Origin of the sequence: Neomelitea salexigens DSM 19753 (assembly GCF_000422345.1) — a bacterium.
GTDB lineage: Bacteria > Pseudomonadota > Gammaproteobacteria > Pseudomonadales > Spongiibacteraceae > Spongiibacter > Spongiibacter marinus_A.
In genome coordinates, this window is sequence record NZ_AULP01000008.1 from 115,344 (window position 1) to 173,014 (window position 57,671).

The 57,671-nt window shown below is 53.2% G+C and carries 50 protein-coding genes and 2 tRNA genes (2 of these 52 cut by a window edge); 28 read left to right on the plus strand and 24 right to left on the minus strand.

All coding sequences use genetic code 11. The features are described from left to right. The 13 genes from ispE to H573_RS0112660 form a co-directional block, all read left to right on the plus strand. Window positions 1-324: the end of a 4-(cytidine 5'-diphospho)-2-C-methyl-D-erythritol kinase gene (gene ispE / locus H573_RS0112595; protein ID WP_027874597.1), read on the plus strand. The gene continues 519 nt to the left of window position 1, outside the view; only the last 324 of its 843 coding nucleotides appear in the window; the start codon falls outside the window, past its left edge; its stop codon occupies window positions 322-324. An 8-nt stretch (window positions 325-332) separates the two neighbouring features. Continuing rightward, window positions 333-407, plus strand: a tRNA-Gln gene (locus H573_RS0112600). A gap of 333 nt (window positions 408-740) precedes the next feature. Next, on the plus strand, window positions 741-1,673 hold the full coding sequence (locus tag H573_RS0112605) for a ribose-phosphate pyrophosphokinase (protein WP_027874598.1): 933 nt from the start codon (window positions 741-743) through the stop codon (window positions 1,671-1,673). Window positions 1,674-1,756: 83 nt separating this feature from the next. Beyond that, window positions 1,757-2,404, plus strand: coding sequence for a 50S ribosomal protein L25/general stress protein Ctc (locus H573_RS0112610; protein WP_027874599.1), 648 nt, complete (start codon window positions 1,757-1,759; stop codon window positions 2,402-2,404). Window positions 2,405-2,427: 23 nt separating this feature from the next. Next, a complete protein-coding gene (gene pth, locus H573_RS0112615; RefSeq protein WP_027874600.1) occupies window positions 2,428-3,015 on the plus strand; it encodes an aminoacyl-tRNA hydrolase in 588 nt (195 codons plus the stop codon). A gap of 4 nt (window positions 3,016-3,019) precedes the next feature. Beyond that, complete coding sequence (ychF, locus tag H573_RS0112620) at window positions 3,020-4,111, plus strand: redox-regulated ATPase YchF (RefSeq protein WP_027874601.1); 1,092 nt, start codon at window positions 3,020-3,022, stop codon at window positions 4,109-4,111. A 70-nt stretch (window positions 4,112-4,181) separates the two neighbouring features. After that, window positions 4,182-4,258, plus strand: a tRNA-Met gene (locus tag H573_RS0112625). A gap of 589 nt (window positions 4,259-4,847) precedes the next feature. Further along, the gene (locus H573_RS18085; protein WP_051171271.1) at window positions 4,848-6,584 is read left to right on the plus strand and encodes an Ig-like domain-containing protein; all 1,737 of its coding nucleotides are present in this window, start codon (window positions 4,848-4,850) and stop codon (window positions 6,582-6,584) included. Window positions 6,585-6,716: 132 nt separating this feature from the next. Beyond that, on the plus strand, window positions 6,717-7,301 hold the full coding sequence (locus tag H573_RS0112640; protein WP_027874602.1) for a hypothetical protein: 585 nt from the start codon (window positions 6,717-6,719) through the stop codon (window positions 7,299-7,301). 69 nt (window positions 7,302-7,370) lie between these two features. Continuing rightward, window positions 7,371-8,093, plus strand: coding sequence for a carboxy-S-adenosyl-L-methionine synthase CmoA (cmoA, locus tag H573_RS0112645; protein ID WP_027874603.1), 723 nt, complete (start codon window positions 7,371-7,373; stop codon window positions 8,091-8,093). After that, window positions 8,090-9,073, plus strand: coding sequence for a tRNA 5-methoxyuridine(34)/uridine 5-oxyacetic acid(34) synthase CmoB (cmoB, locus tag H573_RS0112650; RefSeq protein WP_027874604.1), 984 nt, complete (start codon window positions 8,090-8,092; stop codon window positions 9,071-9,073). The genes cmoA and cmoB overlap by 4 nt, the downstream gene beginning before the upstream one ends. Before the next feature lie 191 nt (window positions 9,074-9,264). Beyond that, a complete protein-coding gene (locus H573_RS0112655; protein WP_027874605.1) occupies window positions 9,265-10,728 on the plus strand; it encodes a DUF1631 family protein in 1,464 nt (487 codons plus the stop codon). A gap of 109 nt (window positions 10,729-10,837) precedes the next feature. After that, window positions 10,838-12,118: an aspartate aminotransferase type Ic gene (locus H573_RS0112660; RefSeq protein ID WP_027874606.1), complete on the plus strand. Its 1,281-nt coding sequence runs from the start codon at window positions 10,838-10,840 to the stop codon at window positions 12,116-12,118. 57 nt (window positions 12,119-12,175) lie between these two features. Here the strand turns inward: H573_RS0112660 and H573_RS18090 are convergent, their stop codons facing one another. Then, a complete protein-coding gene (locus H573_RS18090; RefSeq protein WP_027874607.1) occupies window positions 12,176-12,517 on the minus strand; it encodes a DUF1820 family protein in 342 nt (113 codons plus the stop codon). Window positions 12,518-12,686: 169 nt separating this feature from the next. Between H573_RS18090 and miaB the strand changes: the two genes are divergently transcribed. The 10 genes from miaB to H573_RS19355 all read left to right on the plus strand — a co-directional run bounded on the left by miaB (window position 12,687) and on the right by H573_RS19355 (window position 24,371). Continuing rightward, entirely contained in the window at window positions 12,687-14,024 is a 1,338-nt protein-coding gene (miaB, locus tag H573_RS0112670; RefSeq protein WP_027874608.1) for a tRNA (N6-isopentenyl adenosine(37)-C2)-methylthiotransferase MiaB, read from the plus strand. Window positions 14,025-14,114: 90 nt separating this feature from the next. Beyond that, on the plus strand, window positions 14,115-15,086 hold the full coding sequence (locus tag H573_RS0112675; RefSeq protein ID WP_027874609.1) for a PhoH family protein: 972 nt from the start codon (window positions 14,115-14,117) through the stop codon (window positions 15,084-15,086). 2 nt (window positions 15,087-15,088) lie between these two features. Continuing rightward, on the plus strand, window positions 15,089-15,565 hold the full coding sequence (gene ybeY / locus H573_RS0112680) for an rRNA maturation RNase YbeY (protein WP_027874610.1): 477 nt from the start codon (window positions 15,089-15,091) through the stop codon (window positions 15,563-15,565). A 42-nt stretch (window positions 15,566-15,607) separates the two neighbouring features. After that, window positions 15,608-16,465, plus strand: coding sequence for an HlyC/CorC family transporter (locus H573_RS0112685; RefSeq protein WP_027874611.1), 858 nt, complete (start codon window positions 15,608-15,610; stop codon window positions 16,463-16,465). Between the two features lie 67 nt (window positions 16,466-16,532). Continuing rightward, window positions 16,533-18,095, plus strand: coding sequence for an FMN-binding glutamate synthase family protein (locus H573_RS0112690; protein ID WP_027874612.1), 1,563 nt, complete (start codon window positions 16,533-16,535; stop codon window positions 18,093-18,095). A 37-nt stretch (window positions 18,096-18,132) separates the two neighbouring features. After that, the gene (lnt, locus tag H573_RS0112695) at window positions 18,133-19,605 is read left to right on the plus strand and encodes an apolipoprotein N-acyltransferase (protein ID WP_027874613.1); all 1,473 of its coding nucleotides are present in this window, start codon (window positions 18,133-18,135) and stop codon (window positions 19,603-19,605) included. A 103-nt stretch (window positions 19,606-19,708) separates the two neighbouring features. Beyond that, window positions 19,709-22,159: a leucine--tRNA ligase gene (gene leuS, locus H573_RS0112700; protein ID WP_027874614.1), complete on the plus strand. Its 2,451-nt coding sequence runs from the start codon at window positions 19,709-19,711 to the stop codon at window positions 22,157-22,159. Then, window positions 22,149-22,676, plus strand: a complete 528-nt coding sequence (locus tag H573_RS0112705) for an LPS-assembly lipoprotein LptE (RefSeq protein WP_027874615.1) — start codon at window positions 22,149-22,151, stop codon at window positions 22,674-22,676. The genes leuS and H573_RS0112705 overlap by 11 nt, the downstream gene beginning before the upstream one ends. Next, window positions 22,660-23,685 carry a DNA polymerase III subunit delta gene (holA, locus tag H573_RS0112710; protein ID WP_027874616.1) on the plus strand — a complete coding sequence of 342 codons (1,026 nt, stop codon included), beginning with the start codon at window positions 22,660-22,662 and terminating at the stop codon, window positions 23,683-23,685. Before H573_RS0112705 ends, holA begins: the two co-directional genes overlap by 17 nt. 77 nt (window positions 23,686-23,762) lie before the next feature. After that, window positions 23,763-24,371 (plus strand): PEGA domain-containing protein, encoded by a 609-nt coding sequence (locus tag H573_RS19355; protein WP_161624263.1) that lies wholly within the window; start codon window positions 23,763-23,765, stop codon window positions 24,369-24,371. A gap of 3 nt (window positions 24,372-24,374) precedes the next feature. Here H573_RS19355 and H573_RS0112720 read toward each other — a convergent pair whose 3' ends face one another. Next, a complete protein-coding gene (locus H573_RS0112720; RefSeq protein ID WP_154653892.1) occupies window positions 24,375-24,923 on the minus strand; it encodes a hypothetical protein in 549 nt (182 codons plus the stop codon). A gap of 238 nt (window positions 24,924-25,161) precedes the next feature. After that, window positions 25,162-26,751 (minus strand): hypothetical protein, encoded by a 1,590-nt coding sequence (locus H573_RS0112725; protein ID WP_084498062.1) that lies wholly within the window; start codon window positions 26,749-26,751, stop codon window positions 25,162-25,164. A 152-nt stretch (window positions 26,752-26,903) separates the two neighbouring features. On the opposite strand from H573_RS0112725, the gene H573_RS19090 reads away from it, so the two are divergent. Then, window positions 26,904-28,655, plus strand: a complete 1,752-nt coding sequence (locus tag H573_RS19090) for an ATP-binding response regulator (protein WP_027874620.1) — start codon at window positions 26,904-26,906, stop codon at window positions 28,653-28,655. Here H573_RS19090 and H573_RS0112735 read toward each other — a convergent pair. Then, the gene (locus tag H573_RS0112735; RefSeq protein WP_027874621.1) at window positions 28,642-29,253 is read right to left on the minus strand and encodes a response regulator transcription factor; all 612 of its coding nucleotides are present in this window, start codon (window positions 29,251-29,253) and stop codon (window positions 28,642-28,644) included. The two genes, H573_RS19090 and H573_RS0112735, sit on opposite strands and share 14 nt — an antisense overlap. A gap of 166 nt (window positions 29,254-29,419) precedes the next feature. Between H573_RS0112735 and H573_RS0112740 the strand changes: the two genes are divergently transcribed. Further along, entirely contained in the window at window positions 29,420-30,244 is an 825-nt protein-coding gene (locus tag H573_RS0112740) for an MBL fold metallo-hydrolase (protein WP_027874622.1), read from the plus strand. A 15-nt stretch (window positions 30,245-30,259) separates the two neighbouring features. Here the strand turns inward: H573_RS0112740 and H573_RS0112745 are convergent, their stop codons facing one another. The 6 genes from H573_RS0112745 to H573_RS18110 form a co-directional block, all read right to left on the minus strand. After that, a complete protein-coding gene (locus tag H573_RS0112745) occupies window positions 30,260-30,643 on the minus strand; it encodes a VOC family protein (RefSeq protein WP_027874623.1) in 384 nt (127 codons plus the stop codon). A 126-nt stretch (window positions 30,644-30,769) separates the two neighbouring features. After that, window positions 30,770-33,019: an ATP-binding protein gene (locus H573_RS19095; protein ID WP_051171272.1), complete on the minus strand. Its 2,250-nt coding sequence runs from the start codon at window positions 33,017-33,019 to the stop codon at window positions 30,770-30,772. Then, window positions 33,009-33,818, minus strand: a complete 810-nt coding sequence (locus tag H573_RS0112755) for a phosphate/phosphite/phosphonate ABC transporter substrate-binding protein (RefSeq protein ID WP_027874624.1) — start codon at window positions 33,816-33,818, stop codon at window positions 33,009-33,011. Before H573_RS0112755 ends, H573_RS19095 begins: the two co-directional genes overlap by 11 nt. A gap of 1 nt (window position 33,819) precedes the next feature. Beyond that, the gene (locus H573_RS0112760; protein WP_027874625.1) at window positions 33,820-35,049 is read right to left on the minus strand and encodes an OprO/OprP family phosphate-selective porin; all 1,230 of its coding nucleotides are present in this window, start codon (window positions 35,047-35,049) and stop codon (window positions 33,820-33,822) included. A gap of 295 nt (window positions 35,050-35,344) precedes the next feature. Then, on the minus strand, window positions 35,345-36,205 hold the full coding sequence (locus tag H573_RS0112765) for an alpha/beta hydrolase (protein WP_161624264.1): 861 nt from the start codon (window positions 36,203-36,205) through the stop codon (window positions 35,345-35,347). Between the two features lie 84 nt (window positions 36,206-36,289). Then, window positions 36,290-38,671 carry a DUF6351 family protein gene (locus tag H573_RS18110; RefSeq protein WP_154653893.1) on the minus strand — a complete coding sequence of 794 codons (2,382 nt, stop codon included), beginning with the start codon at window positions 38,669-38,671 and terminating at the stop codon, window positions 36,290-36,292. Window positions 38,672-39,068: 397 nt separating this feature from the next. Here H573_RS18110 and H573_RS0112775 point away from each other — a divergent pair, with 397 nt between their 5' ends. The 3 genes from H573_RS0112775 to H573_RS19895 are packed head-to-tail and all read left to right on the plus strand — an operon-like array spanning window position 39,069 to window position 40,661. Next, window positions 39,069-39,764: a DUF4386 family protein gene (locus H573_RS0112775; RefSeq protein ID WP_027874627.1), complete on the plus strand. Its 696-nt coding sequence runs from the start codon at window positions 39,069-39,071 to the stop codon at window positions 39,762-39,764. Between the two features lie 19 nt (window positions 39,765-39,783). After that, window positions 39,784-40,356, plus strand: a complete 573-nt coding sequence (locus H573_RS0112780) for a cytochrome c oxidase subunit 3 (RefSeq protein ID WP_027874628.1) — start codon at window positions 39,784-39,786, stop codon at window positions 40,354-40,356. A 14-nt stretch (window positions 40,357-40,370) separates the two neighbouring features. Beyond that, window positions 40,371-40,661: a cytochrome C oxidase subunit IV family protein gene (locus H573_RS19895; protein WP_027874629.1), complete on the plus strand. Its 291-nt coding sequence runs from the start codon at window positions 40,371-40,373 to the stop codon at window positions 40,659-40,661. Between the two features lie 223 nt (window positions 40,662-40,884). Here the strand turns inward: H573_RS19895 and H573_RS19360 are convergent, their stop codons facing one another. The 14 genes from H573_RS19360 to H573_RS18130 form a co-directional block, all read right to left on the minus strand. Continuing rightward, window positions 40,885-41,871 (minus strand): alpha/beta fold hydrolase, encoded by a 987-nt coding sequence (locus H573_RS19360; protein ID WP_084498063.1) that lies wholly within the window; start codon window positions 41,869-41,871, stop codon window positions 40,885-40,887. Beyond that, entirely contained in the window at window positions 41,762-43,444 is a 1,683-nt protein-coding gene (locus tag H573_RS0112795) for an alpha/beta fold hydrolase (protein ID WP_027874631.1), read from the minus strand. Before H573_RS0112795 ends, H573_RS19360 begins: the two co-directional genes overlap by 110 nt. Next, a complete protein-coding gene (locus H573_RS18115) occupies window positions 43,428-43,931 on the minus strand; it encodes a MaoC/PaaZ C-terminal domain-containing protein (protein ID WP_051171275.1) in 504 nt (167 codons plus the stop codon). The genes H573_RS0112795 and H573_RS18115 overlap by 17 nt, the downstream gene beginning before the upstream one ends. A gap of 362 nt (window positions 43,932-44,293) precedes the next feature. Next, window positions 44,294-45,925 carry a fatty acid--CoA ligase gene (locus H573_RS0112805; RefSeq protein WP_027874632.1) on the minus strand — a complete coding sequence of 544 codons (1,632 nt, stop codon included), beginning with the start codon at window positions 45,923-45,925 and terminating at the stop codon, window positions 44,294-44,296. Between the two features lie 22 nt (window positions 45,926-45,947). Then, window positions 45,948-46,631 (minus strand): crotonase/enoyl-CoA hydratase family protein, encoded by a 684-nt coding sequence (locus H573_RS19365; protein ID WP_084498064.1) that lies wholly within the window; start codon window positions 46,629-46,631, stop codon window positions 45,948-45,950. A 24-nt stretch (window positions 46,632-46,655) separates the two neighbouring features. Continuing rightward, window positions 46,656-48,032 (minus strand): DUF1329 domain-containing protein, encoded by a 1,377-nt coding sequence (locus tag H573_RS0112815; protein WP_036256731.1) that lies wholly within the window; start codon window positions 48,030-48,032, stop codon window positions 46,656-46,658. 78 nt (window positions 48,033-48,110) lie between these two features. After that, window positions 48,111-48,425, minus strand: a complete 315-nt coding sequence (locus H573_RS0112820; RefSeq protein WP_161624266.1) for a hypothetical protein — start codon at window positions 48,423-48,425, stop codon at window positions 48,111-48,113. Window positions 48,426-48,471: 46 nt separating this feature from the next. After that, window positions 48,472-50,157 carry a DUF1302 family protein gene (locus H573_RS0112825; RefSeq protein WP_154653896.1) on the minus strand — a complete coding sequence of 562 codons (1,686 nt, stop codon included), beginning with the start codon at window positions 50,155-50,157 and terminating at the stop codon, window positions 48,472-48,474. Between the two features lie 13 nt (window positions 50,158-50,170). Beyond that, window positions 50,171-51,160 (minus strand): WD40/YVTN/BNR-like repeat-containing protein, encoded by a 990-nt coding sequence (locus H573_RS0112830; protein WP_027874637.1) that lies wholly within the window; start codon window positions 51,158-51,160, stop codon window positions 50,171-50,173. A gap of 49 nt (window positions 51,161-51,209) precedes the next feature. Further along, entirely contained in the window at window positions 51,210-52,598 is a 1,389-nt protein-coding gene (locus H573_RS0112835) for a DUF1329 domain-containing protein (protein ID WP_027874638.1), read from the minus strand. A 39-nt stretch (window positions 52,599-52,637) separates the two neighbouring features. Beyond that, complete coding sequence (locus H573_RS18120; RefSeq protein WP_051171276.1) at window positions 52,638-55,091, minus strand: efflux RND transporter permease subunit; 2,454 nt, start codon at window positions 55,089-55,091, stop codon at window positions 52,638-52,640. Between the two features lie 47 nt (window positions 55,092-55,138). After that, window positions 55,139-55,453 (minus strand): 2Fe-2S iron-sulfur cluster-binding protein, encoded by a 315-nt coding sequence (locus tag H573_RS0112845; RefSeq protein WP_027874639.1) that lies wholly within the window; start codon window positions 55,451-55,453, stop codon window positions 55,139-55,141. Window positions 55,454-55,472: 19 nt separating this feature from the next. After that, window positions 55,473-56,381: a metal-dependent hydrolase gene (locus H573_RS19105; RefSeq protein ID WP_051171277.1), complete on the minus strand. Its 909-nt coding sequence runs from the start codon at window positions 56,379-56,381 to the stop codon at window positions 55,473-55,475. Between the two features lie 180 nt (window positions 56,382-56,561). Further along, on the minus strand, window positions 56,562-57,671 hold the 3' portion of the coding sequence (locus H573_RS18130) for a coniferyl aldehyde dehydrogenase (protein WP_051171278.1). Its footprint extends 318 nt past the window's final position; the window shows 1,110 of its 1,428 coding nt (coding positions 319-1,428); its start codon lies beyond the right edge, outside the window — the gene reads right to left on this strand; it ends in the stop codon at window positions 56,562-56,564.

Genomic DNA, 57,671 nt, shown 5'->3' on the forward strand with positions numbered 1-57,671 from the left:
GTGAGCACTGCAGAAATTTTTTGCCACGAACAATTGACACGCAATGCCTCTCCCATCAAAATAGCGGCCTTTCTTGAGGGGGCCACCGGAAACAGCTGCCAAAACTTGGTGCGAAAACTGTATCCGGATGTTGATAAAGCCTTGAATTGGCTAGATCAATTTGCTCCAGCGAAGTTAACCGGCACCGGTTCCTGTGTGTTCGCTAGCTTCGACAGCAAGAGCACTGCGGAAGCAGTTTTGGCACAAAAGCCTGCATCGACATCGGGCTTTGTTGCGAAGGGTGTTAACCTTTCGCCACTGCACAAAACGCTGTCCACGGTGTAACGATTTACTGGGGTGTCGCCAAGCGGCAAGGCACTGGGTTTTGATCTCAGCATTCGTAGGTTCGAATCCTACCACCCCAGCCATATTACTAGAGCGCCGAAAGTAGTCGGCCCTCTGAAGGGGAACAGGCCGCACATCGCCTGATCCGGTAGGTTCGAACCAAGGTTCGATAAGTGCTTGCACTTAGGCATCGCGACGCGATGGCTGAAAGCCTAAGGCCGATAAAGGCCGCAGCCAATCCTACCACCCCGGCCATTTTATAGATTCCCGCCTAAATGGCGGGAATCTTGTTTATGGTTTACGGTTTCGGCGCAAAGCTTCAGTTGTGAGCAACACGAAGCTTTGCACTTTTAGTCCGAACCGTCACACCGCGAATCAACCTTCAGCCTCACAGGACATTGACCGTGCACAACATGATGGTCTTCACTGGCAACGCCAACCCAGACTTGGCCCGCAAAGTTGCCGAACACCTCCGACTGCCCCTAGGCGATGCGACGGTAAGCAAATTCAGCGACGGCGAAGTCTTTGTCGAAGTTAATGAAAATGTTCGCGGTGCAGATGTATTCCTCCTGCAGCCGACTTGTGCGCCGACCAACGACAACCTAATGGAGTTGGTTGTGATGGCAGATGCCATGCGTCGCGCCTCAGCCGGACGCATCACGGCGGTAGTGCCCTATTTCGGTTATGCCCGCCAGGATCGCCGCGTGCGCTCGCAGCGCGTACCCATTTCAGCGAAAGTCGTTGCAGACATCCTCAGTGGCGTCGGCATTAATCGTGTACTGACCGTCGACCTTCACGCCGAGCAGATTCAGGGCTTCTTCGACGTTCCCGTCGACAATGTCTATGGCTCGCCGATCCTGCTTGACGATATCAATCGCCAAAACTACCCCGATCAAATTGTCGTGTCCCCGGACATCGGCGGTGTCGTGCGCGCACGCGCGGTTGCCAAGCAACTGAACGACGCTGACCTGGCCATTATTGATAAGCGCCGTCCTAAAGCGGGTGTCGCCCAGGTGATGCACCTGATCGGCGAAGTGGAAGGCAAAACCTGCCTGCTGGTCGACGACATGGTCGATACCGCAGGCACACTGTGCAAAGCAGCGGCCGCTCTGAAGGCTCAAGGCGCAGCAAAAGTTGTCGCATACTGCACACATCCTGTATTATCCGGGCCCGCTGTTGATAACATCAGCGGCTCTGAGCTAGATGAGCTCGTGGTTACTGACACAATTCCATTGTCAGACGCCGCCGCCAACTGCCCAAAAATTCGCCAGCTAACCCTGGCAAACCTACTGGCCGAGTCAATCCGACGGGTCAGCAACGAAGAGTCAATCAGCGCCCTGTTCCGCTAAACCGCGCAACATAACGCTTTCTGACTTTCACCGCCGAACTGGTCGCAAGTTCGGCGGTTTTCGCTTTTTATGAGGAGACATTTATGTCCAGCGAATTTATTGTAAACGCCAAGGCGCGTACTGATGTAGGGAAAGGTGCGAGCCGCCGCCTACGTCGTTTGGCCGCCGAAGTTCCCGCGATCATCTACGGTGGTGACAAAGCCCCGCAAATGATCAGCATCGCCCACAAAGACCTGCTCTGGTTCCTGGAAGACGAGGCATTTTTCAGCTCGGTTCTGACCATGGACATCGACGGCAGCAAAGAGTCTGTGGTTATTAAAGACCTGCACCGCCACCCAGCCAAACCACAAATCTTGCACGCTGATTTTCTGCGCGTAAGCGCCGACACCAAAATCACGCTGCAAGTACCACTGCACTTCATCAACGAAGAAGCCTGCCACGGCGTGAAAATGCAGGGCGGCTCGATCACTCATGCAATGACTGAAATTGAAGTTCAGTGTCTGCCAAAAGACCTGCCTGAGTTCATCGAAGTCGACATGAAAGACAAAGAAGTCGGCGACATCGTTCACCTTTCCGACCTGGCCCTTCCCGCAGGTGTTGAAAGCATCGCTCTGGCACTGGGCGAAGATCACGACTCAGCTGTTGCCGTTGTGCAGGCTCCTCGCGGAGGCGCTTCTGACGATGAAGACGCTGCAGAAGGCGCTGAAGACGAAAGCAGCGAAGAGTCTTAATCTCGCTCTGAGCAGGCGCCCACGTGACCCGGATCAAACTGATTGTTGGGCTGGCCAACCCCGGCCAGCAATATCAGCCAACTCGTCACAACGCGGGCGCCTGGTTCGTTACTGAGCTAGCTCGACAACAGGGCTGCTCACTCACGGCCGAAGCTCGCTTTTTCGGCGACACCGGCCGCTGCTTTATCGATGGACAGGACATTCGCCTGCTCATACCCAGCACCTTTATGAACCGCAGCGGTCAGGCTATCGCCACCATGGCCGGGTTCTTCAAAATCACCCCCGAAGAAATCCTCATCGCTCACGATGAACTCGATCTGCCTCCTGGCAGCGCGCGCTTTAAATCGGGCGGCGGTCACGGCGGCCACAACGGCCTACGCGACACTATTAGCAAACTCGGCAACAACAAGAATTTCCATCGCCTGCGTATCGGCATTGGCCACCCCGGCAGCGCCGACAAAGTGACCGGTTACGTGCTGGGCAAACCCTCATCCGATGAGCGAATCGCCATCGATCACTGCATAGATGAGGCATTACGCAGTTTAGCCCCCGCCATTCAAGGTGACTGGGCAAAAGCGATGAATCAACTCCACAGCTACAAACAGGGATAACATCATGGGTTTCAATTGCGGTATCGTCGGCTTGCCTAATGTGGGCAAATCAACACTGTTCAACGCCCTGACCAAAGCTGGCATCGACGCAGAGAACTTTCCGTTCTGCACCATTGAGCCCAATTCCGGCATCGTCGGCGTTCCCGACCCACGCCTAAACGTTCTGGCAGAGATTGTCTCGCCAGAGCGCGTGCTTCCCGCAACGATGGAATTTGTCGATATCGCCGGGCTGGTTGCCGGCGCCTCAAAGGGTGAGGGCCTCGGCAATAAATTCCTCGCCAATATCCGCGAGACCGATGCCATTGCCCACGTGGTTCGCTGCTTCGACAACGACAATGTTATCCACGTGGCAAACAAGGTCGACCCCGCCGCAGATATCGACGTGATTAACACCGAGCTCGCCTTGGCCGACCTCGACGCCGTTGAGAAGCAACTACAGAAAGTCGTTCGCCCTGCCAAAAGCGGCGATAAAGACGCCATTGCCGCCAAGAACCTGCTGGAAAAACTTCAGAGCCACCTGGATGAGGGCAAACCGCTTCGCTCACTCGAGCTGGACGATGCCGAACGCGCTCGCATGAGCAGCCTCCACCTTCTCACCACCAAGCCGACGATGTATATCGCCAACGTCAACGAGGACGGCTTTGAAAACAACCCCCACCTCGACACCGTGCGGCGCATTGCTGAAGAAGAAGGCGCTATCGTTGTCCCCATCTGCAATAAACTGGAATCAGAAATTGCCGAGCTGGACGACGATGAAAAAGGCGAATTCCTCGAAGAGCTCGGCATGGACGAAGCCGGCCTCGACCGTGTCATCCGCGCTGGCTATGAGCTGCTAGGCCTGCAAACCTACTTTACCGCTGGCGTAAAAGAAGTCCGCGCCTGGACCATCCCGGTAGGCGCCACCGCCCCACAGGCAGCCGGAAAGATCCACACCGATTTCGAAAAAGGTTTTATCCGCGCCGAAGTCATCGCCTACGATGATTACACCAACTACAAGGGCGAACAGGGCAGCAAAGACGCTGGTAAGTGGCGCCTGGAAGGCAAAGACTACATCGTCAAGGACGGCGACGTCGTGCATTTCCGGTTTAACGTCTAAGCCCTCTCACTCACGCTTGACAAGGCCCGCATAAGTCAGGAAAATGCGCGCCTTCTCGACAGAGAACAGTGGCAAGGTAGCTCAGTTGGTTAGAGCACAACACTCATAATGTTGGGGTCGGCGGTTCGAATCCGCCCCTTGCTACCATTATTCTAAAAAAACCACCTAAGCGGTGGTTTTTTTTCGCCTTCAATAAATGTGCCCAAGCTGCCGGGCGGGTGAGAAACGCCGCCGCGGTTCGATGAAATGCGCTGCATTTCAGACGGCAACGCCGCCCGAAGGGGCAAAACAGGCCTTAGCCTGTTTTGATCCATCCGCCCCTTGCTACCATTATTCTAAAAAACCACCCAAGCGGTGGTTTTTTTCGCCTTCAATAAATGCGCTCAAGCTGTCAAGCGGGTGAGAAACGCTGCCCAAAGGGACAAACAGCCCGCAGTCTGTTTCCGTATATCCAGCTTTTCACCTCATTTATAACCGAGCCACCAACTTCAGTTGCTAGTCGCCCCTCTATTTCCCGGTCACCATTGATACCGTATAAGCCCATATAGGGTCGGAGAGGCAAAAACTCTATGCTGTTCACAACTTTCCCATACGCGCTAGCAAATAAGCTAATATGCTTTTATTGTTGTGGGCTTACTGAGATAAGCTAATCAACGACATACGGTTACCCAAGCAGTGCAGCAGTGATACTTCACCAATAAACAGCACTCGATAATAAAGAACAGAGGAAGAGGTTATGAAGTTCTTGTTCCGCGCCAGCCTGCTGGCATGCACCGTAACACTATTTGCAGGTTGCGGAGGTGGAAGTGACGGCGGCCCCAGCCTTGCCCCAGGAGAAAACAACAATGCAGGCGGCGGGGGCAGTACCGGAGGTGGCGGAACAGGCACTACTGCAGATCAAATTGTCCGTTTTGGCTCTATATCGAACGGCAACTTTAGCGCAGGCGTTATCGCCTCAAATAAATCTTCAGTTGAGGCCGGAACCAGCGCAAGCCTATCGGTAACACTGATAGACCAAAATGACAGCCTAGTGACGGATGCCACAGACATTCTGTTTTCATCGGCTTGCGCCGGGTCTGGCCTTGCAGAATTCCAGCCGGCTATTGCCTCTAACAACAGCGGCACCGTTACAACAACCTACACCGCCAGAGGCTGCAGTGGTGACGACAAAATCACCGCCCAAACAAGTATTGATGGGACGAGTTATAGCGCTACCGTCACCATACAAACCATTCCGGCACCTCTGGGCTCAATTAGTTTTGTATCAGCAAACCCTCAAACCATTGGCATAAAAGGCTCCGGGGCAATTGCTGAGCAGTCAGTTGTCACATTCAAGGTAACGAACACAGCTGGCGGGCCAGTTGCAAACCAAGATGTTAGCTTTGAACTCAACAATACAACTGGCGGCATCACGTTAAACGACGGGCAAAATACCACAGCACAAGCAACCACCGATGCCAACGGTGAGACCTCCGTTACCGTAGCTTCGGGCAGCGTTTCCACCTCAGTCCGCATTACCGCGACAGCGGTTCAGGGCACCAAGACATCCAGCTCGCAATCAAGCGCACTAGTAATCACCACCGGCCTACCGGACCAAGATAGCTTTTCACTGGCAGCAACCGTACTCAATATCGAAGGTTGGAATTACGACGGCGAGACTACAGAACTGACCATCCGAGCTGCCGACCGCTATAACAACCCCGCGCCAGACAACACGGCTATTGCGTTCCAGGCGGAAGGCGCAGCAATAGAGGGCAGCTGCGTACTACAAAATGGTGCATGCTCGGTAACACTTACCTCGCAGAACCCGCGCAGCAACCTTAGTGATGGACGCGTGACCGTATTGGCGACAGCAATAGGCGAGGAATCTTTCAACGATACAACACCCTCCAACGGCCAATTCGATGATGCAGAAACCTTTGCGGATCTAGGAGAAGCCTTCCGCGACGATGACGAAGACAATACTTACGATCAAAATACTGAACCCTTCGTTGATTTCAACAACAATGGAAGCCGAGATGGTCCCAGCGGCAAATTCGAGGGGCTTCTTTGTAATGGCCCCAACAAATGCAACGCAACTCAGACCACAACCACCATTAGAGAAGACTTGGTGATTATACTGTCGGGGTCTAGCTTCAATATAGACGGCCCCAGCAGCATCAGCCTCGGAGATGCAACCACAGCGGCCAGCGCCAGCTTCTCGTTTGAGATTTACGACGTCAATGGCCAGGTACCTCCCGCTGGAACTACTATCAAAGCGTCAACCGACCAAGGTGAATTGTCTGGAGTAACCTCATATGATGTCCCCTCGACAAACTATAACCAGTTGACCGGTGGAAACTTGCAATACGGCTTCACCATTAAACCCGGATCAAAGGCTGGCTCAGGCACATTTACCCTGACTATCGAAACTCCGAAAGGGATCATAAGTCGAGAAGTTGTACCGGTCACCCAACTTGTCGATAAGCCATAGAAATATCAGCGGCAGCCTCTGAATTAACGGGGCTGCCGACTTAACACGGCCGCATCCTGCGGCGCAACACCATTCATCTCCCGCCACTCTGCTGTTAATATCACTGCGCCTTAATCATTTACAGAGACCAACATGCGCCATTCGAATACCAAGCCCGTAATCTTGGCAATACTACTTTTTTACCCGCTCTTTTCTTATGCCGACAATCCCCGCCATTACTCGTACCTAGAAGTGGCATTCGCGCATCAAAGTACTGACTGGGGGCCTTACGAAGAAGAGGAGAACTTCACCTTCCTCGCCAGCGCCGAGGCGTTTGACTATTTCCACGTACACGCCCGCTACAACGATGGTGATACCTATATGCCGCGAGGCGTTATTCAAGATGGCTGGTGGACCTATGGCATTGGCGCTCACTACTATCTCAATAACAGCACCTCTGTGCTGATCGGTGCTGACCGCCACGAGATGGACTCCCAGAGCCGCCGACCCAATCAACGCGGCTGGGAATATAAAGTGGGTGTACGCCACGATATCAATGAACGCTGGCGCCTCACCCTGGAAGGCGGCGACCACAATATTGTGGTCGATGACGACACCACATTCATTTTTGAAACGCTGTACCACCCTCGCCCGGATGTCGGCTTCTCCTTTCGCGTAAGAGATTACGACAAGCTCGATCTTAGCTCCTACGAATTTGGCGCTCGCTGGAGCTACTAACAGCTATAACAGCGCTGAGCATTTGCTGGGCGCTGTGCTAAAATCGCCATCTTTATTCAGCGCCCTCCCATGAGCAAATCAGACAACATCTACGCAAAGCCTCAAAAGGCCTTGCAGCGCTTCGCCTTCGACGAGCAAGTTGTCGAGGTCTTCCCGGATATGATTCAACGATCGGTCCCGGGCTACGCGACGATAATTGCCATGACCGGCGTAATGGCCGGTCGCTATGCTCAACCAGGGAGTCACTGCTACGACCTCGGCTGCTCACTCGGCGCCAGCTCACTTGCCATGGCGCGGGAAACCCAGGGGCGCAATATCCAGCTCATTGGTGTGGATAATTCTTCCGCAATGATCGAGCGCTGCCGCGACTACTGCCAGCAGTCCGACACCGACATCACATTGCGCTGTGAATCCATTCAAGAAACAGAGATACGAAATGCCTCGGTTGTCGTGCTCAATTTTACGCTGCAGTTTGTCCCCGAGGCTGAACGCAATGCCCTGTGTCAGCGCATCAGCGACGCCATGCGCCCCGGTGGCGTATTGATCCTGTCGGAAAAAATCCGTTTTGCCGACCCCCACCTTCAGGAGTTAAATACAGAGCTTCACCACGCCTTCAAGCGCGCAAATGGCTACAGCGAAATGGAAGTCGCACAAAAGCGCAGCGCACTGGAAAACGTTCTTATCCCAGAAACCTTGAGCCAGCACCAAAGCCGCCTAAAAAACTGCGGCTTCACCAGTGTTGACGTCTGGTTCCAGTGTTTTAATTTCGCCTCGATGGTCGCCGTAAAATGAACCACCCGCGGATGAACTACCAGGCCTTCCTGGGCAAGCTTGCAAGCAACGAGAACCTCGCCGACTGGGCGAACCAACTGCCCGACCAGATTAACGCGGGCCTCAGCCCCAAACGCTACGGCGACCTACCCCGCTGGCAGCAAGCGCTGAGCGCACTCCCCGATCTCATACCGCGCACCACCGATATGAACACCTCACGAGTGGGCGCAATTGGCGACATCACTCCGCAACAAAGCGAGCAATTGCGCGAGGCCCTGATGGGCTTGCACCCCTGGCGAAAAGGGCCCTTTGAGCTTTTTGGCGTGCATATCGATACAGAGTGGCGCAGCGACTGGAAGTGGGAGCGCCTCAAAGACCATATTGCCCCACTCGCCGGACGAGCCGTTTTAGACGTGGGCTGCGGCAGCGGCTACCACTGCTGGCGAATGCGCGGCGCCGGTGCGGAGCTGGTCGTCGGCATCGACCCCACGCCCCTGTTTGTCGTGCAATACTTTGCCCTGCAACACTATTTGCAAGACCCATCAGTCGCGGTGCTGCCGATGGGCATTGAGGCCCTGCCGGAAAAACTGGCGGCCTTCGACACCGTATTCTCAATGGGGATTTTGTATCATCGTCGCTCCCCCTTCGACCACCTAATACAATTGCGAGAAGCACTGGTCAGCGGTGGAGAGCTCGTGCTGGAAACCCTAATCATCGACGGCCAACTCGGCGAATGCCTGGTTCCCGAGGGCCGCTACAGCAAGATGGGCAATGTCTGGTTCCTGCCCAGCACGGCCACGCTAGAAAGCTGGCTCAGTAAAGCCGGATTCAAAAATATCCGGGTAGTCGATGTTGCGCAGACCACCACGGACGAGCAGCGACGCACAGAGTGGATGCGCTTCCACTCCCTGGCGGAATTCCTGGACCCCGACAACCCTCAACTCACCGCCGAGGGCCACCCTGCGCCCAAGCGGGCCGTCCTTCTTGCTGAAAAGCCGTAAAAAGACGCAGCCAGCGGCAGTCCTACACGAAAACCCCTCACTGCGACACAGCGTTATTAGACATTGTTCATGCTTTGAGAAAAAATAGCCGTGGTGACAAGTGGCCATTTTTCAATCTATGGTACATTGCAGTAATGTGAAAGCCGCACTCATACCGGTGCTCGCTGACAATAAAGGACGCGCCCCATCCCATGGACGCAAAACAAGCGGATACAGTGATAGCGACAATGAGCTCGCTGACCAGCCGGTGGTTTGACGACCATCTGTACCGCTATTTGGAGCGCCTCCAAGACAATTTTCACCGCCGCGCATTAACTAGCAAGCACCCAGACGAACAACAGACTCTACTGACGCAGCAACAGCATATCCGCAGTGGTCAAGACGAAGCCTATCGACTGTTCTCGCGACACCTGCAGCACAATATTCGTGCCGCCCGCCCCTACAGCATGGGCGGGCATAGCAAACTGGACCAACTGCTCGCCCGCAGTCAACAGCTGGGTAACGATGAGCTGGAGAACGCCTGCGCAAGGCTGTGCCGCGCCATCTCCCCCATGGCATTGCTGGCCGCCTTCCAACACCTGGCCAAGCCACTGCGGATCGATCCCGCCCACCTCAGCCAATGCCTGTCGCTGTTTAATGTGCTGATATTGCGAGAAGTCCCCTTGCTCTACCAGCAACTGCTGGCAGAACTAAATGGCGGCAATATAGAAACAAGTAAGGGCCTGGAAGGCTGGATCGCCCATATTGAGCAGCAGCTAAAACAGCAAAATCTTAGCGCCCAACAACGCGCGCTCAACGAGCTGCGTTTACAGCGCCTCCGGGGCCGCAGCCGCCCACAGGGCGACAGCAGCACTCTCAGTGACCAGCAGCTTATTCGCGAAGCCGCCGCCATATTCGGGCGCAGCCATGTGAATCGTCGGCAGCTGTCCGCGAGTATCCTGGCCTCGCTGAACACCCTACAGACCATTGTCAGTAGCGTTGCACTGCGCGACCGCCAGTTATTTCTCAACCCGCTTCACCCAGCGCGCCAAATCAGTCATCAACTGGTCGCAAGCAGCGAACGCTGGCAGCACGCTGACCCAAGTTTGCAACAGGATTTTGAGCGCGCCACCCGCGATATCGTCAAACAACTCAGCGGGCAAACGCCGTCTAGCGCAGACTTCAATGCACTGCAGGAATCGGTGGATCAATGCTGTCAGCAATTGGTGCAAAGCGCGAAACTCAACGACCGACGAAAGCTGCACGCCGAAGCGGGTAAACGCAGAATTACTCGACTGCGCCGCAAGGTGCACGCCCTTATTGACCAGAAAACCCACGGCACCACACTCCCGGCCAGTGTCGACAATTTGTTGTACGGCCCAATGACCAGTATTTTGCTTTACCACTGGCTGCGCCACGGCAGTAACAGTGACGCCCTGCGCCGCAACCTCGGTCTGGTCGAAGACATCTTGTGGTATATCAAACCCCACCGCGACTGGGCCTTGCTGCGCAAGGCCAAAGACATGGGTGGCGACATTGAGCAGCGCCTACTCGACGGGCTCAAACGCATCAATCTCGACGACGACAGCGCCCGCTCCCTGGTAGACGAGCTCCACCAACTCAGACTCATCGCCTCCGGCATGTCGGGAATCAGCGGCCAAAGCGATCGACCTTGATCTGTGCCTTACTGCGGCTAGTTAAAGCAGTTATACTAAGCGGCCTCGATACACCCAGTGTGTCGCGCGACTATCCAGCCAACGCTTAGTGCATTTTAAGGTGACGATCTTGCAACTCGACCAAGCATCTACGGAACAATTACGCGAATGGGAAAGCGCTCTCAGCGCAGAGTACGAACAGCATAAAGCCGCAGGGCTTAGCCTCGACCTGACACGGGGAAAACCCAGCAGCGACCAACTTAGCCTGTCCGACGCTATTCTCGGCGTGCTCGGCAACGACCTGAGCAACGACGGCGGCATCGACCTGCGCAACTACGGCGGCCTGGATGGCATTGCAGAGTGTAAACGCCTCTTCGCGCCGGTATTAGACGTAAACGAAGACGAGATTCTCATCGGCGGCAACAGCAGCCTTACGCTGATGTATTTCGCGGTACTGTTTGCGTCACAAATGGGCTTTGGCGAGCTGGGTAAAGGCTGGAAAGCAAACGGCGATACCGTCAAATTCCTCTGCCCCGTGCCCGGTTACGACCGCCATTTTTCCGTTTGTGAACACCTGGGCATCGACATGATCCCGGTGGCGATGAACGACAACGGCCCGGACATGGACCAGGTAGAGAGCTTGGTGAAAGCCGATTCCAGCATCAAAGGCATCTGGTGCGTCCCCCGCTTCAGCAACCCCACCGGCATTGTTTACAGCGATGACGTGGTAGCGCGTATTGCCAAGCTGGCAACACTCGCCGGCGATAATTTCCGCGTATTCTGGGATAACGCCTACGCGGTACACAGCTTGAGCGACGACGCGCCTAAACTGGCCAGCCTCATGGCCGCGGCCCGCAAGGCGGGTACTGAAGACAGCGTGTACTTGTTTGGTTCGACCTCTAAGATTACCTACGCTGGCGCTGGCGTCGCCTTTGTCGGCATGTCTGCCGCCAACCTAAAAGCCTTTAAAGCCCACCTGGGCATGACCCAAATTGGCCCGGATAAAGTCAACCAGTTGCGCCATGCGCGCCTGCTTAAAGACAGCGACGGCCTGGCTGAACATATGCGCCAGCACGCCGCCGTGTTAAAACCGCGCTTCGACAGTGTGCTCAAGCACTTAAACGAAGGCATTGGCGACAGCGGCCTGCTCAGCTGGACAGCGCCCCAAGGTGGCTATTTTATTTCCGTGGATACCTTGCCAGGCCTAGCAAAACAAGTTGTGGCGATGGCAGCCGACGCCGGTGTAAAACTGACCCCGGCGGGTGCAACCTTCCCCTATGGCCAGGATCCAGAGGATCGCAATATCCGCATTGCCCCCAGCGTACCCTCGCTGGAGGAAATTGACCGCGCGATGCAGGTTTTCGTCAACTGCGTAAAACTGGCCTCGGTCAGGCAGCGCCTCGCCAACTAGGGCGATTATCGTCGCGATAAAAAAGGGGCCGATTGGCCCCTTTTTCAATTGTGCGCCCTACTCGCCTGAGGGCCCCTTTGGTATCGGCTGGCCGCCCATCGGAAAATGCCGCACATTGCTGCCACCCTCGGCATCGAGAATCTTGCCCGGCCCCTCTTTTTCCACTTCATCCACACGAATAATCGAGTGCATCGGCAAGTAACTGCGGGTCACACCACTGAACTCATTTTTCAGTTTTTCTTCACCTGGATTGACGACAATTTGCCCTGGATCACCAAAAACAAACTCTTCAACCTCAATAAAACCGTACAGCTCGCTTTGGTATATCGCGCGGGCATACAGCTCATACACTTGGTTGTTGTTGTGAAAAATCACCTTATAGATTGGGGACTTAGCCATAAAGCACACAGTTCTCTAGCAAACAGTAACGATCTCGCAAGCGCAAAAGCGACCGCTCGCGCGGCGGCGGATCATACCACATGTCATCTCAAAGCACCGAACTCATTGGGCTTTAGCCGTTGACACCGCTATAATGTCGGCCCATTTTCTATCGGCTTGTCGCCACACCATGACTGAAAAAACCAAAAAACTGTATATCAAAACCCACGGCTGTCAGATGAACGAGTACGACTCCGCGCGTATTCAGGATCTGCTGGGCGTCAGTCACAACCTGGAGCCTACCGACAATCCCGAAGAAGCCGACGTCTTGTTGCTGAATACCTGCTCCATTCGCGAGAAAGCGCAGGAAAAAGTGTTCCACCAACTTGGTCGCTGGAAGAAACTAAAGGACAAAAATCCCGACCTGCTGATTGGTGTTGGCGGCTGCGTAGCCAGTCAGGAAGGTGGCGATATTGGCCAGCGCGCACCCTATGTCGACGTTATTTTTGGGCCGCAAACCCTGCACCGGGTGCCGGAGATGATCGACCAGCGCAAACCCTACGGCCCAGTGGTGGTGGATGTCACCTTCCCCGAGATCGAAAAATTCGACAGTCTCCCCGAGCCCAGCGTCGATGGCCCCAGTGCCTTTGTCTCCATCATGGAAGGCTGCTCTAAGTACTGCACCTTCTGCGTCGTTCCCTACACCCGGGGCGAAGAAGTCAGCCGACCCTTTGACGACGTGATTGCCGAAGTGGCGCAACTGGCCGCCAAAGGCGTGCGCGAAGTGAATTTATTGGGGCAAAACGTCAACGCCTACCGCGGCGAAAACCACGAGGGCGAGATTGTCGATTTCGCCGAGTTGCTCGGTTTTGTCGCCCAGGTGCCCGGCATCGACCGCATACGCTATACCACCTCGCACCCGGTTGAGTTTAGCGACGCCTTAATTGAGGCCTACCGCGACATCCCCGAGCTGGTGGACCACCTCCACCTGCCCGTGCAAAGCGGCAGCGACCGTATTCTCGCGGCCATGAAACGCGGCCACGTTCAGCAGGAATACCGCGACAAAATCGCCAAACTTCGAGCAATCAGACCAAACATCAGTCTGTCCTCCGACTTTATTATCGGCTTTCCCGGCGAGACTGAAGACGACTTCAATGACACCATGAAGCTCATCGCCGACATCGGCTTCGACCACAGCTTTAGCTTCATTTACAGCGCCCGGCCCGGCACACCGGCGGCTCAGCTGGATGACGACACCCCCGAGGCCGTGAAGAAAGAGCGCCTACAACGCCTGCAGCACCGTATTCTGCAGCAGGCCAACCAGATCAGCCGCCAGATGGTCGGCACGCGGCAGCGCATTCTGGTGACCGGCGTTTCCAAAAAGGATCCAGGGCAGTTACAGGGGCGTACCGAGAACAATCGCGTCGTTAACTTTTCGGCGACCAATCACGCCCTGATCGGCGATTTTGTCGACGTGATGATCACTGAGGCACTGCCGAATTCACTGCGCGCCGAATTGCTGAACTAAGCATCGGTTTTTGCCGATTCTCGTCAGCGAAGAATCGGCGTATTCTTAAGTCATTACTACTTGATCGCCAATGCGACACGCGGAGCACCATTGACAGCACAAGCGACACAGCGCGTTCTTACTCTCGAGCCCAGCGACAGCCAGCATCTTTCGGCACTGTGCGGACGCTTAGATGAACACCTCAAATTGATCGAAGAGCGCCTTCAGGTGCACATCGCTGCGCGTGCCAACACCTTTCAGGTTAGCGGCGAAGAGCGCGCCGTTGACGAAACAGTGCAACTGCTCAAACACCTCTATCGCGAAAGCGTCTCCGGCACGACACTTAACCCCGAGGCCATTCACCTACGTATGCAACAGTCACACCTGGAAGAGCTGCCCCGCTCAGATAATGAGCCCGTCGTTATTCGCACCAAGAAGGGCAGTATCAAACCGCGCGGCGGCAATCAGCAGGGCTATGTGCGCGCCATTCAAAGTAACGATGTTAACTTTGGCATTGGCCCGGCGGGTACGGGTAAAACCTATCTCGCCGTTGCCTGCGCGGTTGAAGCATTAATATCCCACCAGGTACAGCGCATTCTGCTGGTCAGACCTGCGGTAGAGGCCGGCGAAAAGCTCGGATTCCTGCCCGGCGACCTGGCGCAGAAAATCGACCCCTATCTGCGCCCGCTATACGATGCACTCTACGAGATGCTCGGCAACGACACCGTCACCAAGCTGATCGAGCGCAATGTGATTGAAATCGCGCCCTTGGCCTATATGCGTGGCCGAACGCTGAACGACTCTTTCATTATTTTGGATGAGGCGCAAAACACCACCCGCGAACAGATGAAGATGTTCCTCACCCGTATTGGCTTTGGCTCTACGGCGGTCATCACTGGTGATGCCACACAGATCGACTTGCCACGCGGCACCCCCAGCGGCCTTACCCATGTGATGAAGGTTCTCGACAATGTCGAAGGGATCAGCCTCACGTATTTCCAAGCTAAGGACGTGGTTCGCCACCCCCTGGTGCAGAAAATTGTCGAAGCCTACGCCGCGTTTGACGATGAGACCGCTCGCTAGCAATGGCTGACGGCAACCAACTTGAACTGGACGTAGACCTGCAAGTGGCCTGCGACCCGCAGCCGGGGCTGCCCAGTGAGCAGCAACTGCGCAACTGGGCCAGCGCCGCACTAGCCAAGCGCCGCGATCAGGCGGAACTGACTATTCGCCTGGTCGACGAGCAGGAAAGCCAAGCCCTCAATCGCGACTACCGCGGCAAAGATGCCCCGACCAATGTGTTGTCATTTCCCGCCGACCTGCCACCCGAACTTGAGCTGCCGTTACTCGGCGACTTGGTTATCTGCCGGCAAGTGGTTGAACGCGAAGCACGTGAGCAGGGTAAAGCGGTGAGCGATCACTGGGCGCATATGGTAATTCACGGTACACTCCACCTACTCGGTTTTGACCACATTGACGATGATGAAGCCGAGGAAATGGAATCTCTTGAGACTGCGCTGTTAAAGCAGCTCAATATCAATAACCCCTACGAGGCGCAGTAAGCGCCGGGCGACTAGGCCACAGCGAGGACAGCACACAAAATCATGAGCGAAGACCGATCTAGCAGCGATCCGGGTGACAAATCCTGGATCGAAAAAATTGCCCATGCATTTTCCTCTGAACCCAAAACCCGCGAAGACCTGCTCGATGTATTAGCCGTTGCTCGTCAGAATGAAGTGATCGACGACGACGCCACCAGCATCGTCGAAGGCGCTATGCACATCAGCGAAATGCAGGCGCGGGAAATCATGATTCCCCGGCCGCAAATGGTGGTGCTGAAGATCGAGCAACCCCTCAGCGAACTGCTGCCGATCATCATGGAAACCGGCCACTCCCGCTACCCCGTTATCGGCGACACACTGGACGAGGTCTTGGGCATATTGCTGTCCAAAGACCTATTGCCCCTGCTGTGGAAAACCGGCAATACCGACGACATCGACCTGCGCAACGTGCTGCGTCCGGCCACCCTGGTACCAGAGAGCAAACGCCTGAATGTGCTACTGCGTGACTTTCGCGAAAAGCGCAACCACATGGCCGTTGTCATCGATGAATACGGTGGCGCTGCCGGACTGATTACGATCGAGGACATCCTCGAGCAGATCGTTGGCGACATTGAGGACGAATACGACGAAGAGGACGACCTGCCGATCCGCAAGATCGCCGATAACGACTTCGTGGTTAAAGCGCTCACCCCCATTGAAGAGTTCAATACGTACTTCAATGCAAATTTAAGCGACGACGAATTCGACACCATCGGCGGCTTGCTACTGCAGTCCTTCGGGCACCTGCCCAGCCGAAATGAAGTGGCCCAGCTGGATCATTTCGAATTCAAGGTGGTCAATGCCGACCATCGCCAGATTCATTTGCTGCGCATGCGTGAGTTGCCACAAGACGACGCGTAAAAACTTGAACTCCCCTCGCGCTTACGGTCTACAATAGCCGGGCAGCGCCGCCCAGGAGGGGAGTTTTATGCCAGACAGCAGTACACTTGCGTCACTCAATGCCATTGCCCACAGCATCATTAGCTACAGCGCAATGATAGCGGTCGGTTTAATTGGTGCCGGACTCATCTACCTCGCTGTGCTCTACTACCGCGACGTTACCCAAACCCAGCACGCCATTCGTCGAAACTATCCGTTGATCGGTCGCTTCCGCTATTTCTTCGAACATCTCGGCGAATTCTTTCGCCAATATTTCTTTGCCATGGACCGCGAAGAGCTGCCCTTCAATCGCTCCCAACGTTCCTGGGTATACCGCGCTGCAAAAAATATCGACAACACCGTCGCCTTCGGTTCTACGCGACCACTGAACCACAGCAACGAAGTGCTGTTTATGAACTGCCTGTTCCCCACGCTAAGTGAAGACGCCGCCCCCACCCACAGCGTAACCATTGGCGAAGGCTATTGCCGCGAACCTTTTAGCAGTGCCGCCATATTCAATATTTCCGGCATGAGCTACGGCGCTATTTCCAAACCCGCCGTACAAGCGCTGGCTGCCGGCGCGCGCGAAGCCGGAATCTGGATGAACACCGGCGAAGGCGGCCTCACCCCCTACCACCTGGAAGCGGGCTGCGACATCGTCTGCCAAATAGGCACCGCCAAATACGGCGTGCGCGATGCCGAGGGCAATCTCAGCGACCAACGCCTGGCCGATCTAGCCAGCCACCCACAAGTACGTATGTTCGAACTGAAACTCAGTCAGGGCGCCAAGCCCGGCAAAGGCGGCATTCTGCCCGGCGGCAAGGTCACCGAAGAGGTCGCCAACATTCGGGGCATTCCGGTTGGCCAGGACTCCATCAGCCCCAATGGCCACCCGGATATTCGCAGTATCGATGACCTGCTAGACACCCTGGCGCGCATCCGCCGCGTTACCGGCAAGCCGGTGGGTTTCAAAATGGTGCTGGGCTTCAGCGAGTGGCTGGACGAGCTGGGCGAAGCCATTCACCGACGCGGGCTGGAATTTGCCCCCGACTTCATCACCGTCGACAGCGCCGACGGCGGCACGGGCGCGGCCCCGCAGAGTTTAATCGACTATGTCGGTCTCCCGCTGCGCCGCAGCTTGCCGCTGGTGGTCGACAAGCTCAACGAGTACCGCTTGCGTGAGCGGGTAAAAGTGATCGCCTCGGGCAAAATGATCAACCCCGCCGAGGCGGCCTGGGCGATCTGCGTTGGCGCAGACTTTATCGTCAGTGCCCGCGGCTTTATGTTTGCCCTGGGTTGCATCCAGGCATTGCAGTGCAACAAGAACACCTGCCCAACCGGCATCACCACACACGACCCGGAGCTACAGCGTGGCCTTGTCCCCGCCGATAAAGCGGCCCGGGTGGCCAACTACGCCAAAAATCTAATGCATGAAGTGGGGGTTATCGCCCACTCCTGCGGCGTTCGCGAGGCCCGCTCACTGCAGCGCAAACACGTTTATCTGATAGATGAACGCGGCGTCCCCGAGCCACTGAGCCTGCGCTACCCGGATCAAACGCCGCGCCCCGAATACCTGATTGCCAGTACCGCCGACGAGGCACTTACCCCCTGACCCAGCGACCGATCGCGCCCCGGAGCCCCCACCGCCCATGAAACGGATTATTGCGCCGCTAGCCGGCGCACTTATCACACTGTCTCTCGCCCCCTTTCATTACTGGCCACTCGCCATAGTGTCGATGGCAGCATTGGCCTGGTGTCTGGATGACTGCACAGCAAAGGAAGGATTTTTGCGCGGCTGGCTGTTTGGCAGCGCCAGCTTTCTCGCCGGGGTGTCGTGGATCTATGTCGCCATGTATGTTTACGGCAATACCTCCGCGCTGCTCTCAGCAGTTATGACCATCCTGTTTTGTCTGGGCTTGGGGCTCGTCACCGGGCTGTTCGCCTATGTGTACAGCCGCTGGCTGCGCGACGGCAAGGGCGGCCGACTGCTGGGCTTTGCCGCCGCCTGGGTGATTGTTGAGTGGTTTCGCGGCTGGTTTCTCACCGGATTCCCCTGGCTCTACCTTGGTTACAGCCAGTTGGAAACCCCGCTGTCCGGCTGGGCACCCGTTGTGGGGGTGTACGGTTTAAGCTTTGCGGTCGCTCTCAGCGGCGCGGCGTTATGCCATCTACTCACCAGCAAACACAAGGCCAATCGCTGGCTGCCTGTTGCTGGCTGCATCGCATTGTTCGGTCTGGGCGCATCCATGCAAACCATTGAATGGACGCAAGCCACCCAGCAGCCCCCCCTCCGCGTTGGCGCGGTGCAGTCCAACATTACGCAAGAAAAGAAGTGGGCCTATAGCCATTACTGGGACACCCTCGAACTCTACGATGTCACCTCAGAGCAACTGTGGCCCAATGTGGACGTGGTGATTTGGCCAGAGGCTGCCATTCCCGCCCTGTATCGCAACGCTGAAACCTTCTTTGACTATATTCGCGAGCGCGCTGCCGCCTCGAACACCGCACTGATCACCGGCGTTCCCACCAAACAGGGCGATAACATCTACAACTCGGCAATGGTCATCAATGGCGGCGAAGGCCTGTACCACAAGCAGCGCTTGGTCCCCTTCGGCGAATACGTCCCGCTGGGTAGCCTGCTGCGCGGCCTGATCGGTTTTTTCGACCTGCCCATGTCCAGCTTTAGTCGTGGCGACGCCGACCAGCGCCCCCTCTCCGCCAAGGGTTGGCAATTTGCGCCATCGATCTGCTACGAGATCGTATATCCCAACCTCGTGGCGCGCGGCGCAAGAGACGCAGACATCTTATTCACCATCAGCAACGACGCCTGGTTTGGCGACTCGATTGGCCCCGCCCAACATATGCAAATGGCGCAGATGCGGGCACTGGAAAATGGCCGAGAGCTCATCCGCGTCACCAGCACGGGTATCACCGCTATCGTCGACCAACGCGGTCAAATCACCACGCGCATTCCGTCTTTCACTCACACCACAATGACTGGCGAGGTAAACGCTCGCAGCGGCCGCACACCGTTTAATTACGCCCAGTCCACACCGATTATCGCCCTGTGCTTTGCACTGGCTCTTACTGCGCTGCGCCGCCGCCCAGTGCAAGGTAGCTAAATGCTTGCGAATTCGCATGGGCGACGCCGCGACAAGCTGTTAAAATGCTGGGCTTTGTATCGCCGAGCCCTGCGCTTGCCAACCCCAGAGACCGACATCGCCAATGGACCAACATTACACCCCCCGCGACATTGAAGCTCGCGTACAGCAGTACTGGCAGGAGCACGGTAGCTTCACTGCCGTGGAAGATGACAGCCGCGAAAAATACTACTGTCTGGCCATGTTCCCCTACCCCAGCGGCAAGCTGCATATGGGCCATGTGCGCAACTACAGCATTGGCGATGTTATTTCGCGCTACCAGCGCATGTTGGGTAAAAATGTCCTGCAGCCAATGGGCTGGGATGCCTTCGGCCTACCGGCTGAAAACGCCGCGGTGAAAAACAACACCGCGCCGGCCAAATGGACGGTCGAAAATATCGACTATATGCGCGGCCAACTGCAGCAGCTGGGCTTTGGCTACGACTGGAAGCGCGAATTCGCCACCTGCAAATCCGACTACTACCGCTGGGAACAGTGGTTCTTCACCCGCCTTTACGAAAAAGGCATGGTCTACAAAAAAACCTCTGCGGTGAACTGGTGCCCGAACGACGAAACCGTACTGGCCAATGAGCAGGTTATTGATGGCGGTTGCTGGCGCTGTGACACACCGGTGGAGCGCAAAGAAATTCCTCAGTGGTTTATAAAAATCACCGAATACGCCGAGCAATTGTTGAACGACCTCGACCAGCTGGACGGCTGGCCAGAGCAGGTGCGCACCATGCAGCGCAACTGGATTGGCCGCTCTCAGGGCGTACAAATGCGCTTTGACCTGGGCGAAGCCGTCGCCGGCCACGACCACTTTGAGGTCTACACCACCCGCCCCGACACCCTAATGGGCGTGAGCTATGTCAGCCTGGCCGCCGAGCACCCCATTAGCCTGGCGCTGGCCGAGAACAACGCCGAACTGGCCGCCTTTATCGACGAGTGCCGCCACAGCTCGGTTGCCGAAGCCGATATGGCCACCATGGACAAAAAAGGCATGGCCACCGGCATCAACGCCCTGCACCCCATCACCGGCGAGCCGGTACCGGTGTGGATCGCCAACTACGTGTTGATGGACTACGGCACTGGCGCCGTCATGGCAGTGCCCGCGCACGACCAACGCGACTTTGAATTCGCGCAGAAATACCAACTGCCTATTCAGCAAGTGATTGCGGCTGACGATATCGATCTCAGCCAAGCGGCGGCCACCGAGAAAGGCCCGCTTATCAACTCCGGTGAATTCGACGGCTTGAATTTCGACGAGGCCTTTACCGCCATCGCCGACAAACTCACCGCACTCGGCAAAGGCCGCGTCACCACGAACTACCGCCTGCGCGATTGGGGCGTTTCCCGTCAGCGCTACTGGGGCGCCCCCATTCCGGTGTTCAATCTGCCCGACGGCGGCGAGATTGCCGTGCCCGCGGACAAACTCCCGATCCTGCTGCCAGAAGATGTGGAAATGGACGGTGTGCAATCGCCCATCAAAGCCGACCCGGAGTGGCGCAAAGATGAGCTGAACGGCCAGGCCGTCGAGCGCGAAACCGACACCTTCGACACCTTTATGGAGTCCAGCTGGTACTACGCTCGCTTCACTTGCCCCGACTACGAAGACGGCATGCTCGACCCCGTTCGCGCCAATTACTGGCTGCCCGTCGACCAATACATCGGCGGTATTGAGCACGCAATTCTCCACCTGCTGTACGCGCGTTTCTTCCACAAGCTGATGCGCGACGAAGGGCTGGTGCACTCCGACGAGCCGTTCACACAGCTGCTTTGCCAAGGCATGGTGTTAAAAGACGGCGCAAAAATGTCCAAGTCCAAGGGCAACACCGTCGACCCGCAGGCACTCATCGAAAAATACGGCGCCGACACGGTACGCCTGTTTATCATGTTTGCCGCTCCACCCGAGCAGAGTTTGGAATGGTCTGACAGCGCGGTTGAAGGTGCCAACCGCTTCCTCCGTCGCCTGTGGAAACTGGTTGCCAACCACCTGGACGCTGGCGCCGCGCCGACGCTCGACACTGGCAGCCTGACAGCAGATCAGCAGGCGCTGCGTCGCAAAACCCACGAAACCATTGCCAAAGTCAGCGACGACTTCGGCCGCCGCCAAACGTTCAACACCGCCATTGCCGCCGTCATGGAGCTGGTCAACGAACTGTCGCGCTTTGAGCGCAAGACCGATCAGTGCCTCGCCGTTGAACGCGAAGCCCTGGAAGCTGCCGTTGCCCTGCTGTCGCCAATCGTGCCGCATATCAGCCACGAACTATGGCAGCAACTGGGGCACAGCGAAGCCGTGATTGACGCCTCCTGGCCAACCGTTGACGAGTCTGCCCTGGTACGCAGTAGTATCGAAATGGTGATTCAGGTAAACGGCAAAGTCCGCGCTAAAATGGAAGTGCCTGCCGACGCCGATGCCGACACCATTAAAGAGATGGCCAAGGCCCAGGAAAATGTGCAGAAATTTATCGATGGCCTGACTATCCGCAAGGAAATTGTCGTACCCAAAAAACTGGTGAACATCGTTGCGAATTAATGCGCTCGTACTCATTGCTGCCACCCTGCTGCTAAGCGCTTGCGGCTTTGCCCTGCGTGGCAGCACCGGCGTTGCCAGCACGCTGCAACCGATTTACGTAGGCGGTAGTCGCGACAGCCAGGAGTTACAGCAGGCCCTGCGCCGGCAACTGCAAATCAACCAAGTGGGCACCACGCGCAAACGCGGCCAGGCTCAGCTTATCGCCGAAGTCCAACTATTGCGCTACGACAAGCGCAGTATCGCTCTGGACCGCGAAGCGCGCGATGCCGAATACGCCCTGTTCGAACGCGCCCGCCTCAGCCTGTTCAGCCCTCAGGGCCAGCTGCTCAAAGGCCCCGTTGTATTGGAACAGCGCCGGCTAGTGGTAAACGATGCCAACAACCCCGTCGGTGAGGAAACCGAATCCAGCATTGTGCGCGCCGAAATGCGCGAACAACTCAGTATTCGTCTCGCCCAGCAACTTGAATACTGGTCGCGACAGCTGCCAACGGACCCCGCCCATGCGACTGCGCACTGAGCAGCTTGCCGGCCAGTTAACCAAGCAGCTCCTGCCGGTATATTTGTTGAGTGGCGATGAGCTGCTGATTCAGCAGGAATGCGCCGACGCCATACGTCAGCACTGCCGCCAACAAGGTATAACCGAGCGCGACGTTCTGGAGGCCGAGCGCGGTTTTGACTGGAACGCCTTGCTAGAAGCGGGCCAATCCCTATCGCTGTTTGCCGACCGCAAACTAATCGAACTGCGCCTCGGCGGCGCTCGCATGGACCAGAAAAGCTCCGCAGCCCTGCAGCAGTATTTAGAACACGCTGACGGCAGCAATATTTTGCTCATCACCTGTGGCCGCCTCGACAGCCGCAGCCTCAATGCCAAATGGGTAAAGGCGATCGACCAAGCGGGCGCCGTCGTGCAAATTTGGCCGGTAGACCGCCGTCAGCTCGGCGGCTGGATACAACAGCGCCTCAAAGACAATGGCATGAGCGCTGACCGCGAGGCCGCCGAGCTGCTCGCCGACCGCGTTGAAGGCAACCTGTTAGCCGCAGACCAAGAAATTCAAAAGCTAAAAATTTTGCTCGGCGAACAGGCAGTGAGTCTTGAAACCGTGGCCGCCGCCGTGGCCAGCAGCGCCCGCTACGATATTTTTAAATTAATCGACGCTGCCCTCGCCGGTAACGCCGCCTATGCGCTGAATATGTACAACGGCCTGGTCGCCGAAGGCAGCGAAGAAATCCCCATGCTCGGCGCCATCAGCCGCGAGCTACGCAGCCTCTATAACTGCGCTGCCGCCATTGAACAAGGCAACGGCATCGATCGCGTACTCGACGGTGCACGGGTGTGGGACAAGCGTAAAAATCTCTACAAGCGCTGCTTAGGCCAACACAGCGTCGGCTCACTTTCTCGCCTGCTGCAACTCGCCGGCCGCCTGGATGCAGCGCAAAAAGGCCAGAGCGACGAGTCACCCCGCCTGCTGTTCACCGAACTGATCACCGGCCTCGCTGGCCAGTCTGTAATTAGTTACCCGCATTGACTCATGTATCGCGCATGCATTAGCATCGCCCGCCTTCACTCGCATGTATGCTCACAAATAAATTATATGGATGTATTATGAAACGCAGTTTGATTGCTCTATCCCTCTTCTTCATTGCTAGCTGTGCAACGATCATTAGCGGCACGAGTCAGACGCTAGTATTCTCATCAGAACCAATTGGCGCACAGGTCCTCTTGGATGGCAGACCCGTTGGTGTTACTCCATTAACTATTTCCGTAAAGAAAAACAGTTTCGACATTGTTGAATTTCGGAAGAAAGGCTATAAGTCCCAAACGCTTCCCATGGAGACGTCATTTGACGGGGTGACATTGCTAAGTATCTTTTGGGACTTAGGCACCACTGATGTTTTATCTGGAGCTGCTTGGGAATATTCTCCCGATCAATTTCATACCATACTCTCCGCGGACAGTGACTCTTACAGCGACATCAGCAACGATTATTTTGCGATTAAAAAGTTGGTTTTATCCTTTGGTGACGAGTTACGCTCTCAGTTAATTCTGGGGGCGCCTGGGGAAGAGTTAAACGCATTAATCACACTGTTAAGTGATAATAACCATGCCGCCGATGAAGGCGATCTATTACGTTTAGCAATGACCTCTGAACACGACTTAGCATTTTCTGAAAACATTATTAGCTTTTATCAAATTTCAAAAAATAATAGTTAATTGCTAATAAAGGGGGGGCGTTAACGACCTCCCTTCAACATTTTCTTTCGCTTGATTGATCACCCGCTCAACATCAGCCGCTTCCGGCATCGGCAATTGCACACTGCGCAGCGTCGAGGGATTGCCAGCCATTGCAGGCAAGCGGTATCGCAATACCAAACCCGGGCCGATATAGCCCATCTGCCGATACGCTCGATGGTAGGGGTTGGCTTCGTCCTCGGCGCGAGCGCGCGGGCACTGCCAAAGCGACGCGTAGTGGACGAGGTAGACCGCATCGATCTGGTCCATCGCAATCGATAGCGGCACAACGCTATAGCGGTCAAAAATTCGCAGCCCCGCAAGCACAGGTTCGCCCTCGCCTTGCCGCCATTCCAGCTCGCTGCACGTGACATAACCGCGCCGCAGCACTGCCACCACCACAACAAACATCAGCAGCCAGGCCCACCACCGCAGCGCCACGGGCTGAATCAGGGAGACCAACATCAGGCTCATCCCGAGTGACAAGAGCCCGCACAGCCACCACGGCGACTGCGCCCGCTGAACTCGCCTCATAAGGCCTCCACTTACCAATTGTGCCAGCGGGTTATTATAGCCATTGTGGGTGCTGCCGCGACGCGCCCCCTACATGCGCTTTGACATACTCACGGCCTTCTCAATATTTTATAAAACAAAAACACCGCAGACGGAGAGCCACCTGCGGTGTTTGGGTGAATGTGCTTCCCTGCCGACATCCGTGCCTAGAGCAATCCCTGCCAGTGACGCATCCCTATCTGGCCACTCGAAATTTACGCTACAGGCCTCGGCGACTTTGGTTGGGTAACTCAAGCAGCTTAACCGTGCCCTCGGCGGTGCCGTCTGTCATGTAGGCATGCAGGGTGGGTGTCGCCGAGTTGTCATAGGCTGAGAAAAACAACTTGCCAGCCACCTCGCCGCTTACTAAGGGCGCGTTTGCATAGCGAGCCAACAGCGGCCGTGGCGCCGAAGACAGATTATCGCCGGTGGTCAGGTCGTTAGTTTCTAGCGCCAGTGAGGTGCCTTCAGCGCTACCGTCGGTTTTCCATAGCTCTTCACCAACCGCCGTGCCGTCAATAACGGTGTCAGCCACGAAGTAAATGGTGCCCTCAACTTCGGTGAACAACTCACCGAACTGCGCCCGCGATTTCACGCTCTTGTAGGTAGTCATAGCGTCGCCCGGGTGCATGGGAGTATAGGTGAATTCCCCTTCTTCAAGCGCAGTGCGATACACGTAGTTGGTGGTCACAACGAACAAGCCCAGCGAGGTGGCGTAAAAATTCGAGGCAAAAAGCTCCTCGGGGAAATCACCACTCTCATGCAGCGTGGTGCCGTCATAGGCGTAGACATGGCGGGTGAAGGTAGCGGCATTGATACTGCGGTCAGCATAGAAGTACAGCGTATCGCCCACCACCGTTAAATTCTGAACGAAGGTCACGTCCTCACCCAGCTCGCGGCGCACATCACTGCCGTCTTCCGCCACGCTGTACAGTACCAACGAGCTTTGGTTGTTGGGGGCATTGTTGGCCAAAAAGAACAGCCGCCCGGCAAAGCTCGTTAGGCTATACGGTTTGATATTCGTGGGGTAGAAATCGTCGTCGGCCAGCACATAGGGCGTATTTGCTGGCGCTTCAGCGCGCTGCACCGCCAGCGACTCGGTCGGCTGCTTTACGGCCACACTACCACCAACCGGCTCACCTTCAACAAACACCAGCTGCGTACCTTCCTGGCTGCCATCGCTCACATACAGCGCAGGAACATTACGGCTATCTGATGTTATCCCTCGGCCAAGGATAAAGATTGAGTTGCCGACCGTTTGCATGCCTTGAATGTTTTTTGAGGCCACACCACCCACATCAATCTCTGTCAGCGTCTCCGCGTCGAGATCGTAAACAAAAAACTCCCGAGCAAAGCCCGTTGTACCCGCGCTGAACGCCAGCTTGCCATCCATCCACTGCAAATCCAGCGGACCGCTACTGCCTTCGATATCCACCAGCACTGATGTGCCGGCCTCGGTGCCGTCACTGACCCGCAGCTCACGCCCCTCGTTGGGGGATTGGGCACTAAAATAGAACTTTCCATCGCCAAACAATATCGGGTCTCGGCCATCGTAATATTGTTGCACAGCCGGTTGCCCTTCATTGAAGTCCTTCAGCAAGCCCGTGCCCTCAGCGCTGCCGTCAGTGGCGTACATGTCGAACTGACTGGGAATTGACGTGCTGTTCACAGGAAAGAGCAGGCGCTCAACACTTCCCGGAGTCCCCTCCGGCACACTGGTGGTACTGCCACCACCACTACCACCGCCACAGGCAGCGAGGGTGAACATTGCGCCCGCCAGGGCTGCTTGGAAAAAAACGGGTCTCTTCATCGTGCTTAAATCTCTCAGTTACCTAACAGGAACACTTGTCGTCGGATGAAATTTAAGCAAAGCCATAAAAATAAAACTTCACTCTGATGGGCGAAGCCAACAGAATGACAGGCTGCGACACTATGATCTGACCCTGTCTGAACGAAGCCCCGATGAAAGCACCTGCTAACGACTACTTACCCGACCTCCCGCCGGAAAGTCAGATCACCCGCGAACGGCACAATTTGTTTATGGCTGAAGTGGGGTCTCGTATTGTTGTCTCCGCAGCCATAGCCCTGGCGTTGCTGCTGCCGTTTAACGGCGCCATGAGCCGGGCTGATGCGCTGTTGTGGGCGACGCTGGTGCTAACAACCAGCGCCGTCTCACTGCTGGTCGTGAGCTTCTACAAACGTCACCGCGAGAGTGAAAGTGGCAAAATCAAGAAGTGGCACGCCATCAATATTGGCATGGCGCTGACGTGGAGCGGACTCTGGTGCGTTGCGCCCTATCTATTTTTTGACGGCGCCAGCACCGAGAAAATCTTAGTCTTCCTGCTTGTTATTACCCTGATCAGCTCCACGCCCTCTGTGTCCATGGGCGTGTACCCCGATATCTTCATTAGTTTTATTACGCCGCTGTTTATCTCTCTGTCGCTCTATCTGATCCGCTTTCACGCAGAGCAAAGCTGGTTCATCAAAGGCATCCCCTTACTCACCCTGTGCTCACTGACCGCGTTCAGCCTGTTCATACACAAAGCCCAGCTCAACAATATTCGTTTGCGCATCGAGGCCGATATCGCCCGGCGCGACGCCGAGCGCGCCAATCGCAGCAAGAATCAATTTATGGCGGCGGTCAGTCACGACCTGCGCCAGCCACTGCAAGCTGCGTCGCTTTACGCCTCGCTGATTAACGAGCAGGGCGATGCACCGAGCCGTGAGCTCAGCGAAAAAATCCTCACAGCCATCGCCTCCGGCGGGGAGTTGTTGGAGCAGTTACTGCTGTTATCCCGCCTGCAAAGCCGGCACTTCTCTGCCAAACCCCAGCCCTTCTGTCTGGATGAGCACCTCGCCAAGCTCATCAATGAGTGCTTACCTCAGGCCCAACAAAAAGGTCTGGCAATACACAATGATGTGCAGCGCCAATACTGGCTTAATACCGACCCACTGTTATTTGACCAGCTATTGCGCAACCTGCTTGGCAACGCCGTTAAATACACCGAACGCGGCACCGTTCGGCTTAGTAGTCACCACACAGAAAAACAGCTCGAACTCACCGTTAGCGACACCGGCATCGGCATTGACCCAATGCGCCACGACAGTATTTTTAAGGAATTTACCCAGCTAGCCAGTCGATCCAATGACGCCGAAGATGGGCTGGGCTTGGGCCTGAGCATTGTCCGCCGCGTCTGCGAACTGTGCGGGTTCACATTGCGCGTGGACTCCACTCCCGGCCAAGGCAGCCGCTTCACCGTCGCACTGCCGCTAGCGGAAAAGCCCAGTGCGGCGCCGGCAAGCGAAGGAGCTCCACTACCGCCTGGGCGCCAGCTGCGCATTATTGTTGTGGACGACGACCCACGTATTACTGATGCGTTGTCGATGGCGCTGGTGGAATGGGGCGCCGATGTCTACGCCTTTAACAGCCTGGCAGAAGCGCTTGCCGACCTGCCCGGCGCCGACGAGATGAACCCTGATGTCATGATTAGCGACGGCCAGCTCGCCAATGGCGACACCGCCAACGATGTATTTGCCGCACTAACATCGAGGTGGCCACAACCTGTGCCCAAAATCGTGCTCAGTGGCAATAGCCGCGGGCAGCATGAACAAACATTCAACGCCGATGCCCTGCTACTCAAACCCGTTGCCCTGCCCGAGCTGCTGCAGCGTATCGCCTCGCTGTGCGCGCCAGATACGATTACAAGAGCTTAAGGGAGCGGGCTTTTTCCAGGCAGGCGGTGCGGTTGGGCACATCCAATTTATCAAACAGCAGCCGTAGATGGGTTTTCACGGTGTTCAAACTCACCGACAGACTGCGCGCAATTTCCTTATTACTTTGCCCCTGCTGAAGCAGGGCCAATATCGCCCCCTGTTGGCGGCTGAGCTTGATACTAGGTGCGGCGGTTTGACTGGCCAACAGCCGGTAGGATTCCGAAAAATAGCCTTCGCCAGCCATAACCTTCGTCACCGCCGTCACCAATTCGGCAGCGGCCTCAGACTTGTCGACAAAACCATCCACCGACAGGCGCTGGGATTTTTCCACCACATCCTCATCGATGGCGCCAGAGCATAACAACACCCGCAGCGTGTGCCGCGAACTCGCCAAAATCCGTAACAGCGACAGTCCATCCAGGTCCGGCATGGCCACATCAACGATCAACAAATCGGCAGCGGCCAACGCAGCCTCATCGCCCAATAGCGCCTGCGCACAACCGTATTGCCCCACCTCACAGCCGGGCAGTTTCGCCTGCAGGGTCAGTGCCAGGGCCTCGGCAAACATCAAATGATCATCAACAATTAAAACCTTCAAGGAACTTCTCTATTGTTATTGGCGACGACATAGTAGCCCAGAATGCACTGGCAAAATAAGCTGGGGTTCACCCCTATCCGGCTTGGCACCGCACATCATTACGAGCCGTTAAGTTAACCCATGGCTCATGCAGTGATAGGCTAGGCGCAAATAATGGATAAGACCTATGGCACTGATACACAGCATTTCTCACAACGGCATCGAGGGCATACGCCTGGGCCGTGTTAACCGACGCGGCGGCTACCACCTTACCGCCAGTTGCATCGTCTACCGTTTGGGCGACACCGTCATCGATACCGGGCCGTCGCGCGAGCGCGAGGCATTGAGCGGGCACTTTGCCGGCATTGCCGTTCGCCAGGTGGTGCTGACCCACCACCACGAAGACCACAGCGGCAATGCCGACTATTTTCAGCGCGAACACGGCGCGGCGCTATACAGCCACCGGAATAATCACGACAGGTTAAAGGCAGGTATGCGTTTGTCGGCGATCCGTCGTATGACCTTCGGCAATGTTCCCGCTTGCCAGCCCACACAGCTGCCTGCGCATATCGACACCAGCAGCGGCCACCGGCTTATTCCCATTCACACCCCCGGCCATACCTCCGACCTGGTGTGCTACCTGGAGCCCAATGAGGGCTGGCTATTTTCAGGCGACTTGTATGTTTCCAGCCGGCTGAAATATATGACCATAGAAGACGATGTGGGCGAGTGGATTGCTAGCCTGGAGAAAGTGCTATCACTCGACTTTGATACGCTGCTCTGCTCTCACCGCGCAGTCGTTAAGAACGGCAAAACCGTACTTCAGGACAAACTGGAGTTTATTCGCGGCTTTCGCGATGAGGTGGCAGCCCTGCACCGTTCCGGCCTTAGTGAGCGCCAGATAACGCGCAAACTGCTCGGCCGCGAAGACGCCAATGCCCTGCTTTCGCTCATGCATATGAGCAAGCGCAATATGGTCAGCGCCAGTTTGGCCAGCCTCGGGCTGGCCTAGCGCCGACTAACCGGCCTAGCTTTCCACGCGGTGTAGCGCACACACCTTATTGCCAGAAGGGTCACGCAGATAAGCGAGGTACAACTTGCCAATTGCGCCCTCACGCACACCCGGCGCATCTTCACAAGATGTTCCGCCATTGGCCACGCCGGCAGCATGCCAGGCATCGGCTTGCTCTGGGCTGCTTGCGGCAAAGCCAATGGTGCTGCCGTTACCGTGAGTAGCAGGCTCGCCGTTGATCGGCGGAGTAATAGCAAATACGCCCGTTGCGGTGAAGTAAAAACAGCGGCCGCGCTCGTCCATCATTCCCGGCTCATAGCCCAAGGCACCAAGAATCGCATCGTAAAAACGCTTTGATGCGGCAACATCATTCGCACCCACCATGATATGACTGAACATAGCTATTCCTTATTGTTGAGCAAAACAGCGGGCACTATAGCGCCAATCAGGCCTGGCGTACGATGATAACTACGGACACACTAAGGATTTTCGGGTGTCGAGCATTCCAGAATGGGGATGGGGTAGCTAGCCCGCGCTGATAGCCTGCCCATCAATATACGACTGCATGTCAGCTTCCGCTGCGTCATAGGCGCTGTCGACGTTTTGCAGCAACACCTCTCCCTCTCCCCCGGCATTCGCATTGTCATTGGCGAGCCTCTCGAGCTGTTCACTGAGCGCTGCCACAGCCGTCACGCCCATAGCCTGAGAGATGGATTTCAGAGAATGTGCCTCCCGCGCTAGCCCCTCGGAATCAGCCGCTTGCTGCGCTTGCTTCATGGCCGTTATTAACGACGGCGCCGTTTCTATATAACTTTTAAAGAGCTCACAGAACAACGCCGGATCATCGTCAAAATTTTCTTTTAAATACGCTAAATCTATATGTTGCAGCTCAGTGCTTTCCGCTTTGTGAGTATGCGTACTCACCACGGCGCCAGAGGGCTGAAAGCCGTTACTTAGGATTTTTCCCAACTCATCGAGCATCACAGGCTTGGCCAGGTAACCATCTGCTCCCGCTGCAAAGTAAGCATCGATATCCTCTCTCATAACATTCGCCGTAACCGCAATCGCCGGCAGATAGCCACCTTGCTCCGCTTCCCTGCGACGCAAGCGCTTGATAAGGTCGACACCATCGAGCTCAGGCATCTTAATATCGGTAAGCAGTACATCGAAGTCGGCATCTTGCAGCCGCAACCACGCCTGCTCACCATCATTCGCAAACTCTACATCATGCCCTAACTTGGCGATCTGCAACTCCAGGACATGCCGATTAAGGGCATTGTCTTCAGCCACTAATAATTTGAGCTTTCGGGCACCGGCGATGTTTCGGCTAGGTTCCATCGCCGCTGTTGGGCGCGCACTCGGTTCTTCTGCCGCAATCGCATCAAGGTCTACAGCACTAAACTCAACCCAAAACCGGCTGCCTTTCCCTTCTTCACTTTGCACCCCGAGCTTACCGCCCATCATCTCAATTAATTCCCTTGTGATGACTAAGCCTATGCCCGTTCCCTGTATTTCGCTTAATTCAGCGCCGAGCCGCTCAAACGGCGTATACAACTTCGCGATTCCCTCTTCAGAGAGGCCACAGCCATCATCTTCCACGACCACCCTGAAGTTTGTACCGTCACAAGGCTCGCAATACACCCGAACGTGGCCGCCCGGCCGGTTATACTTCACAGCATTAGACAACAGGTTAAAAAACACTTGTTTCAGCCGCGTATAGTCTGCATTGACGTGTAGTTGCTTGCACTCGCGGTAATCAACATCCACCTCAACCTGCTGCTCCGCGGCCATTACCGCCACTAACGACGCACATTCTTCGATAACGTTTTTGATCGGCAGAGCACGCATTTTCAGGGATATATTCCCCGATTCGATCGCACTATGATCAAGTAAATTGTTAATCAGAGACAGGAGATGACTGCCCGCACTGTGAATACGACCGGCGTGATCTTTTTGCTCCTCGCTGGCATCGGGGGCCTCCCGGCACAATTCAGTGACCCCTAATATCGCATTAAGCGGAGTCCGCAGCTCATGACTCATACTCGCCAAAAAGTCGGACTTCGCCCGATTCGCATGTTCAGCTATGATCCGCGCCTTATCTAAGTTTGCTCGATCAGCAGCGACCTCATCACGCATCTTTTCAAAAGCCTCCATCAGCACACCAATTTCGCTGTTGGGCTTTTCCGGCAATGGGTAATCGTAGTCGGCGTCAGCGAGCTTTTTAAATGCCGCCATCAGCCCATCGATTGGGTTCACAATTACCCTGGACAAAATGAGCTGTAAGGCCAACAGCAGCGCGATAATCAGCGCGAGCTGGACTAGCTCCCAGCGGTATTGCAAGCTTCGCGCTACCGCCAAGTCGTCTTCAAAATCTACGACCAATTCGAGTCTGCCCAGCAAGCGTTCGCCAACCTTTATGGAGGTACTAATAAGAGATTCGCGGGGCAAAATATTTTCAGACCAATCGTCAAGAGGATAGAGCTGCGCGCCTTCGGCGCTGATCACCCGCACTCTGCGCCACGCGGGACGCTCAGCCAATTGAGCGTCGATACTCTCGTAAAGCTCTGCGTACTCGGCGGTTAATATCGGACTGCTAATGGAGACGGCAAGCTGCCTTAATGACCGCTCAGCAACCTCGGTAAGCCGCGAGTTTATGAAGGCCTCCTGACGGGGCATTGCCACAAACACGACAGAGCTGCTCAGTATCGCCGCGAGCAGCAAGGTCACCAATGTGCTTTGACGCCTCAGGCCAAAAAAGGCCCCCTTAGTTAACATAGAAATCGCTCAAACCGAGATCCTGTAGTCTAAGGTAGTCGTCAATACTGGATTGCGCCGCGTCCCGGATGGGGACCTCCGCCAATAAGACAGCGAGCTCCTCCGCCGCAGAGCCGGTCAAAAACACCCCCAACAGACTATTTACCAATTCCTCTGGCACCCTTGGGTGGACAACAAGCGGATGTGGGTTCACGGGCTGGGTCTGATACAACACCCGCAGCTTATCGCGCAGTGCAGGGCTCTGTTCAGCCAGTGTTCGCATTACTCCACCACCCGCCGCAGCGCTACCTAGCGCGACATTTAAATAGGCTGAGGAATGCGTACCAACGTAGCGCGGAGTAAACGTAACGCCATGCTCTCGCGTCAATTCTGCGCGCATCAACAGCGACGCCCCCAGTGCATTTGGCGCAGGGAACGCGATGTTCTTGCCATTGAGCTGCTCCAGGCTCTTTATTGGTCCATTTTTTTTGACCACCAAAATGCCCCGCAGCTTTCGGCTCTGGTCTCGTAAAATCGGGCGATACTGTTGAGCCTCGTATGCCATGACGGCGTGCCAGGGATTCATGTAGGCAATATCAAAATCACCGCGCAGAAAGGCTTTCTCAAATTCCGGAATCGACTCCGACTGTTCCAACCTAAATTCATGCCCCGTTTCTGCATTAAGCCGATTCAAAATGGGCTGCCAGATACGAGATATACGCTGCGCCTCAAACTGGGGAACAACCCCTACTCGGTATACCTCAGCGTTACTGTTTAGCGCGAAGACAGAGAACAACGCGATTGCAATCAGCTTCTTCATATCAGAACACCCATTCTGCGCGCAGCTGCGCGACCGCCGGTCGGTCGTCGCCGCTTAGCACGTAAATATACTCGCCAGAGAATCGAACATGCTGGGTCGCATAGACGTTCAGCGCCAGGGTAGCTTCTTTAAGCTTGCCGCCATCAATGTCGCCGTCGCTGAGATCGATACTACTTAACCGAGCGGCCAGCTCCCAAGCCCCCACACCCCCTCGGCCGATAGGTTGATTCGGTTTCACTGGAATGTAGCGCCCCGATTTATAGCGACGTCGGTCATTGGTTAAGAACACACTGCTATTCAGGTACCACCCCGAAAACTGCAGATCTGATGGCTCACGGTGAATATCCAAAGCGATATACTCCGCCTGAGCATTGAAGCGATTTGCGGTAATTGATGCCTCGAAACCACTTTGAAAGTAATCACTCGCGCCATTGATTGCGCCGGTATCGACGAGGTTAACGGAGCTTGTCCGACTTTCTGGCCCACTGCGGTAACGCAGCTGAGGCTGGTCACCCAGCGTGCCGTACAGCACGGCTGCGCCGACATGCAAAAAATCTTCGCCAGACCGTATTGGTCGCCCAGTTAACCGCAGCGCACCGACGGCCTCTCCGTCAGCCGCACTGTTCGCCCTTGCAGGACGATCGCCGAACACCCCGCCTTCCAGCAACCAATTTTCTCCCGGAATACGCGCAGCGGCGCCAACGCGCCAGCCGGGCGCAAACGCAAACGGTAGGGCTCTTTCCATAAAGGTATTCGCATGCGGGTTTGCCTGAAACTCTAGCGAAAATGGAACACGATAATTCCCCGCATACAGCTCTACCCCATCACCGCGCCGATAGCCGATGTAAGCATCTTTCAAGCCCTTCATGCCGCCATCGACCAAGTCGTAGTCCAATTTATACAGCCAATTGCCGTCTACCTTCCCCTTAATAAAAAACCGTGCACGCCTAAGAATAGCGCCGTCACCCATATCGCGTTGGTCGTCCTGGTACGCGGCAAAATGGGCCTCAACTCGCCCACCGATATGCACGCTATTGCCGTTAGGCGTCTTCAGCTTGAGCCCGCCAAAGGCGTCGCTCTCATTTTTCTCGCGATCAACCTCGGAAAGCGTCTCGTATTGCGCGGCTGAAATCGCACCGTTCTCCAACAAGGTTTTGAGCAGCGCCTCATTGGCGCCATCGGCATAGACAAAAAATGGCAGGCAAGAAAAAACTAGTGGTAGCGCTTTCATTGTAGGTCCTCTAAGGGGTTGCCCCCAATCATGGTTATGGATTGCATTTTGCAAAGCCGGTGCCAAGAAAACACAGAATGCGCATCATTCGCTGCGCGCCTACAAAGCCCGCTAAGCCACTGAGAAATATTAGTATTTTTTATCAATAGTAGGAGATGTTTAAAAACTTTGCGTTATCGCTGAGACAAAACACAAAAATAAAAAGCATTTTGCTAACTGTATTGCAAAGCAATCCAGGAATTCGGCGAAACACACGGCAGGAAGGAGGATCGCCCTTGCTTGAGCAATCCATGGGCTAGGCGCTAAAGGCCTTAAACCAGTTAGTTGTATCGGAGAGCACTTGCTCTTTTCCAAGCTCATTAAAGATTTCGTGATACATGCCATCGTAGATCTTTAGCAGTTTATTCTCACTGCCGAGCTGGGCAAAAAAGCGCTCGCTGCCCTCGCAGGCGCTGATGGCATCGGCGCCGCCATGCGTCACCAGCATCGGCAACTCAATGTTCGGCGCATCCTGCATCACCTGCTGCTGGGCCTCAATGAACGCCAAAAACATACTCGGAGTGACCTTACCGTGGTTATAGGGGTCGCGCCGCTGGCTCTCCCCCACGCTGGCATCGCGGCTCAATTGGGTTACATCTATCTCGTTACTTATAGGCAGGCTGGGCCACAGTTTCGCTAGCACCCGACTCAGTGCCAACTTCCAGGGCGCGGGCGCAAAACCCAACTGAAAGGCGGCGCAGCTTAAGAATACGCCATCGATATCCTCGGGGTTTTCGGTCGCGATAGACGCTGCGATCAAGCCGCCCAAGCTGTGCCCGCCAAGAAAGTGCACCTCAGGAGCGTGACTCCGCGTGTGCTGGATCGCCGCCCGCACATCATCACAATACTGCGAGAACCGCTCAATATGGCCGCGTTTTCCAGGGCTCTGGCCACTGCCGCGCAGGTCGGCCATCACCAGGCCAACACCCGCATCATTAAACGCCTTCGCTACATGGGCGTAGCGACCGGAGTGTTCGCTGGTGCCGTGGCTCAGAGTTACCCAGGCCTTGGCAGGCCCTGCCGGACGCCATTCGCGAGCAAATAGTGGCGTGCCATCAGCACTGTGGAGGCGCAATTCAGAATAGTGGTGATCGGGCATGAGGCGAGTCGCAGTCACAAAAAAGAGCGCACACCATACAGAAACGGGCGGGATGAATCACTATCCCGCCCGCACTGAGTTTGCCTTACTGCGCCACTATATTTATGGCTGCTGCCAGCCCGGCTCCCAGGTCTTGGCAAACGCGGGGCTCGCCCAACCCGCAGGGAAGTCAGCGGGCGTCATTTGCTCGCCACCGGTAATCACGTCGCCCTGCGCATCCTGGTATTTCAGCCAGGTGACCGTGCGCTGCCATTCCAGCGGGCGCTTGGTCCAATCGCAAACACCCGTTGCAAACGTTTCCTCAAGCGCCTGCCAGTCGCTTTCCTGCCAAACGGCGTTACCCAGACCGTAGTCGTCGTTGCGACTGAAGGGCCGAAGTTCACACTGCACCTGGTCGCCATATTTATCGGCGCCAGCCACCGTGCGCGGCGTGCCGAACACCATCATCAACTCCTCCGGGCACATTTCACCGGGAATGCCATTGCACTGGTCCTGCACATCGGCCGGCTTATTGGCGATAATTTTCTGTGCCAGTGGCGTGTCGCTGGTGTCGGCTTCAATAGCGTCCAGCCAAGAAGCCATAGCGACCAGCGACTGGTTCATATAATTCAGATCGCCTACCAGCGGCGTCAGCCCGCCCCAGTGCACAAAGTTGTCGCGGTGGCCGAACTCCCGCTCCAAGCGCCAGCGCACCCAGTAGCCGTGCACACTGTCGTGGGCCGCACCGGGATCAGGGCCCGTCATATTAATGATAGGCACCGTATCCATATTCACAATCGTGTTCATAATGCCTGTGCGATAGGCATTGGGCAGCGCCGGGTAGTCTGGCTTTAAACGCTCCTCGGTCACATTCAAGCTGGGGTCAACGCCGCCAATATTGGTGTTGAGTGCCAGGAATTGCGCCGGTGAAATAATGCCCTGCTGCAGGGCCGTTAAGCCGTACTGCACCCCTTCGTTACCCAGTGGAAAGCCAGAGAAGGCATAGCCCAGATCTTTCTCGATCTGGCTCCAGCGGTCGCGGGGATCTTCGGCAGGAAAGCGCTCCCGCTCGCCGATCATGTTCTGCATAAAGGTAAGCACATCGCAGCGCACGCCGCCGGGGTTTGTGTCCTGATCAAAGCGTTCCTCAGCACTCACTCCCCCGCAGTTAGACGCAGGGTCGACCGCTTCGGCGAACAACGCCGAGTCCGCCAACGAGGCGTTCACAATGCCGTTCAAATGGCCGTAAATGGCATTTTGCTGGGTAACAGTAAACGGCGTACCGTCGCGTGCAATTTGCGCACCGGCAACATTTTCCAAGTGAGCGATCAGGTCTTCCGGTGTATTGGGCTCGGTGGTATCGACGTTAAAGTCGAAGTACTTCAACAGAATGTGGTAGTCCGCAAACTGGGTCGCGGTGCTCATCACATCCGGGTAGGTACAGGTGGTCAGCAAACCCTGATACAGGCCGGGGTAGGCATTGGCGATCATATTTTGGGTAATCGCACCCCCTGAGCAGCCTGTGCCAACGGTGTAGCGCAGCTCGCCGTACTGCTCGATAAAACGCTCTTTGGCCATCAGCAGCGACTCGGCTTGATAGCTCAAGTTACAGTTATGCCCCAAGTTCAACTGAGCGGTGGACAGCACCGACCAGCCCAGCCCTAGAGCGGTAATATAGGACTGCTCGATCAGCGGGTTGCCGGGAATGGTGCCGGCATAATCGTCGGTGCGCGCCGAGCTCGTGTCGTGGTCACCGCGGCAGTTACCCCCGTGGGTCACCAACAGGCGGCGGTTCCACTGCGACTGCGGTTGCACTGGCGTCCAGTCTTCGCCGACTTTTTGCAGCGTAAAAATTGTGTACTGGTCGCGAGCCTGATAACCAATTTCCTGACGCACAATAAACGGCACGGTTTCGCCGCTATCCGTGGTGGTCATCGCCACATCATCGGGCGGATTATCCATGTCATAGGGCTGCAAACCACCCTGCAGGGAATTGCTGGATTTATACAACCAGCGGTACTCAACAGGCTGGTTACAATTCTCGTCCACGGCGCCGTCCTGACACTTCCACGGCTGGATATGGGGGCCGGTAAATACCGGGCCGCCAGAGGGGTGGTTCACTACCGTTAAGCTATTGCCAATATTGGTGCTTAGGGTGTTCTCGCCGACGCTCAGCCCATCGACTACCCCCAATAAGCGCAGCGGGTTATCTGGGTCAGCTTGTAACAGTTGGGTCACGTCGGTGTTGTTACGCAACAGTACCAGCTCGTCGACGGCGGCGGCATCCTCTGCAACCACCTCTATCAATACGTCTCCGGCAGAAACCAAGTCTGGCCGATTCGACAACACTTGCAGACTAACGCGATCATCCACCGTTCCGGGGCCGCCTGGGTCGCCGCCATTGCCGGGATCAGGATTACCACCCGAGTTACTGCTGCTTGAGCTACTACCGCCGCACGCGGCAAGCAGTAGGGTAAAAACGACTATCATTATCTTATTATTCACGGGTGTCCTCCTCCACGCTCCGGCTGACGCAACCGCCTAGCCGCGCAAACCGCTATGTCACTTTATAGACTTAACGTGCAGTGTCAAATGCAAAGACTGATTTCAGCATAGCGCAACAGCATGAAACGTGAACTGCCACTGACGAATTCACTTAGTAGGAAAACTAAAAAAGGCTCATACGCCACTAAATACGGCTTTTCCCGTGACTACATGCGAATTGCTCGATGATTTTCATTGAATTCAACCCGATACTCGCAGTGCCGGTGCGCAACGCGCCTTGCTGGCAGCCATGCAGGCGGTTTTGACCAAGGTGAACACACCCAATCAAAAGTTTGGGGACGACGGTTCCTAGTGAGTGATACTTTCCTATTTCTCAAGGAGAAAGCATGGAGTAGATATGAACGCCCGGAATCAAATAATGTGTGCTGCAAGTGGGTTCATATTCATAGTTGGCTTTTTTGTTGGCTGGTGGATTATTGCTGGACTGGTCCCCCCAATTTCGCCATCAGCCACGGCCCAAGAAGTGGCAAATTTTTACAGCCAGAACAGCATCCGCATTCAATTCGGACTCGCTACCGCAATGTTCTCGATGGCGTTTCTCATTCCGATGGCAAGCGCCTGGAGTACCCAAATACGGCGAATGGAGCGCGGCGAGCCGGTTCTAGCCCGTGCTCAGTTTGGCTGCGCTGTGGTCACAACGGGTATCGTGACCATAGGCGTACTCCTGTGGTCAGTCACTGCATTCCGACCAGACCGCGACATAGAGCTCACCCTCCTGCTCCACGACCTGTCATGGATTGGGTTCACTATGCCTGTATCCGGCATAATGGTCTGGATGCTTTGTGTCGGGTTCGCCATTTTAACTGACTACAATTCCGAGCCAATTTTCCCGCGTTGGATGGGATATTTCAGTATGCTCGCTGCCCTCCTAACGGCCCCCGGTTTTCCAGTGGTGTTGTTCAAAAGCGGACCGTTTGCCTGGAATGGGTTATTGGCATTCTGGGTTGCACTTAGCATTGTCATTATTTGGGCTTCAATGTTAATCGTCTTAACCATTCGCAACTTAAGCAGGGGCGATACTAACCTGAACTGATTTATATCGGGGTTCTGCAATGAATCAACCCTCCACAATACGCCAATCAGCGCCCGGTGAGTCCAGTGCCTGGGTTCTATATCTCGGCGATATGTCCGTCTTCGCGCTGTTCTTGGCAACCTACTCCTTCTACAAACAAGCATCACCAGACGCATTCGCTGAAGCACAGTCATTTCTCAGCCGCAATACGGGCAGCCTGAACACCTTTGTGTTACTGCTAAGCTCATTGACGATGCTGATTACCGTGGACAACTTGAAACGCGGCCTTCTAGTTCCGGCTCGTCTATTCACTGCCATTACAATATTATTCGGGATGGTCTTCATCGGCATCAAAGTACATGAGTACTCTTTGCTGCTTTCAAAAGTTGAAGAGGCAATTCGAGTCGAGTTTTTCACCTACTACTTTATGCTTACCGGTCTGCACTTGCTACATATACTCGTGGGCATGGGGTTGCTGATATCATTGCTCTGGCACATCAGCACCCGTATGAGCAGCGTCGTGGATATGCGTTTTGTCGAAGTAACTGCATGTTATTGGCACATGGTAGACCTACTCTGGCTGATCATCTTCCCATTACTGTACTTGACTTAATTCGAGCGTTTTTCATGCGAAAGACCACACTGATTTGGCTTGTCTTGATTATTGCTACAATCTACTCAATGAAAATTGGGCAAGATCAACATGCATTGAGCCGAGGGGAGGCCCCTTGGCTACACACCCAAATTATCGCGATAGCCATGTTCAAGGCGCGTATGGTGCTGATTCACTTCATGGGAGTTGGAGCGACAGGTGGAGCTCTACGCTACGTATGTGAAGCTTGGGTATTAATTGTTGGAGGCGCTCTGATTGGAATTCCAATGTTGTGGCCGCATGGGAGTATTGCATTAACTCATTGACGAAAAGTCACGAAGCCTACTTGGCGAGACTTCATACGCCGGTAGCTTAACCTCCTAGTCGTCGCAATACTGCGAATGTAATGCCGCTCTAATAACGGCTATTAAATGTCTTGTCTTTTCTCATCCGCCCTCAACTGATTCAGAAGGACGCTCGGGCTAGATATCTCGCTATTTAACGGAAAATAGTTGTCATCTTCGAACGCTCTACTAAGCGCCTACTAAACTATTCAATAGGAAGGTCATGCGTAATGTGTTGGTTGATTAGCTCTGCCGTTTTTTCTGCCTGCATTGTCATAAACAAATGCCCGGCACCACGCATGACGTACAATTCCGCACTCGGAATCAGGCATGCCAGTATGCGCCCGTTACCAGGATGAATTAGTGGATCATCATCGCCACAAATAATTAGCGCCGGACAATTCAGCTTATTCAACCAGGGCAAGCTCGTGAAGCCCCACATGGCAAGTAGCTGCTGGACATACGCCAGCCCTGTCGGCGGCATAACAAGTCGCGCGTGCTCAACCGCTTTGTGCGGAGAGTTGCGTAGCTCGCCGCCGTAAATAACACTGGCATTCTGGGCCATGTAACCACGCGACAAATAGCGCCGGGGCGTGGCCATCTTAAGAATGGCGCCGAACCGACCAGGAAGCATGATAATTCCTGGACTGGTGGCCATCAGTATCAAGTGGCTAACACGCTCTTTCTCTAGCTTCGCTATCTGCTGCGCCAGGCCGCCACCCCAAGATACACCAGCCAAAGCAAATCGCCCTGTGTAGCCTGCATGATCCAATACTCTCACAGCAAAGCGACTGTAACGTCTAAGGCTGGGCCAAAAAAGAGATGAATCGGACCCACCTGTGCCTGGTACATCGAGGACTACGACAGGACACTCCAAGCACTTCAGGAGCGGCAACGTCAATTCTAAATTGGCGCCAATTCCGTTGCACAACAACAAGGGCTCACCGATACCGGCTTTCACCGCATAACGTATACGAGCCCGACCTATCTTCGCATGCCGAATATCGATATTTGCATTACTCTGCGCCTCCAGCAGCCTGGAGCGGCGGGAGTGCGAAACTCGGAGTAGCCCCTGTTGTCCCTCAACCATGTATATAAGTTCCCGGTGCGGCCTCGATAGCCGGATAGGCGTCATTACCAACACTGTTGCCGACAGCCTTTTTTCGCCCTGAACGCTTACCCAGCCAGGCATGCCAATGTGGCCACCAACTGCCGTCAACATGTTCCGCCGCCGCACGCCATTCATCAGCATCAGCGACGGTTTCACCCCCAGCCCAAAACTCTGCTTTTTTCTTTCCCGGCGGGTTTAGAATACTCTGGATATGCCCGCTGTTTGAAAGTACAAAAGTACTATCGCCACCCAATAACTGCGTACTGCGATAACAGGCCTTCCAGGGCGTAATATGGTCGGTAGTACCTGCAACAATGTAGTTGTCGCAACTTATTTTAGTTAGGTCAACGGGAACGCCCTGTAGGCGTAACGCACCAGGCTTAGTCAGTGCATTATTTTTGTATATATCAAGGAACTGCGCGTGTAAACACGCGGGTAATCGCGTGCTATCCCCATTCCAGTACAGCACGTCAAACGCCGGAGGCGAATTTCCGAGGAGGATGTTATTAACCCAGTAATTCCAAATTAGATCATTAGGACGCAACCACGCAAAGGCGGTCGCCATTTCCTTGCCGTCTAGCACGCCTTTACGCTTAGACAAACGTTTCGCGGCTTTTAGAGCACGAGGGCTCGCAAACAAACCTAGACTGCTATCGCCTAAAGCGCCGGTGTCCAGCACATTCACTAACAGGCTCATCGAATTAATACGTGTATCGCCCACTGCAAGTCGGGCCGCCGCAAACGAAGCAAGTGTGATACCACCAGCACAAGCACCAAACAAATTGACCTTTTTCTGCCCCGTAATATTACAGGCCACAGAAACCGCCAACTCGATACCTGCCGAATACTCCGACAATCCCCAATGCGCATGCTCAGGCCCGGGGTTACGCCAACTCACGACGAACACTTGAAAACCTGCATCCAATAACCCCCTTACCACACTCTTTTCGGGACTAAGATCAAACACGTAATATTTATTGATCTGGGGAGGAACAATCAACAGGGGAATCGCGTGAGCTTTTTCCTGAGTAGCATTATATTGGATCAGTTCGAATACTTCAGTTCGAGCGACTACTGCACCGGGTGTATTGGCAACATTGTCGCCACGCTTAAAACGTGAGGTGTCTACTTGCGCAGGCAGTCCGCGATTCTCACGAAGATCTTTTAGAAAGTTTCGCAGGCCTGCTCTAGCGCTGGCGCCACGAGTTTCCTTCATCTTACGAAACGCAACAGGCTGCCATGGAAAGTTCGAAGGCGCGATAGCGTCGTTTATTAAACCAGCAAGAAACTTCAGTCGGTTTTGTGCGAACGGACTAATCTCCGACTGCTCATCGACCCAATGATTAATACCTTCGACCCAAGCCAGATAAGCCTGTAGCCATTGACGATAGGCTTTATTATCCATCCACTCAGGGTCTGCAAAACGAGTGTCGCGTTGCGCAGGAGAAAGGTCCGAATCATCCTTGAGGACTTTGATCCATTCATTTGCGATGTCTTTAGCGGCGATGCCTGTCAAGCGAGGCTGACGCAATGCAATACCAACAGCGCGAGCAGTTTCGCGAACAACATCTGTTGCACGGAACCCCACAATTGGGTTCGGGCCGAGTATCACATCAGCAACACTGCTATCGGGTTTATCAGACTGCTTCGTCATTCGAAACTCCCTTTTCGTGCGTAGCACCAAACACCATAACAGTGATATCGGCAATGAGAGCCGCATCTGGCTCGTTCTCCACCTCCAGGACATTATGGGTCTCAATTAGAAACCGCCCTTTTCCTTTATCTTGAACTACTCCAATTTTCACACGCGCACGAACACGCTTGCCTTCACGCACGGGACTAAAAAAACGGACATTATTAACGCCCACATTAACTGCCTGAGTAGCATCCACCGGAATCAGACCAACATCCATAAGCAATTTGGCAAGTAGAGACAGCGTCAAAAATCCATGCGCTATCGGCGCGCCGAAAGGGCTTTCCTTAACACATCGTTCAGCATCGACATGGATCCACTGGTGATCTCCAGTCGCGTCGGCAAAGCCGTCAATTATCTGCTGATCAACATTAATCCAGTCACTGCAGGCAAAATCTCGGTTTGCAAAATCAACCAATGTCGCCATTCTATAATTTACTACTTCCATGCACTCAACTCCTGTACTTATAACGAAGTACTTTCTTGATGCTGCCAGTAATTTTCAGATAGCTATGCTTCCTAGTACCAATACTCAGATTAACAATATAGGCTCCCTATATTGTTCGTATGCCGCTTCATATCGAAAGCGGCTCAACGCCACACTCGGTGTTCTAGGCACACATCACTGCAAGACCGCAGCCAGCAAGAGCGCCAATCTTCCACCGTCAACGGAGCGATGAAGCCTTTCGTAATTTCCCCCGCCCATCGGTTTTTAATCGTAAAGCGTAGCGCCTTAAACAACCGCTTGTGTAAAAAACGCTCACCATTGCTAAATAGATATATGGTCAACGTGGAATAGAAGCTAGATAACTAGCTTCCATATTTAGCCCGCAGTAGTTTCTTATCAATTTTGCCGACACTTGTTTTCTCGATTAACTCTACAAATAGAATTTTATCTGGTATTGCGTAGCGAGATATTTGGCCGTTTTCAACGTAAATAGCTAGATGCCGCTTCAACTCCTCTTCAGAAGCTACGCTACTCCCCCTTGCAACAACCAAGGCCAGCGGTCGCTCACCCCACTTTTCATCTGGCAAGCCAATTACAGCGGCCTCCGCTACTGAAGCATGCGTTGACAGAAGGTCCTCAATTTCTAAAGAGGACACCCACTCCCCGCCTGTCTTTATTACATCTTTTAGCCTGTCGGTTATCTTCAAATATCCTCGACTAAGAACACCGATATCTTGGGTGTGGAGATACCCACCCGACCACAACGCTTCTGAGGCTTGCTCATTTCCCATATACCCCTGTGTCAGCCAGGGAGTCCGAACAACCACTTCGCCGCTCACCTCGCCGACAACATCGTTCATCGATGTATCTACTGTTCGCATATCAACTAGGGGCGCTGGGACTCCAGCTTTACAGCGGTATTGCACCTCTTCATCCAGAGTTAACTCTCCCAAAGAGGAACGAAGTTGAGACAACGTCAAGAGCGGACATGTCTCCGACATGCCATACCCACCGAAAACATCAACCCCCTTTGACAGCGCTTCGCGCGCAAGCCCCTCTGACAGCGCAGAACCACCAATAATTACCTTCCATCCTGTCAACGAGTCTTTTTCGTCACACTCATTTAAAAGCATTTGCAAGATGGTTGGCACACAATGAGAGAACGTAACTCCCTCCTTCTTAATTAAATTAAGAAGCCTACTAGGAATGTACCTGCCGGGATAAACTTGCTTCACGCCGAGTAATAGCGCTACATACGGAATGCCCCACGCGTGAACGTGAAACATCGGCGTGATCGGCATGTAGACATCGCCACTATGAAAATTCTGGCCACGCGGTGATGAACCCAGCGCGGCCATCATAGAGAGCGAATGAAGAACTAGCTGGCGGTGGGAAAAATACACGCCTTTCGGGTTGCCTGTAGTGCCAGTTGTGTAAAATCTAGTCGCTATCGTATCTTCGTCGAAATCGGGAAACTGATAATCATCGCCAGACTTTTCTAGCAATGCCTCATACTCACCACATACACGCGAGTCAGTAGGACACGGCACTCCGTCGTCGCTTACCCACACGATTTTATCAACGAAATCTAATTTAGCGGATATCTCGTCGTAAATGTCCAGAAAGTCTGAGTTAATCACCAAGACTTTCGGCTTTGAATGGTCAAGCGTATACAGGATCTGCTCTGGAGACATGCGAATGTTAACCGTTTGCAACACTGAGCCCATCATTGGAACAGCGGAATAACATTCAAAGTAACGGTGAGAATCCCAGTCCATAACAGCAACGGTATCACCGGGAACAACCCCAAGAGACGCAAGCGCGGATGCCAAGCGGCCTACACGGCGTCGAACCTCAACATAAGTAAAACGAATATCCTCACCGTACACCACCTCTTGATCGGGAGAGTGTACCAAAGTTGAATTCCATAGCTGCTTAATAAGCAAAGGATAAGAATATGCCTCAGAAGCTCGACCAATATAATCAACATTCATAGTAAAACCCTTATTATTACTCTTACAAATAGTCTTTATCTTTATCGGCTAACGAATCCGCAATAATATTTAATGCATCATGGCGCAAGATGCTTTTGTTCACCTTGTAGTATTCAATTGATAGTTTTGATATATCATCGACAACCGCGCGAATACTGCTAGAACAGGACGCTAAACTACTCAACTCATCAATAAACCCTGCTTCAACTGAGTCCTTTGCCGACAAACGGCAGGAATACAGCATCACACGTTCTAACCAATTAACGGCGACTCGGTTTTTCAAGAGTTGAAATAAAACAGGCGGAAAAGGCATCCCTATCGCTGTTTCGGGAAGACAAACAGTAAAATCTTCATCAACACCGACACGATAGTCACACGCTAAAAGAATAAAACCACCTATCCCGACAGCATGCCCTGTACATACCGCCACCGTGGGGATAGGGCAGCTATATAATTTATACAAAAACTCAAAGCAATCTCGTACTAGGGAATTAGCCTTCTCATCCCTCAACGAGATTTCCTTCAAGTCAAAACCTGCACTGAAGAACCCTTCTCGGCCGGAGATTATTATCGTACTGGCACACTTAACCGCGTCATCAAATACCGAGTTAAGCCGCTCCAAAAGTGAACTACTTATTGCGTTAACTTTCCCATCATCAATCGTTATGTGAGCAACGCCACCTTCCAACCTCATTCCAACAGACATATTGAACCTGTACCTCTAATAATCTTAAGCTCTTCCCAGCCTGGACAGGGCTGCATGTGTTAAATAGCGCTTATAAGTACTTTCGTCGTTGACTTTGCTCTTATGACCACCATCAATCTCCTTAACATGTTCAACTCGGGTAATTCTTCCGCTTTGAAATTCATAGGCATGAAAGTAATTCCAAGACCAGTAAGGATGCTTGCCGTCTTTGAAAACATTTTCCCCATCAACAAACTGGCCGTAACAACCATCGAACGATCTAAATGGGACTCCCGCGCGGTCATAAGTAACCATTGCCAATGGCATTTGATTCCGAGCATCAAACCAGACACGCTTTTTACTAACCGGCGCTCTAACAAAACCTGTTGGCTCAGCCTCACAGATGATCGCCTCAGGAACCATCTCAACCACGCTATCGAAGAAACTCTCCCCTTTCGGCCCACCGTGAACACCGTTCTCCCAATTTTCCGAAGCCGAATTCCAACCAGAAGACACACCAGCGAGTAACGGCTGCCTGCCGACTACCTTGTAGTTCCCCCATGTATGCAAGGGATCGCCCGCGGCCCACGCATCGGACAAATACAGGGAGGAGCCGGGAACAAGTGGCTCGAAGCGTTGGTTGGTTGGAAACTGCCTTATGCGCTTAAAATAAGGCACGTATCCATATAGATCTGGAAACTTATTCTGATCATAGGGCCATATATTCAGATATGAAGCGCCTTTCTCAGCTTCAGGCGCAGTGTATACAACCGTGTTAAAGCGAAGTTTATCTTGGTGCTTACTCCAATATGGCTTCGAGTCGAGAACCAAGCGACCAACCGGCGACATTTCCGCCCATACCAAATCGTATTGGTAATCAACCACCCCCTCCGCGTTGACATCGTATTCTCTCATCGCGAAGACATCTGCGTCGTGACGCCCCCAAGACAGCGTTAATCCAGCAAAAAGTTCTATTGCAGAGGTCGCCCCCGGAAACGGATGCCCGCCAATCCATGGTTTGCCGTTGTCGACAACGACATTCCCGTCTGGTGAAAACGATGCTCTACCCTGATTCGACAGAGTCGCCATCTGGTACTCCCACGGGCCCATCTTCATCCAATCTAATGTCGTCTCAACAACCCTAAGTCGCCTACCAAGTTCCGTTACCTGCTTATACTTTGCTGGGTCTAACAGGTCTTTAACAAGGTGGACATTATCTTGCGTTATATAATCCCCAACAGAGATCGCGCCTTTTGTATATGCATCAATAGATATGAGTTCGTCTGGATATACATTCTGTATATTTCCGGACCTCGCTATCGAAGGCCAAAGAGGTGCAAGTATCCCCGCACCGGCACACGCCGTGCCGTACCTCAGAAAGTCTCTTCTACTTAGCCGAGAAGACCATTTTTGAACATACATAATACGTCACCAAAAAGGACCGGGCGCTCGCACACCCGGTCAAAGGGTCCCAAAGGGCTCTTGAAGGATTTGGTAGTGTTAAAACTGCTTGGTCAAACGAATAGAAAGCTCGTCTGCAAAATCGAGTGATGACAGCATGTTGGAGTATGGATTGTCCCCCCATGCATCACCATCAATATGCGTGTAGAAAGCCTCGACCTTGTAACCATCGCCCGGATTCCAGCGCAAACCTGGCTGGAATAGAACGCCACCATCAAGATCAACCAACGAAGCGAATTCAATTTCGAAAATTTTATTGTCCGTCGGCTGAAGGAAGCCAAAAACCAAGTAATTAGCGTTACCGGACTTCTCATGGGTAACGGTAGTCTGCTGACCTGGCGTGAGCCCCGACAAGTTTGATCGGCCATAGCCACTCAGATGGCGCCCAACCAAGTCGCTTCTATTCTTGGTAAGCGCTGTAGGTTCCAGGCAGATCATCGAAAAACCGATGCCATTTGTCCACGACCAACGCAACTGTATATTCGTCTTCCTTTATTTCATCTTGCGAAAGCGTCGGGTTCGTGAAAGTACGCTCCGGGGTATACTGAATTTCCAAATTAAATATCAGCTGATTCAGGAAATTATTTTCACTGTCGACCACGTAACTTGCCCCAACAGCAAAGTCGTTCTCTCTATGATACGTCCTTTCCAGATGTCCACGTAGCGAACCACCAGCAGCCATAAAGAAAGTATTTAGTTGAGCTACAGTCTCTTCGACTGTAGCACCGGGCGTCGCATATACGTCTCTACTCGCCTCAAATTCTTCGATCGCCGCATTTAAGCCGCCAATTGCATCTAGGCGAGAGTCTGCGGCCGATTGAAACCACTCGTCAGCGGTGTATACACCACCTGGGTTCACGGAGAATGGCGTATTTGCCATTGCTTCTCCGGAGTTTGCATACCGTCTGCAAAGGGCTGCTGTATACACAGGACATGCTACGGAGTTCGCCGGCAACTTAGCGTTGTAAGCAGTATTTATCACACCTCCTACGAATCCTGTAAGCGGTTTATTAACACCCGATTTAGTCCAGGCAAATGTACCTTCTGGCGCGTATCTAGAAACAAATGACGCCTGCCAGCCCCACTGCCCATAGTCCCCTTTTAAACGGATACCACCTGCCAATTTGTCGTCATATCCGCCCGACTCGTAGGTGTCGTGAATGGTAAATTGAGAAGGAATTATGTTGTAAGGTGTATTGGGATTGCCAAACACAGAAGGCTGAAACCTACCGATATAGCCGTCTACTAGGACGTTGCTACTCAGCTGATATGTCGTTCGAAGAGACAGCATGGGCACTCGCTTATCTGAAAACTCTTCAAGACCCATATCCAAAATTGAATGGCGCCGCAGGTCTAGCCCGTTCGGAGTATCAAAAACTCGGAAGAAAATCGCTTGGCCCCAAGCAATCTGCTGGTTCCCCAGGCGCATACTCAGGTCGCCTGACGCGTATTCAAGAAGAAATGTCGGGAAATAGACTTGGTAGTTTCGCCCAGCCCATTCCAAAGGATTCGGATTTCCACCTTCATCAGCGAGATAGTCAAAATAGCTAGGAGTTGATTCATATAACTCCGGCGCTGCATGAGGGCCCGCGTCTAAGCCCCCCTGGTACGAGGAAAGGGACGACGCGTCAAAGGCATCATATACCTCTGGATCGAACATAGCCCGCATGCGAGCTATAAAGCGCCATTCATAGTTGAATTGCATATTCATTTCGATTTCAGTACGAATGACAGCATAGTTAAGGTCGTTATCTGTGATTTCTACAAAATCACCTCGTCTTACGGTGTCATTGAAAGGAAGCGGTGTGCTGCCCCACGCGCCAGCGCCACCTAAGCCTAATAACGCACCGACACCTGAGACCGGGTTCAACGCTGGCGGCAAGTATGCTTGGCGTGAAATAGATTGATCGTTCTGAAGAATCCCACCCTGATTATTGGGATTTTCCTGACCACTAGTGGAAATTGCCGCTTCTGCACGAACAAAGCCACTGAAAGAAACATCAAAATCTTCAAACATTTCCGCCATTGAATGTGATGACACCAATGGCACACAAAAAAGAAGGCTCTTAATTATTTTTGACTTCATAAAATCACCATTATTATATAGAAATTTTTAGAATATTCGCTTTATTCCCAACGACATACATCGCGCTGGCACCGTCTGACATAGCAACAGACTGATACCAACCCGTTTCGATATCGAAATCGTTAATTGCTTTCCATGTCTTGCCGGAATCATCACTTATCAGCACCGTTCGCATTCCGGAAACCAACACCCGGCCTTCCCCATCGGCGACCACGCCCAGCAAATTTTGTCTGCTGTTTGAGTCCAGAAGCGTCCACGTATTTCCGCCATCCGCTGACCGAAATACGACGCCAGACTGCCCTACTGCATATGCGAGTCTGTCCGTAGCGAAGCTAATTGAAGAAAGCGTAGGGGACACTTTTTCATCGGTGTTAGTACCTGACATAAGCACACTGATCTCATCACTAGCGATATGCCCCCGTAGCATCAGAGATAGCTCACCAACAATGTAAAAGCTTCCGTCCTCCTTTACATACGCGTCATAAACATTCGGCTCAAAAAATCCGCCCAACCGCGACTCTGGGTCTGAAAACACCGACGCCCATTCAACCTTCACCTTTGCCCAGGTATTACCACCATCCCGAGACTTTACGACAGTGCCGAAGGCGCCGACGGCTACTGCTTCACCGCGAGAATTCATGGATACGCTAAACAGACGTTCGGTAGTATTACTTTCTACCTGTTTCCAATGTCCATCCCCAGAAACCAAAATTGTCCCAAGCTGGCCCACTGCGATCGTCCGATCACCATTAGTGGATACACCCAACAGGGCAAGCTGCGTACCAGAGTCATCCTTCTCCCATGTAGTCCCGCTGGAGTCGGTTTTAAGTATTAGCCCCCCTGCACCAACGGCTAATCCCGCTCCACCAGAGAACTTAACGTCGAACAACGCCGCATGAGGTATACCCTTTTTCAGTAGCTCTATCTCATATCCACTTGCTAGTGATGAGCTAACAAAAAAATACAAGGCAACAATGAGCCCGCGAAAGTAAATTCGTGTCATAGAAACATCCTCAGAAAAAGGCGCCGCGGAATAATCCGCGGCGCAATGCCTACACTTGACCTAGGCGTTGGAGAGCTTGCTGAGTAAAGAATCGGCTATAGGCTTTGTCGTTATCAAAGCTAAATTCTGACTTGTGACCACCTTTGTTCTCTTTCTGATGGGCGATACGACTCATACGCCTGGTTTGGGCGTCAAATGAATGTATATTTATCCAAGACCACGCTGGGCTTTTGCCGTCAGGACCAAGAACAACCTTGTCACCCAGTTTGTATTGGCCAAAGCTGGTTTCGAAATTCACCCAAGGCTTGTTTTGGCGGTCGAAACGGATATTTCCGCCATACATGCTGTTTCGCACATCAACGTACGCCAGACGACGGCCAACAGGCGCCCTCGGATAACCGGTCGGCTTAGACTCTAAGATCGCCACCTCTGGAGACAATTCATAGTCAGTATCCCAGAATGTGTCGCCATTCGGGCCACCATGAGTGCCGGCGCGCCAGTTGTCATCATCACCATTCCATTTCGCATTGAACGGCCCCAACATCGGCTTACGTGCGATAATCTTGTAATCCCCCCAGGTCAGCATTGGGTCACCTGCCGCCCATGGATCAGTCAAGAACCAAGTCACACCGGGAATTAATGGCTCAAATCGCTGATTAGTGGGGAACTGTCGTACCCGACGAAATTGCGGCAGGTAGCCGTAAAGCTCAGGGAATTTGTTTTGATCGTAGTACCAGGTAGAAAGGAAGGAGCTACCGGCCACATCCTGAGTTGACGTGAAATATACCGTTTGGAATCTAAGCAGATCCTTCATATTTCTAAATACAGTGCCGTCTAACCTTGACTGCACCTGTAATTCAGCCCATGTAAACTCGTAATCATAGGCCTTACTGCCATCGGGATTTATGACCGTGTCGTTAATCGCATATTGATTGTAGTCAGCCCGCCCCCAACTCATCGCGAGGTTAGCTTGAAGCTCGACTCCTGTTTTTGGGCTCGGGAACGGCAAACCACCAACCCAATTTTCCCCTTTTTCTGTCACTACATTTCCATTCTGGTCAAACTTAGCCTTAACGCCATTGTTCATATTATCAAGCGTCTTGGCGTAGAACTCAGCTGGAAACATCTTGCTAAAATCTGTAGTCGTTGGCCGAATACGTATTTTTCTTCCCATCGTCTTTATTTGATCGAAGACGATTGGATCTAATAAATCTTTCACGATATCAACGTTATCAGCAGTAATGTAATCACCGGTGCTGATTTTTCCCTTTGTTAACATATCTATCGAGAGCAGCTCATCTGGATAGGCTTTAGATAAGTCAGCGCCAGCAGCAAACAACCTATCAAGCGGCATTAACACGCCGGCGGAAAGCCCGAGCGCCATATTTTTAATTAACTTCCTACGCCCATAATCGTGATCATATTTTTTGATACGCATTACAATCTTCCTCTTTTGATTATTTTTGACACACCAACTTCAAACCGCTATCGCAGGATTTTCACTTACAGAATTTCTATCATTTTTTGGCTCTTTGAATATTGATAGATCGATTGATTCGCCGACCAAAATATCGTCACGCGACGCGAAGCTCGGCTTCAAAATCCACATAAGCAGAGGCAGCACAACAAGAGACAACACCATATTGATCAACATAATCGCCACCAGTAGAAGTCCCATGTCGGCCATGAATTTCAAGTCTGATAATAGATACCAGGGCATGATACCGAGCAGCATAATAGATGCAGTAAACATTATTGCCTTTCCGGTCGTTGTAATAGACTTGGTTAACGCCTTAGCCCAACCTACATCCGGCGTGTACTCCTCGCAGATTCTAGACATCAAATATATTCCGTAATCGATACCAACACCGACACCCAACACAGCGACCATTACGGAGTTAATATCTAAACCAATTCCCAATATATGCATTGTCGCTGAAAGCATGAAGTTGGAAAGGTTAACTGGAATTAAAACGACAAGAGAGGCAAGAAAAGACTTGTACGCCAAGGCAACAATTACAAAAATCGCAACATTCAGCATACCGAGTATTACCCAGTGATATCGGCTAACGACCGAATTCATAGCCTGTTGCAGCGCAATCGTGCCGGACCCCATTCTCACAGTAAATTCCGGGTGATCAACACCCACTGCATCAACTGCACGCTGAGCACTCGCCAACGCCGCATCAACGGTTTCCTGCTTATTGTCTTTGTACCAAAGGGAAATTGTAGAGTTCTGGAACTCATAGTCGGAGATATGAGAAAAGTTAACCGGATTGGTGCCAAAAACGACTGCGGTACCCGCGGCGCGAATCGCCGCTGCGGTTGGGTCGAGTGGCAACCACTTTGGATCTCCACCCGAGAATAGACGGTTTGCCTCCATCATATAATCAGCGAACGAAAGCGTAGCGCGCGGAGGTAGCGTTTCATCAGATTCAACAATACTCTGAATCGCCATCGAAGCCTGAACGACACCAGGCGTTCTCGCAACACGGTTGTCGACGTTAGTGTCCTTGGCTTCTAGTATTATTTCCAGGGTATTCACGCCAGGAAAGTGCGCGTTTATCGCCCTTATGGATGTGTTGTACTCAGAGTCTTCCCATAGGAGATTAGACCCTTCCACAGGGTTTCCTATTTCTATCCTAAATGAGATTAATATAGCCGCTGCACCAATCAACAATGTTACAAGAGAGGTGACCTTAGCTGGTTTACTATGCGTGCAGTATGCCAGCCCCTTCAAACACGCCAATTGCAGCTTTTGAAATCCGCGAACCTCACCCGTAGTTACCAGCTTATCTATGTTTCGCGGCGTCGGCAGATATGATAGTACGATAGAAATCAGGAACACTCCGGTAGGTATAATACAGAATGCCCAAAAACCGCAGAACAGCGCAAACCGCTCCATTGCAGGAATCGGTGCAATGGCGATGAAGATAATACCCAAAGCATCCGTGATAACCCCTAGTATCGAAGGAGCCATCATCACACCCATCGTAATTTCAGCCGACTTGCGCTTATCACCAATTTCAGAATAGATTTCGTAAAAACGCTCACTAAACTGAACGCAGTGCGAAAACGAACGTGCCACTAACAATAGGGGTACAATCATCAACAGCGGTTCGATCGGCGCCGATATCCAACCAACTAAGCCAAAACCCCAGACCGCCGCAACCGCACTACAAATGATCGGCGTTAATGTGCCGGCCAAATTTTTCATATACAGACCAAGAGCAACGATAAGCGCGATCAACGTAATCGCGAAAATCGCATATGTCTGGTTCTGAAGCTTATAGACCCAGCCTGTTAGCATCGGCTGGCCAACAACATACACCTCGTGACCATCGTCTCTGTAATTATCTGCTAGCTCATTAACCGATTGAAATACTACGTCATAGTCAAGGAGGTTCTCTAGGAATGCGGCAGTGATAATTGTTGCGCTTTCATCACGAGATACGTAGAAGGTCCGTACATTCGGGCTTTGCTCAACGCGTTTGCGAAATTCGTCTAGCGCTTCAGCACCGCTCGGAACTTTATCCCCCATAAGCGGCCGCATATCCACACCGTAAGGAGTTGCCTCCGCATACCGTGCTTTTTCGGTAGCAATGGAAATCAACGAGTCATGATTAATACCAGGAACCAAATCTATTTCCCTGGTGAAGTTCCAGACTTTGCTTAAGGTATCCTCGTTATAGATTGACCCGTTAACGTTTTTTATCATGACGGTAACAGTCAATGGATTACCGAAATTCGGGTGTTCGTCAAACACCTGAACATATGGATCATCTTTTGGAAGAAGGTCTGAGAAAACCGTTTTGATTGTCAAGCCTTTCATACCGTAGGCAAAAAAAACAGTCACCATTGCAAACATCATTGCAACATAAAATCTGTTTTTCATTACCCATGCAGATAGACGGAAGCGATAGTTATCCATTGTCGTTCCTATTTATAATTATTCCTGCCAGTGAAGCTTCGTACGAACTACACTACGACCTCAATTGTCTTGTCCTGAAGGATCTCTGTTACTGAAATTTGACAAGATAAGCGCTGAGGTCGATCACCTTCTGCTGTAAAGTCCAGCATTGAAGATTCCATGGCGTCCGGATCACCTAAAACTCCTTCGAGATCGTTGTCTGCATATATCCGGCAGGTTCCACAGGCACACCCACCGCCGCAATCAGCATCAATTCCAACAATGAGGTTTTCCTTAGCAACCTCCATGAGGATATCGCCTTTATTTGCCACAACATCTTTTACCGTGCCATCGCTCTCACGGAAACGGAAATTAATCTCCATTACAATCAAGACCTTATTATTAAGAAAGTTTTGCCAAGCCCATCATCTCAGCCATGCGATGATGGTCAATCTCAAGTACGTCGCCACCCTTTTTCTCATAGTTTCGCCACGCAACCTGAATCGGGTTCTGGCTACATGTAACCATCGGGTGGTTTTTTGGATGATAGTTTCGACTAAATACTGGAAGCGCCGACTTTAGAAACCTTAGGAGGCTAACTACACAGAAGCCCATTTTCTTTACCGCGACGAACGGATTTCTCAGCCAACGCTCCTTCTTGGCGATAGCCCAGTATGCTTTCAGCGTTTCTCCAGCGATGTGTATTAACGCAAAAAGCACCATCCATTTTCGATACCACTCATGCTCACCGTACAGATACTTATATACCTCAAAAGCAACAGCGCCGTGCTCTACTTCCTCGACCTGATGCCAAATCCAAAGCGCCTTCATAACGTCGTCGGCGTCTTTAAACCATTCATCATGCTTATCGAGTACAATCATCCCGCCCAAGAATGTGAACGTTTCATAGCCTGCGGTGAAACCGAGGAGCTTTTTAAGGCCATCCTTTTTTGCATGCTCACTAAAGTATTCTCTTGCCTCTCTATCCAGACGCTCTATCTCTGGATACCGCTCGGCGAGCCAACGGTTTACCGCGATAAAATTTTTCGCATGGTGGCCTTCTTGACCAATGATCGCTGAAACATCTTTCAGCAACCTATCATCCTCAATCAACTTCTTCGCCTTGGAAAGCGAAAGAATCAAGTACCTTTCAAAGTACGGCACGTGTACACCAAGGGCATTTATAAACGCCGAGAACTCCGGCTTAGTCCGGCTCCATAACGGATCACCATGCCTTACGTTCTCAAGCTGGAACTGCAGTGGCCTAACCGGAAAGTCATGCATAGGATGATTTGAATTATTATTCATCATAGCTATCGAACTCCTCTATAACGAGAGTTGATGATTGCATATACCGAGTCAAAGAATCACCAACCCAAAGTATGGAATTAACAATTAAATTGTTACCACTCCATTTAGATGTACCCATAAAGATTAAGCCGACAAGCCCGGAGAAGCGGGTGTTATGCGGCATCTTCATGCGCTATCTAATTATCCCTTCATCATCGATATAAGGCTTTTTGCCAACTTTGTGTAAGGCGGGTACAAGAGCTCAACACCCGAAAAGCCAAGTAGACTTCTTTGCTTTACGATTGGCTTGTTGTGAGAAAATGTTCTAAACCCCTCGTATCCGTGGTATGTACCAAATCCACTCTTACCGATGCCGCCGAAAGGCTGGGCAGGCTGAAGGTAATGAAGCAACACGTCGTTGATAGTCGTGCCACCAGCATGCGTTTTATACAAAACCTCGTCTTGCAAAGAACCAGAGTCACTAAACAGATACAAAGCCAGAGGTCGATCCCGGTCATTTACGAAATCAATAGCGTCGCCCACACTATCAACTTCGATAACTGGAAGAATTGGCCCAAATATCTCTTCTTTCATCAAGCGACTTTCTGGACTGGGGTTCAGCACCAAAGTGAGCGGGAATTTTCTCTTTGATATATTTTCTTCATTCGGCTGTTCGACCTGTATTACTTCATCAGCACACAAGTCTTCAGAGTCAATGAGCTTACTTAGCCGATCATAAGTTGCGCGATTGATTATCGACGTATAGTCCTCAGAGGCGATACCAGCCGGAAATCGTTCGCTAAATAGTCGCGTCATCCAGATGGAAAAATCTTTAGCAGTCCCTTTCGGTAGCAGGATATAGTCTGGTGCAATGCATGTTTGTCCGGCATTGTATGTCTTACCCCACAAAACCTTCTTCGCCACATGATCAATCGGGTAACCACTATCTACAATAACTGGACTCTTGCCACCCAATTCCAATGTCACCGGGGTCAGATTTTTAGACGCCGCTGCCATTATCAGTTGACCAACGCGCGTCGAGCCTGTAAACAAAATATGATCAAACGGGATTTCGGTAAAACGAGCAGAGGCGCTTGCATCACCCCCGACGATAGAGACATGATCCTCATCGAAGACCTCGGCAACAATCTTTCTAAGCACTGCCTCAGAATTTGGAGTGCATTCCGACATCTTGACAATACATCTATTTCCAGCCGCCAAGGCAGAAGCCATACACGATAGCGCAATATTAATCGGGTAGTTCCAGGGAACAATTATCCCCACAACACCTATCGGTTGCGGCATCAATCT

What these genes read in the sequence shown, in the direction of transcription:
- H573_RS0112720 (WP_154653892.1), bottom strand. Translation starts at nt 24,923, where the DNA reads ATGAGGCGAGTTCAGCGGGCGCAGTCGCCGTGGTGGCTGTGCGGGCTC.
- H573_RS0112805 (WP_027874632.1), bottom strand. Translation starts at nt 45,925, where the DNA reads ATGAATGTTGATTATATTGGTCGAGCTTCTGAGGCATATTCTTATCCT.
- H573_RS0112640 (WP_027874602.1), top strand. Translation starts at nt 6,717, where the DNA reads ATGCGCCATTCGAATACCAAGCCCGTAATCTTGGCAATACTACTTTTT.
- H573_RS0112740 (WP_027874622.1), top strand. Translation starts at nt 29,420, where the DNA reads ATGGCACTGATACACAGCATTTCTCACAACGGCATCGAGGGCATACGC.
- H573_RS0112815 (WP_036256731.1), bottom strand. Translation starts at nt 48,032, where the DNA reads ATGTATGTTCAAAAATGGTCTTCTCGGCTAAGTAGAAGAGACTTTCTG.
- H573_RS0112780 (WP_027874628.1), top strand. Translation starts at nt 39,784, where the DNA reads ATGAATCAACCCTCCACAATACGCCAATCAGCGCCCGGTGAGTCCAGT.
- H573_RS0112795 (WP_027874631.1), bottom strand. Translation starts at nt 43,444, where the DNA reads ATGACGAAGCAGTCTGATAAACCCGATAGCAGTGTTGCTGATGTGATA.
- ybeY (WP_027874610.1), top strand. Translation starts at nt 15,089, where the DNA reads ATGGCTGACGGCAACCAACTTGAACTGGACGTAGACCTGCAAGTGGCC.
- H573_RS0112825 (WP_154653896.1), bottom strand. Translation starts at nt 50,157, where the DNA reads ATGAAGTCAAAAATAATTAAGAGCCTTCTTTTTTGTGTGCCATTGGTG.
- ychF (WP_027874601.1), top strand. Translation starts at nt 3,020, where the DNA reads ATGGGTTTCAATTGCGGTATCGTCGGCTTGCCTAATGTGGGCAAATCA.
- holA (WP_027874616.1), top strand. Translation starts at nt 22,660, where the DNA reads ATGCGACTGCGCACTGAGCAGCTTGCCGGCCAGTTAACCAAGCAGCTC.
- cmoB (WP_027874604.1), top strand. Translation starts at nt 8,090, where the DNA reads ATGAACCACCCGCGGATGAACTACCAGGCCTTCCTGGGCAAGCTTGCA.
- H573_RS0112655 (WP_027874605.1), top strand. Translation starts at nt 9,265, where the DNA reads ATGGACGCAAAACAAGCGGATACAGTGATAGCGACAATGAGCTCGCTG.
- H573_RS0112755 (WP_027874624.1), bottom strand. Translation starts at nt 33,818, where the DNA reads ATGAAGAAGCTGATTGCAATCGCGTTGTTCTCTGTCTTCGCGCTAAAC.
- H573_RS0112745 (WP_027874623.1), bottom strand. Translation starts at nt 30,643, where the DNA reads ATGTTCAGTCATATCATGGTGGGTGCGAATGATGTTGCCGCATCAAAG.
- leuS (WP_027874614.1), top strand. Translation starts at nt 19,709, where the DNA reads ATGGACCAACATTACACCCCCCGCGACATTGAAGCTCGCGTACAGCAG.
- H573_RS19090 (WP_027874620.1), top strand. Translation starts at nt 26,904, where the DNA reads ATGAAAGCACCTGCTAACGACTACTTACCCGACCTCCCGCCGGAAAGT.
- H573_RS19355 (WP_161624263.1), top strand. Translation starts at nt 23,763, where the DNA reads ATGAAACGCAGTTTGATTGCTCTATCCCTCTTCTTCATTGCTAGCTGT.
- H573_RS0112760 (WP_027874625.1), bottom strand. Translation starts at nt 35,049, where the DNA reads ATGAAAGCGCTACCACTAGTTTTTTCTTGCCTGCCATTTTTTGTCTAT.
- H573_RS0112835 (WP_027874638.1), bottom strand. Translation starts at nt 52,598, where the DNA reads ATGCGTATCAAAAAATATGATCACGATTATGGGCGTAGGAAGTTAATT.
- H573_RS0112685 (WP_027874611.1), top strand. Translation starts at nt 15,608, where the DNA reads ATGAGCGAAGACCGATCTAGCAGCGATCCGGGTGACAAATCCTGGATC.
- H573_RS0112725 (WP_084498062.1), bottom strand. Translation starts at nt 26,751, where the DNA reads ATGAAGAGACCCGTTTTTTTCCAAGCAGCCCTGGCGGGCGCAATGTTC.
- cmoA (WP_027874603.1), top strand. Translation starts at nt 7,371, where the DNA reads ATGAGCAAATCAGACAACATCTACGCAAAGCCTCAAAAGGCCTTGCAG.
- H573_RS19895 (WP_027874629.1), top strand. Translation starts at nt 40,371, where the DNA reads ATGCGAAAGACCACACTGATTTGGCTTGTCTTGATTATTGCTACAATC.
- H573_RS0112690 (WP_027874612.1), top strand. Translation starts at nt 16,533, where the DNA reads ATGCCAGACAGCAGTACACTTGCGTCACTCAATGCCATTGCCCACAGC.
- H573_RS18120 (WP_051171276.1), bottom strand. Translation starts at nt 55,091, where the DNA reads ATGGATAACTATCGCTTCCGTCTATCTGCATGGGTAATGAAAAACAGA.
- H573_RS18115 (WP_051171275.1), bottom strand. Translation starts at nt 43,931, where the DNA reads ATGGAAGTAGTAAATTATAGAATGGCGACATTGGTTGATTTTGCAAAC.
- H573_RS0112845 (WP_027874639.1), bottom strand. Translation starts at nt 55,453, where the DNA reads ATGGAGATTAATTTCCGTTTCCGTGAGAGCGATGGCACGGTAAAAGAT.
- H573_RS19360 (WP_084498063.1), bottom strand. Translation starts at nt 41,871, where the DNA reads ATGCCTGGCTGGGTAAGCGTTCAGGGCGAAAAAAGGCTGTCGGCAACA.
- miaB (WP_027874608.1), top strand. Translation starts at nt 12,687, where the DNA reads ATGACTGAAAAAACCAAAAAACTGTATATCAAAACCCACGGCTGTCAG.
- lnt (WP_027874613.1), top strand. Translation starts at nt 18,133, where the DNA reads ATGAAACGGATTATTGCGCCGCTAGCCGGCGCACTTATCACACTGTCT.
- H573_RS19095 (WP_051171272.1), bottom strand. Translation starts at nt 33,019, where the DNA reads ATGTTAACTAAGGGGGCCTTTTTTGGCCTGAGGCGTCAAAGCACATTG.
- H573_RS0112830 (WP_027874637.1), bottom strand. Translation starts at nt 51,160, where the DNA reads ATGACACGAATTTACTTTCGCGGGCTCATTGTTGCCTTGTATTTTTTT.
- H573_RS0112610 (WP_027874599.1), top strand. Translation starts at nt 1,757, where the DNA reads ATGTCCAGCGAATTTATTGTAAACGCCAAGGCGCGTACTGATGTAGGG.
- H573_RS0112605 (WP_027874598.1), top strand. Translation starts at nt 741, where the DNA reads ATGGTCTTCACTGGCAACGCCAACCCAGACTTGGCCCGCAAAGTTGCC.
- H573_RS19105 (WP_051171277.1), bottom strand. Translation starts at nt 56,381, where the DNA reads ATGATGAATAATAATTCAAATCATCCTATGCATGACTTTCCGGTTAGG.
- H573_RS18085 (WP_051171271.1), top strand. Translation starts at nt 4,848, where the DNA reads ATGAAGTTCTTGTTCCGCGCCAGCCTGCTGGCATGCACCGTAACACTA.
- H573_RS18090 (WP_027874607.1), bottom strand. Translation starts at nt 12,517, where the DNA reads ATGGCTAAGTCCCCAATCTATAAGGTGATTTTTCACAACAACAACCAA.
- H573_RS19365 (WP_084498064.1), bottom strand. Translation starts at nt 46,631, where the DNA reads ATGTCTGTTGGAATGAGGTTGGAAGGTGGCGTTGCTCACATAACGATT.
- H573_RS0112775 (WP_027874627.1), top strand. Translation starts at nt 39,069, where the DNA reads ATGAACGCCCGGAATCAAATAATGTGTGCTGCAAGTGGGTTCATATTC.